The organism is Streptomyces sp. NPDC002896, from assembly GCF_040295225.1.
In the GTDB taxonomy this organism is placed as follows: domain Bacteria; phylum Actinomycetota; class Actinomycetes; order Streptomycetales; family Streptomycetaceae; genus Streptomyces.
Map to the genome: position 1 here is coordinate 349 of NZ_JBEOVA010000021.1, position 56,156 is coordinate 56,504.

The 56,156-nt window shown below is 71.1% G+C and carries 54 protein-coding genes and 1 riboswitch (1 of these 55 running past the window's edge); of the genes, 25 read left to right on the plus strand and 29 right to left on the minus strand.

What is annotated here, in order from left to right:
- Positions 1-837: hypothetical protein (locus ABT009_RS31315; protein WP_351302466.1), on the plus strand; the 837-nt coding region annotated here is incomplete at its 5' end.
- A 91-nt stretch (positions 838-928) separates the two neighbouring features.
- Here the strand turns inward: ABT009_RS31315 and ABT009_RS31320 are convergent.
- Complete coding sequence (locus tag ABT009_RS31320; RefSeq protein WP_351302469.1) at positions 929-1,801, minus strand: hypothetical protein; 873 nt, start codon at positions 1,799-1,801, stop codon at positions 929-931.
- 541 nt (positions 1,802-2,342) lie between these two features.
- On the opposite strand from ABT009_RS31320, the gene ABT009_RS31325 reads away from it, so the two are divergent.
- On the plus strand, positions 2,343-2,780 hold the full coding sequence (locus ABT009_RS31325; protein ID WP_351302472.1) for a hypothetical protein: 438 nt from the start codon (positions 2,343-2,345) through the stop codon (positions 2,778-2,780).
- Between the two features lie 37 nt (positions 2,781-2,817).
- On the opposite strand, the gene ABT009_RS31330 is transcribed toward ABT009_RS31325, so the two are convergent.
- Positions 2,818-3,333, minus strand: coding sequence for a hypothetical protein (locus ABT009_RS31330; protein WP_351302475.1), 516 nt, complete (start codon positions 3,331-3,333; stop codon positions 2,818-2,820).
- Between the two features lie 339 nt (positions 3,334-3,672).
- On the minus strand, positions 3,673-5,064 hold the full coding sequence (locus ABT009_RS31335) for an NAD(P)/FAD-dependent oxidoreductase (protein ID WP_351302477.1): 1,392 nt from the start codon (positions 5,062-5,064) through the stop codon (positions 3,673-3,675).
- A 93-nt stretch (positions 5,065-5,157) separates the two neighbouring features.
- Here ABT009_RS31335 and ABT009_RS31340 point away from each other — a divergent pair, with 93 nt between their 5' ends.
- Both ABT009_RS31340 and ABT009_RS31345 read left to right on the plus strand, forming a co-directional pair.
- On the plus strand, positions 5,158-6,045 hold the full coding sequence (locus ABT009_RS31340) for an aminoglycoside phosphotransferase family protein (protein ID WP_351302479.1): 888 nt from the start codon (positions 5,158-5,160) through the stop codon (positions 6,043-6,045).
- A gap of 52 nt (positions 6,046-6,097) precedes the next feature.
- The gene (locus ABT009_RS31345) at positions 6,098-6,610 is read left to right on the plus strand and encodes a GNAT family N-acetyltransferase (RefSeq protein WP_351302481.1); all 513 of its coding nucleotides are present in this window, start codon (positions 6,098-6,100) and stop codon (positions 6,608-6,610) included.
- A gap of 37 nt (positions 6,611-6,647) precedes the next feature.
- Here the strand turns inward: ABT009_RS31345 and ABT009_RS31350 are convergent, their stop codons facing one another.
- The 3 genes from ABT009_RS31350 to ABT009_RS31360 all read right to left on the minus strand — a co-directional run bounded on the left by ABT009_RS31350 (position 6,648) and on the right by ABT009_RS31360 (position 10,537).
- On the minus strand, positions 6,648-8,144 hold the full coding sequence (locus ABT009_RS31350; RefSeq protein ID WP_351302484.1) for an MFS transporter: 1,497 nt from the start codon (positions 8,142-8,144) through the stop codon (positions 6,648-6,650).
- Positions 8,145-8,255: 111 nt separating this feature from the next.
- Positions 8,256-9,260 carry a zinc-binding dehydrogenase gene (locus tag ABT009_RS31355; RefSeq protein ID WP_351302487.1) on the minus strand — a complete coding sequence of 335 codons (1,005 nt, stop codon included), beginning with the start codon at positions 9,258-9,260 and terminating at the stop codon, positions 8,256-8,258.
- Between the two features lie 89 nt (positions 9,261-9,349).
- The gene (locus ABT009_RS31360; protein ID WP_351302490.1) at positions 9,350-10,537 is read right to left on the minus strand and encodes an NAD(P)-binding protein; all 1,188 of its coding nucleotides are present in this window, start codon (positions 10,535-10,537) and stop codon (positions 9,350-9,352) included.
- Positions 10,538-10,731: 194 nt separating this feature from the next.
- Here ABT009_RS31360 and ABT009_RS31365 point away from each other — a divergent pair, with 194 nt between their 5' ends.
- Positions 10,732-11,445 (plus strand): pentapeptide repeat-containing protein, encoded by a 714-nt coding sequence (locus ABT009_RS31365; RefSeq protein ID WP_351302492.1) that lies wholly within the window; start codon positions 10,732-10,734, stop codon positions 11,443-11,445.
- A 26-nt stretch (positions 11,446-11,471) separates the two neighbouring features.
- On the opposite strand, the gene ABT009_RS31370 is transcribed toward ABT009_RS31365, so the two are convergent.
- Positions 11,472-11,969 carry a hypothetical protein gene (locus ABT009_RS31370; RefSeq protein ID WP_351302495.1) on the minus strand — a complete coding sequence of 166 codons (498 nt, stop codon included), beginning with the start codon at positions 11,967-11,969 and terminating at the stop codon, positions 11,472-11,474.
- Positions 11,970-12,239: 270 nt separating this feature from the next.
- On the opposite strand from ABT009_RS31370, the gene ABT009_RS31375 reads away from it, so the two are divergent.
- On the plus strand, positions 12,240-13,670 hold the full coding sequence (locus ABT009_RS31375) for a M1 family metallopeptidase (RefSeq protein ID WP_351302498.1): 1,431 nt from the start codon (positions 12,240-12,242) through the stop codon (positions 13,668-13,670).
- A 66-nt stretch (positions 13,671-13,736) separates the two neighbouring features.
- Here the strand turns inward: ABT009_RS31375 and ABT009_RS31380 are convergent, their stop codons facing one another.
- Positions 13,737-14,255, minus strand: a complete 519-nt coding sequence (locus ABT009_RS31380; protein WP_351302501.1) for a GNAT family N-acetyltransferase — start codon at positions 14,253-14,255, stop codon at positions 13,737-13,739.
- An 81-nt stretch (positions 14,256-14,336) separates the two neighbouring features.
- Complete coding sequence (locus ABT009_RS31385; RefSeq protein WP_351302504.1) at positions 14,337-14,912, minus strand: TerD family protein; 576 nt, start codon at positions 14,910-14,912, stop codon at positions 14,337-14,339.
- 201 nt (positions 14,913-15,113) lie between these two features.
- Here ABT009_RS31385 and arfB point away from each other — a divergent pair, with 201 nt between their 5' ends.
- Positions 15,114-15,542: an alternative ribosome rescue aminoacyl-tRNA hydrolase ArfB gene (gene arfB / locus ABT009_RS31390; protein ID WP_351302507.1), complete on the plus strand. Its 429-nt coding sequence runs from the start codon at positions 15,114-15,116 to the stop codon at positions 15,540-15,542.
- 70 nt (positions 15,543-15,612) lie between these two features.
- Here arfB and ABT009_RS31395 read toward each other — a convergent pair whose 3' ends face one another.
- The gene (locus ABT009_RS31395; RefSeq protein WP_502989999.1) at positions 15,613-16,122 is read right to left on the minus strand and encodes a flavin reductase family protein; all 510 of its coding nucleotides are present in this window, start codon (positions 16,120-16,122) and stop codon (positions 15,613-15,615) included.
- Positions 16,123-16,616: 494 nt separating this feature from the next.
- Between ABT009_RS31395 and cdgB the strand changes: the two genes are divergently transcribed.
- A complete protein-coding gene (gene cdgB, locus ABT009_RS31400) occupies positions 16,617-18,320 on the plus strand; it encodes a diguanylate cyclase CdgB (RefSeq protein WP_351302510.1) in 1,704 nt (567 codons plus the stop codon).
- Between the two features lie 107 nt (positions 18,321-18,427).
- Entirely contained in the window at positions 18,428-19,408 is a 981-nt protein-coding gene (locus ABT009_RS31405) for a carbohydrate-binding protein (protein ID WP_351302512.1), read from the plus strand.
- A gap of 85 nt (positions 19,409-19,493) precedes the next feature.
- Here the strand turns inward: ABT009_RS31405 and ABT009_RS31410 are convergent, their stop codons facing one another.
- From ABT009_RS31410 to ABT009_RS31420, 3 genes are all read right to left on the minus strand, one after another.
- On the minus strand, positions 19,494-20,423 hold the full coding sequence (locus ABT009_RS31410; protein ID WP_351302515.1) for a 1-phosphofructokinase: 930 nt from the start codon (positions 20,421-20,423) through the stop codon (positions 19,494-19,496).
- A 304-nt stretch (positions 20,424-20,727) separates the two neighbouring features.
- Positions 20,728-21,945, minus strand: a complete 1,218-nt coding sequence (nagA, locus tag ABT009_RS31415; RefSeq protein ID WP_351302518.1) for an N-acetylglucosamine-6-phosphate deacetylase — start codon at positions 21,943-21,945, stop codon at positions 20,728-20,730.
- Entirely contained in the window at positions 21,945-22,916 is a 972-nt protein-coding gene (locus ABT009_RS31420; RefSeq protein ID WP_351302521.1) for an ROK family protein, read from the minus strand. The genes nagA and ABT009_RS31420 overlap by 1 nt, the downstream gene beginning before the upstream one ends.
- A 273-nt stretch (positions 22,917-23,189) precedes the next feature.
- On the opposite strand from ABT009_RS31420, the gene ABT009_RS31425 reads away from it, so the two are divergent.
- The 3 genes from ABT009_RS31425 to otsB are packed head-to-tail and all read left to right on the plus strand — an operon-like array spanning position 23,190 to position 25,638.
- Positions 23,190-24,455, plus strand: coding sequence for an ABC transporter substrate-binding protein (locus tag ABT009_RS31425; protein ID WP_351302524.1), 1,266 nt, complete (start codon positions 23,190-23,192; stop codon positions 24,453-24,455).
- Positions 24,456-24,487: 32 nt separating this feature from the next.
- Positions 24,488-24,745 carry a DUF3263 domain-containing protein gene (locus tag ABT009_RS31430; RefSeq protein ID WP_351302527.1) on the plus strand — a complete coding sequence of 86 codons (258 nt, stop codon included), beginning with the start codon at positions 24,488-24,490 and terminating at the stop codon, positions 24,743-24,745.
- 41 nt (positions 24,746-24,786) lie between these two features.
- The gene (gene otsB / locus ABT009_RS31435) at positions 24,787-25,638 is read left to right on the plus strand and encodes a trehalose-phosphatase (RefSeq protein ID WP_351302530.1); all 852 of its coding nucleotides are present in this window, start codon (positions 24,787-24,789) and stop codon (positions 25,636-25,638) included.
- Positions 25,639-25,799: 161 nt separating this feature from the next.
- On the opposite strand, the gene ABT009_RS31440 is transcribed toward otsB, so the two are convergent.
- Positions 25,800-27,215, minus strand: coding sequence for an alpha,alpha-trehalose-phosphate synthase (UDP-forming) (locus ABT009_RS31440; RefSeq protein ID WP_351302533.1), 1,416 nt, complete (start codon positions 27,213-27,215; stop codon positions 25,800-25,802).
- 217 nt (positions 27,216-27,432) lie between these two features.
- Positions 27,433-28,422, minus strand: a complete 990-nt coding sequence (locus tag ABT009_RS31445) for a glucosyl-3-phosphoglycerate synthase (RefSeq protein ID WP_351302536.1) — start codon at positions 28,420-28,422, stop codon at positions 27,433-27,435.
- A gap of 172 nt (positions 28,423-28,594) precedes the next feature.
- Positions 28,595-28,752, plus strand: a riboswitch (SAM riboswitch).
- Here ABT009_RS31445 and thrC point away from each other — a divergent pair.
- The 5 genes from thrC (at position 28,746) to ABT009_RS31470 (ending at position 34,468) form a co-directional block, all read left to right on the plus strand.
- Positions 28,746-30,083, plus strand: coding sequence for a threonine synthase (gene thrC, locus ABT009_RS31450; protein ID WP_351302539.1), 1,338 nt, complete (start codon positions 28,746-28,748; stop codon positions 30,081-30,083). (Overlaps the previous riboswitch by 7 nt.)
- Positions 30,084-30,157: 74 nt before the next feature.
- A complete protein-coding gene (locus ABT009_RS31455; protein WP_351302542.1) occupies positions 30,158-30,433 on the plus strand; it encodes a ubiquitin-like small modifier protein 1 in 276 nt (91 codons plus the stop codon).
- 495 nt (positions 30,434-30,928) lie between these two features.
- The gene (locus ABT009_RS31460) at positions 30,929-31,132 is read left to right on the plus strand and encodes a cold-shock protein (RefSeq protein ID WP_052859305.1); all 204 of its coding nucleotides are present in this window, start codon (positions 30,929-30,931) and stop codon (positions 31,130-31,132) included.
- Positions 31,133-31,484: 352 nt separating this feature from the next.
- On the plus strand, positions 31,485-33,107 hold the full coding sequence (gene groL, locus ABT009_RS31465) for a chaperonin GroEL (protein WP_351302547.1): 1,623 nt from the start codon (positions 31,485-31,487) through the stop codon (positions 33,105-33,107).
- Between the two features lie 233 nt (positions 33,108-33,340).
- Positions 33,341-34,468 carry an NADH:flavin oxidoreductase gene (locus tag ABT009_RS31470; RefSeq protein ID WP_351302550.1) on the plus strand — a complete coding sequence of 376 codons (1,128 nt, stop codon included), beginning with the start codon at positions 33,341-33,343 and terminating at the stop codon, positions 34,466-34,468.
- Here the strand turns inward: ABT009_RS31470 and ABT009_RS31475 are convergent.
- From ABT009_RS31475 to ABT009_RS31485, 3 genes are all read right to left on the minus strand, one after another.
- Positions 34,387-34,677 (minus strand): transcriptional regulator, encoded by a 291-nt coding sequence (locus tag ABT009_RS31475; RefSeq protein WP_351302553.1) that lies wholly within the window; start codon positions 34,675-34,677, stop codon positions 34,387-34,389. The two genes, ABT009_RS31470 and ABT009_RS31475, sit on opposite strands and share 82 nt — an antisense overlap.
- 54 nt (positions 34,678-34,731) lie before the next feature.
- Positions 34,732-35,733, minus strand: a complete 1,002-nt coding sequence (gene murQ / locus ABT009_RS31480) for an N-acetylmuramic acid 6-phosphate etherase (RefSeq protein ID WP_351302555.1) — start codon at positions 35,731-35,733, stop codon at positions 34,732-34,734.
- A 75-nt stretch (positions 35,734-35,808) separates the two neighbouring features.
- The gene (locus ABT009_RS31485) at positions 35,809-36,738 is read right to left on the minus strand and encodes a MurR/RpiR family transcriptional regulator (RefSeq protein ID WP_351302816.1); all 930 of its coding nucleotides are present in this window, start codon (positions 36,736-36,738) and stop codon (positions 35,809-35,811) included.
- A gap of 125 nt (positions 36,739-36,863) precedes the next feature.
- Here ABT009_RS31485 and ABT009_RS31490 point away from each other — a divergent pair, with 125 nt between their 5' ends.
- Positions 36,864-37,262 carry a DUF8819 family protein gene (locus ABT009_RS31490; protein WP_351302557.1) on the plus strand — a complete coding sequence of 133 codons (399 nt, stop codon included), beginning with the start codon at positions 36,864-36,866 and terminating at the stop codon, positions 37,260-37,262.
- Entirely contained in the window at positions 37,259-37,543 is a 285-nt protein-coding gene (locus ABT009_RS31495; RefSeq protein ID WP_351302559.1) for a DUF4031 domain-containing protein, read from the plus strand. Before ABT009_RS31490 ends, ABT009_RS31495 begins: the two co-directional genes overlap by 4 nt.
- 39 nt (positions 37,544-37,582) lie before the next feature.
- On the opposite strand, the gene ABT009_RS31500 is transcribed toward ABT009_RS31495, so the two are convergent.
- Together ABT009_RS31500 and ABT009_RS31505 are read right to left on the minus strand one after the other, a co-directional pair.
- Positions 37,583-38,659: a GNAT family N-acetyltransferase gene (locus ABT009_RS31500; protein WP_351302561.1), complete on the minus strand. Its 1,077-nt coding sequence runs from the start codon at positions 38,657-38,659 to the stop codon at positions 37,583-37,585.
- A 69-nt stretch (positions 38,660-38,728) separates the two neighbouring features.
- Positions 38,729-39,400, minus strand: a complete 672-nt coding sequence (locus tag ABT009_RS31505; RefSeq protein WP_351302563.1) for an HD domain-containing protein — start codon at positions 39,398-39,400, stop codon at positions 38,729-38,731.
- A 269-nt stretch (positions 39,401-39,669) separates the two neighbouring features.
- Between ABT009_RS31505 and ABT009_RS31510 the strand changes: the two genes are divergently transcribed.
- A complete protein-coding gene (locus ABT009_RS31510) occupies positions 39,670-40,371 on the plus strand; it encodes a copper homeostasis protein CutC (RefSeq protein ID WP_351302565.1) in 702 nt (233 codons plus the stop codon).
- 106 nt (positions 40,372-40,477) lie between these two features.
- Here ABT009_RS31510 and ABT009_RS31515 read toward each other — a convergent pair whose 3' ends face one another.
- Positions 40,478-42,619, minus strand: coding sequence for a HelD family protein (locus ABT009_RS31515; RefSeq protein ID WP_502990004.1), 2,142 nt, complete (start codon positions 42,617-42,619; stop codon positions 40,478-40,480).
- Positions 42,620-43,047: 428 nt separating this feature from the next.
- Here ABT009_RS31515 and ABT009_RS31520 point away from each other — a divergent pair, with 428 nt between their 5' ends.
- Positions 43,048-43,236 carry a hypothetical protein gene (locus tag ABT009_RS31520; protein WP_351302567.1) on the plus strand — a complete coding sequence of 63 codons (189 nt, stop codon included), beginning with the start codon at positions 43,048-43,050 and terminating at the stop codon, positions 43,234-43,236.
- Positions 43,237-43,314: 78 nt separating this feature from the next.
- Positions 43,315-44,502 (plus strand): glycosyltransferase 87 family protein, encoded by a 1,188-nt coding sequence (locus ABT009_RS31525; protein WP_351302569.1) that lies wholly within the window; start codon positions 43,315-43,317, stop codon positions 44,500-44,502.
- Positions 44,503-44,554: 52 nt separating this feature from the next.
- On the opposite strand, the gene ABT009_RS31530 is transcribed toward ABT009_RS31525, so the two are convergent.
- The 3 genes from ABT009_RS31530 to ABT009_RS31540 form a co-directional block, all read right to left on the minus strand.
- Positions 44,555-44,836 carry a type II toxin-antitoxin system RelE family toxin gene (locus ABT009_RS31530; protein ID WP_351302572.1) on the minus strand — a complete coding sequence of 94 codons (282 nt, stop codon included), beginning with the start codon at positions 44,834-44,836 and terminating at the stop codon, positions 44,555-44,557.
- Between the two features lie 77 nt (positions 44,837-44,913).
- Entirely contained in the window at positions 44,914-46,557 is a 1,644-nt protein-coding gene (locus ABT009_RS31535; protein WP_351302575.1) for a DNA repair helicase XPB, read from the minus strand.
- Between the two features lie 124 nt (positions 46,558-46,681).
- Positions 46,682-49,459, minus strand: coding sequence for a helicase-associated domain-containing protein (locus ABT009_RS31540; RefSeq protein ID WP_351302578.1), 2,778 nt, complete (start codon positions 49,457-49,459; stop codon positions 46,682-46,684).
- Positions 49,460-49,838: 379 nt separating this feature from the next.
- Between ABT009_RS31540 and ABT009_RS31545 the strand changes: the two genes are divergently transcribed.
- Both ABT009_RS31545 and ABT009_RS31550 read left to right on the plus strand, forming a co-directional pair.
- Positions 49,839-50,984, plus strand: coding sequence for a hypothetical protein (locus ABT009_RS31545; RefSeq protein ID WP_351302581.1), 1,146 nt, complete (start codon positions 49,839-49,841; stop codon positions 50,982-50,984).
- Positions 50,985-51,081: 97 nt separating this feature from the next.
- A complete protein-coding gene (locus tag ABT009_RS31550; RefSeq protein ID WP_502990000.1) occupies positions 51,082-51,705 on the plus strand; it encodes an HAD family hydrolase in 624 nt (207 codons plus the stop codon).
- A gap of 51 nt (positions 51,706-51,756) precedes the next feature.
- On the opposite strand, the gene ABT009_RS31555 is transcribed toward ABT009_RS31550, so the two are convergent.
- Complete coding sequence (locus ABT009_RS31555; RefSeq protein ID WP_351302585.1) at positions 51,757-52,005, minus strand: hypothetical protein; 249 nt, start codon at positions 52,003-52,005, stop codon at positions 51,757-51,759.
- A gap of 181 nt (positions 52,006-52,186) precedes the next feature.
- Here ABT009_RS31555 and ABT009_RS31560 point away from each other — a divergent pair, with 181 nt between their 5' ends.
- Positions 52,187-52,570: a cold-shock protein gene (locus ABT009_RS31560; protein ID WP_351302588.1), complete on the plus strand. Its 384-nt coding sequence runs from the start codon at positions 52,187-52,189 to the stop codon at positions 52,568-52,570.
- Positions 52,571-52,596: 26 nt separating this feature from the next.
- Here ABT009_RS31560 and ABT009_RS31565 read toward each other — a convergent pair whose 3' ends face one another.
- From ABT009_RS31565 to ABT009_RS31580, 4 genes are all read right to left on the minus strand, one after another.
- On the minus strand, positions 52,597-53,520 hold the full coding sequence (locus ABT009_RS31565) for a 1,4-dihydroxy-6-naphtoate synthase (RefSeq protein WP_351302591.1): 924 nt from the start codon (positions 53,518-53,520) through the stop codon (positions 52,597-52,599).
- On the minus strand, positions 53,513-54,319 hold the full coding sequence (locus tag ABT009_RS31570) for a futalosine hydrolase (protein WP_351302594.1): 807 nt from the start codon (positions 54,317-54,319) through the stop codon (positions 53,513-53,515). Before ABT009_RS31570 ends, ABT009_RS31565 begins: the two co-directional genes overlap by 8 nt.
- An 11-nt stretch (positions 54,320-54,330) precedes the next feature.
- Positions 54,331-54,831, minus strand: a complete 501-nt coding sequence (locus tag ABT009_RS31575; RefSeq protein WP_351302597.1) for a DUF2771 domain-containing protein — start codon at positions 54,829-54,831, stop codon at positions 54,331-54,333.
- A 92-nt stretch (positions 54,832-54,923) separates the two neighbouring features.
- A protein-coding gene (locus tag ABT009_RS31580; RefSeq protein ID WP_502990001.1) for an MFS transporter crosses the window boundary here: on the minus strand, positions 54,924-56,156 show its 3' portion. Its footprint extends 162 nt past the window's final position; 1,233 of the gene's 1,395 nt are visible here — the last part of the coding sequence; its start codon lies beyond the right edge, outside the window; it ends in the stop codon at positions 54,924-54,926.

Below are 56,156 nucleotides of genomic sequence, written 5' to 3' on the forward strand. Positions count from 1 at the left end.
CCGAAGAAGGAGGACCCGAAGAAGGAGGACCCGAAGAAGGAGGACCCGAAGAAGGAGGACCCGAAGAAGGAGGACCCGAAGAAGGAGGACCCGAAGAAGGAGGACCCGAAGCTTACCGTCGAGAAGGCGGTTATGACTACTCCAGTCACCCCTGGAGAGCTGCAGGGTTTCTTCATCGAAATAACCAACAACGGCGATAAAGAAGCAACCAACGTGCATGTGACGGATAAGTTTGGTCACGCCATACTTGGTGTGACTAGTGCAGACTGGGCGACAGAGGCTGGCGGAATCCAACCATGTAATATTCCGCCGGACAGCAGCCAGGTGGAATGTGTTGTGCCGCGTATCGCGCCCGGGGAGACCGTAAGGATCGCTATCCAGGTGGGGATGACTCCTCGCTACGGAGAAAAGAATGAGGAGCTTTACGGCAAGAAGGAGAACAGGGTCGAAGCGATCTTCGATCAAGGTGCAGCGAGTGATGGCGCATCGTACACCGTCGTCGAGGGGCCGCCACTGTCTGACGAAGAAATCAACGGATTGCTAGGCGCGATAAATCGCTGCGCCGAGGATTTCGCGGCCCTTCAAGGAGGTCCGTTTTTCGCGGGGAAATCCCTGCTCGATTTCGCTAAGGAAGTGGACGATCAAATTGGGGCTGGTGTGGACCCAGGCACTGCCATGTTCAACGCGCAGCGGAATCTACTTTTCCAGTTCGGGGCCGATAAGGCGATGTCTATGGTGAAAATCAATGACAAGGTTTCACTGGGAGACGCTGCGAAGGCCACGGGGCTGCTGGCAAACTGCGAAGAGTTCGCCAAGCAGGCGGCTTCAGGTCAGTGAGTACCGAAAGCCTCGGAATTAGCAGGGGTGCGAGACGAACCACCGTGGCCGTATACGGCTCCTCGTGGGCACGCGGCACGCGCCCTCGCACCTACAGCGAGGGGTTATGGAGGTATTCCCTGGCGGCTTCGGTAAATCGCACTCGCGCCGCATGAAACGCGTCAGAGTTGCTGTCAAATATCGCAGTTGCATCTCGTTCGCGATCGACGGCCCGTATTATCAATCTTCTCCCGCTTCCTTCGGATATTACACCGGCATGCGCGGCCCCATGCATCGCATTGTCGGCTTCGCGAATGGCCTCCCATAGGGAGCGTTGAGCGGCGGCATCAGGGATATACGTCTGGTCCGTTGTTAGTAGGTATTCACGCAGCACGGCGTATCTATCTTGGCTGCTCATGCCTGAGGGTCTCGCCTGATGTAACCGCTGCAGGGCACTGGAGGCCGTGAGTGCCACATCGTAATGAGCTTCGTTCCAGCTGGGATCCTCGTACTCTCCAGTTGCTACGCCCAGCCGATACAAGGCGAATAGCTCTGATCGCATAGCTACCGCCATTCTCTCAGCCTTTTCAGCGACTGTCAGAACGCTTCGTCCGAGGTTGATGAGAGGTGATGGCCCCTCTAGCTCGACGCGTGAAAGGGCAACTCTAATGGCGTTCCTCTCGGACTCAAGTGGAGTATCACCCGTGAAAGATCCATCGAACAGATCTGGCAGTCGATCGGCGAACGAATGGCCCGCTTCAACGAGCGATAGGTAAACAGGGCGGCGAGCAGCGCGAGCCTGTTGCTCGAAACTGGTTCGGGCTTGGGTAGTGGCAGCTTCGATGGCAGCGCGGTGCGTTGCATGAGCTTGAGCAACGGCTGCTTCTGCTTGCCGAATGGCTCCACGCGCTTGGATGCGAGCCGCAGCCAGGGTGCCGACGATTCCCAGAGCACCAAGGATCGCAGTAACGACGGTAGCGAGCATGGGAGAGATCTTGCCTGATGATCCCAACGCTGGGGGCCTGAAGTTCAGTTGAGTCGTAGTTGCTCTAGCTCAGAGCTCAGCCGTGTGCCACAGCCATGCCACATCGTGCGGTCAGCCACGGTCAACGACGGCCTGCCGCAGTCGAGACACGCCGATGACCTGGGCTGCGACTACTGCCGGAGTGACCTGGGCGTCCCCGCCATCGATCACGTCCACCCTTACAAAGCGGTCGTCCTCCTCGGCCTCAGTCGGCGTCGTTACCCGGTCTTCGTGGCCGGATCGCCCCCTTGTGGGCGCTTCATGTGCGTGTCACACAGTTGAGAGGTGGCGGATCGGGGAGGGGGGATGCTGCATGTCCGTGCTGGGTGAAGACTGGGTTGCGCCTTCTGCTTGGGCGGCGGAGCGGTTTGGGCGGCAGGCCGGCAGGCTCGCTGCTGCGGTTCCGGTGCAGCTGGCTCGGGCTCACGCGCAGGCTCACGCCACGCACCTCACGGCCCGGTTGAAGAAGCGAAGTCCCTACGGTTCCACCCTCGCGGAGGCCGTGCGCGAGAACCTGGCGGACGCGGCGCGGGAGCTGGGGGAGTCCGTGCGAGACGTGCGCGGGTACGAGTATGCGGTGATCAACGATCACGCACTGTTCCCCTTTAGGTACGCAGACAGGCCCAGGCCTCTTGATCGAGCTCGGTTGCCCTCCAATGCTTCTCCTACGCGCCGTCGGCTGCTCCGGGCGCACGGGCCACCGCCCCCCGATGGGCTGTTCGGCCTCGACGATGACCTGACAACGGAGGAGTACCTGGAGCTGCATGAAGCATTCGAGGAGCTGGGGGCCTCCACGAAGCTCGTCTGCGTCTTCTTCACGGCCGATGTGGAGAGCGGCATACATGTCATCCATTGGGGAGAGGCCCGACTCGAACCCGACCGCACATTCACGTGGCCCCAGAGCGAACAGCTACCGGTCGCTCCCCAACCGCTTGAGTGACCGGCGGGGCCGTATCGCCGCTGCCCGCGAGGACCCATCAGGTCCGACGCTCTTCAGCGGCTCGGACAGCCTCCAACACGCCGACGTAGCTTCGAACATCATCGGACAAGGGCGGAGCGCCCTCCTTCCGAACCTGTGTTCCCGCGAGATCGAGGGCATAGCGAGCAACCACATGGCCCACGAAGCTCCAGTGCTGTCTGCATTGGAACGCGATCGGGCTTAGCCACCACAGCACGTCGAGCACATCCTGAAGTCGCTCCCGAGCTTCGCGATCCGTGATCACCAGAACGTGACGTCTGAGCTTATTGAGATCAGAGGTATAGGCACCCGATTCCCGCATGTCATCCAGGCCATCAGGCAAGCTGGGCTCGACCCGTTCGAAAAAGTTGATCAAGTCGATCAGAAGATCAGCGACGGTGAGCATGTTGGCTCTACCCAGGGCCTTCGCTTCCTCTTGGCGTCTGCGCCTGTATTCGATCGCTTGTGCCACCAAGGTCATCGACCCGCCGAACACGGCCCCCACGGCGGCAGATAACAAGTTCCCCCACTCCATGCCGCAGGTGTATCACGACCTGGAGTGCCCAGCGCATGGCCGTTCCTGGGCCGTCCGAATTTCAATCCCGCCCCGTCTCGGTGGAGCCACCGGTCTCAGTTGTGGTCTCTATCAGCGTTCAGTCCAAGGGTGTCCGATGCCGTCCAGTGCAGGTCACAAATGGCTCTGGCCAGGGAGAGGAGTCGTGTCGCGTATGGGCCCGGACGCCTGTGGAGCAAGATCGGACAACTTGTAATGCGTAGGTCGTCGGTTCGAATCCGACAGGGGGCTCCACTGAGGCCCAGGTTACATCGCGTGTGACCTGGGCCTTTGTCGTCCGGCCGGGGGGTCGCGGGGCCCTCAGTGGCGGCCTGAGAGGCGGTCCGCGAGGCGGGCCAGGCGGGCGGTCTCGGCGGTGGGCGAGGTGCGCTCGGTGTGGTCCGCGGTGCGGTATGTCGCATACATCCCCTGGACGCCGAGCCAGCGCAGGGGCTCCGGTTCCCATTTGCGGACCTTGTGGTTCACCCAGGGCAGAGCGGTCAGGTCGGTGGGGCCGGACTGGCCGGAGTCCTGCTGGACGAGGTCGCGGAGGGTGCGGGCGGCGAGGTTGGCCGTGGCGACGCCGGAGCCGACGTAGCCGCCGGCCCAGCCGAGGCCGGTGGAGCGGTCGAGGGTGACGGTCGCGCACCAGTCCCTGGGGACGCCGAGGACACCGGACCAGGCGTGATCGACGGCCACCCCGGCCAGTTGCGGGAAGAAGCGGACCAGGATCTCGCGCAGGGCCTCGATGGTGGCGGGCTGGGTGCGGCCGTCGTTGTCCGTGCGGGAGCCGTAGCGGTAGGGGACGCCGCGGCCGCCGAGCGCGATGCGGTCGTCGGCGGTGCGCTGCGCGTACATGTAGGCGTGGGCCATGTCGCCGAGGGTCTCGCGGCCGTCCCAGCCGATCGACGACCAGACGTCCTCGGGCAGCGGCTCGGTCACGATCATGGAGGAGTTCATGGGGAGCCAGGTGCGGCGGTGCCCCTTGAGCGAGGCCGTGAAGCCCTCGGTGCAGCGCAGGATGTAGGGGGCGCGGACGGTGCCGTAGGGCGTGACCGCGTGCTTGGGTTTGATCTCCGCGACGGGCGTGGACTCGTGGATCGTGACGCCCAGCGACTCGACGGCGGCGGCGAGGCCCTTGACGAGCTTGGCGGGGTGCAGGCGGGCGCCGTGCGGGGTCCATGTGGAGCCGACGGCTCCGGTGACCCGGATGCGCTCGGCGGTGTCGCGGGCGCCGTATAGCTCGCGGTCCTTCTCGCCGTACGAGAGTTCCGTGGCGTGGAAGGCCTTGAGGCGGGCCAACTGGGCGGGGGTGTAGGCGATTTCGAGTACGCCGCCCTGGTGGATATCCGCGTCGATGTCCTCCTCGGCCGCGACACGGACGACCTCGGCGACCGTGTCGTTCATGGCCTGTTGGAGGCGCACGGTGGCGTCGTGGCCGTGGAGTTTCGCGTAGCGGTCGCGGCCGGCGATGCCGTTGTAGAGCCAGCCGCCGTTGCGGCCGGAGGCGCCGTAGCCGCAGAACTTCTGTTCAAGGACGGTGATGCGCAGGAAGGGAGCCGCTTTTTTCAGGTAGTAGGCGGTCCACAGTCCGGTGTAGCCGCCTCCCACGATGACGACGTCTGCGGTCGCGTCGCCGGGCAGGGGTTCGCGCGGGGTGGGGAGGCCTTCGCTGGCGTACCAGAACGATATGCCGCCGTTGACGGTACTCATGGGCGGACGTTAGCGCCTGGGGGGTCGAGCCGGGCAAGGCGGTGCGGGGATATGTCCTGGCCGGGGGATGGTGAGCGTCCCTAGGATCGAAGTGTGATCGAGGTACCGGACGAGCTCGTGGCCACGCAGACCAGGTTCAACGGTGCGGACGGGCAGGCGTTCGTCGACGCGCTGCCAGGACGGGCGGCGGAGTTCCTGGAGCGGTGGGGGCTGCGGATCGACGGTCCCGTGATGTATGGGATGTGCGCGCTGGTGCTGCCCGTGGTGCGCGGCGACGGCACTCAGGCGGTGCTCAAGCTGCAGTACCTGGACGACGAGAGCGTGGGGGAGCCGGTCGCGCTGCGGGTTTGGGGCGGCGACGGGGCCGTACGGCTGCTGGAGTACGACGACGCCACGGGAACCCTGCTGCTCGAACGGCTCGACTCGGCCCGGATGTTGACGAACGTGCCGGACTCCCGCGCGGCGGTGCGGGTCATCGCCGAGCTGCTGGCGCGGCTGACCGCGGTGCCGGCGCCGGAGGGGATGCGGCGGCTCGGGGACATCGCGGAACGGATGCTGGAGAGGGCGGCGGGCGCGGTCGAGCAGGTGCCCGATCCGGACGACCGGCGACTTCTTGAGGACTGTGCCGCGGCGGTGCGCGAGGTGGCCGGCGAGCCCGGTGACCGGCTGCTGCACTGGGATCTGCACTACGACAACGTGCTGGCCGCCGACCGGGAGCCCTGGCTCGCCATCGACCCCAAGCCGCTTGCCGGCCACCCGGGGTTCGAGCTGTTCCCCGCGCTGGACAACCGTTTCGACGCCGACGAGGTGCGGTGGCGGTTCGACGCGATGACGGACGTGCTGGGGCTCGACCGGGAGCGGGCGCGGGCCTGGACGCTGGGCCGGGTCCTGCAGAACACGCTGTGGGCGATCGAGGACGGGCACCCCCTCGCGCCGGACCACCTGGAAATCGGGCGGCGGCTGCGCGGCGGGCGCGGTTAGCCTGCGGGCCTGAGCGGCCGGCCTCCAGCCATGAGCGGGTTAGCCTGCGGTCATGATTCGTACCGCCGTACCCGCCGACGTCCCCGTCATCCACGCCATGATCCGCGAGCTCGCCGCCTACGAGAAGGCGCTGGACGAGGCCCGGGCCACCGAGGAGCAGCTGCACGAGGCGCTGTTCGGCGAGCGCCCGGCCGCGTTCGCGCACATCGCCGAGGACGACGCGACGGGCGAGCCGGTCGGTTTCGCGCTCTGGTTCCTGAACTTCTCGACGTGGCGCGGGGTGCACGGGATCTACCTGGAGGACCTGTACGTACGTCCGGACCGGCGCGGCGGCGGGCACGGCAAGGCGCTGCTGGCGGAGCTGGCGCGGATCTGCGTGGAGCGCGGGTACGAGCGGCTGGAGTGGTCGGTGCTGAACTGGAACGAGCCGTCGATCGACTTCTACCGGGCGATGGGGGCGCTGCCGCAGGACGAGTGGACGGTGTACCGGCTGACGGACGAGGCGCTGGCGCGACTGGGCGCATCCGGTGGCGCACGGCGCGAGAAGGCCGGTTCAGGCCACTGACTCGGGCGGTTCGGGCCCACTGACTCGGGCACGGGGTTCAGACCACTGACTCGGGCACGGGTGAGTCCGTGGGCGACCGGCGTCCTGGGGCCTTCGCCGTGACCATCAGGGCCGCGGTCAGGCCCGCGAGCAGCATGAGGCCGGCGGACCACCAGAGGGCGACGGTGTAGCCGTGGACGATGCCCTCGCGGGTGAGGTGCGCCTGCTGTGCGGGGTCGCGCAGGTGGGCCGCGAGGTAGGCGGAGCTGCTCGTGGTGGCGATCGTGTTGAGCAGCGCGGTGCCTATGGAGCCGCCGACCTGCTGCGCGGTGTTGACGGTCGCCGAGGTGACGCCGGCGTCCTGCTGGGCGACCCCGGCGGTGGCGGTGGCGAACACGGGCGTGAAGGTGAGGCCCATGCCGAGGCCCATCAGCACCATGGCGGGCAGTACGCGGGTTGCGTACTGCGCCTCGACGGTGAGCGTGGTGAGCAGGAGCGTGCCGGAGGCGGCGAGCAGCATGCCCGGGACCAGCAGGGCGCGTGGCGCCGTGCGCTGCAGCAGCCGGGCCGATATCTGGGTCGAGCCGGTGATGATCGCGGCGGTCAGGGGGAGGAAGGCGAGGCCCGTCCTGACGGGCGAGTACCCGAGGATGACCTGCAGGTAGTAGCTCATGAAGAGGAAGATGCCGAACAGCCCGGCGACCGCGAGGGCCATGGTCAGGAAGCAGCCGGCCCGGGTGCGGTCCCTGATGATGTGGGGCGGCAGAAGGGGGCTCGGGGCTCTGGTCTGCCACCAGGAGAAGGCGGCGAGCAGCGTGATTCCGCCGGCGAGGAGTCCCAGGACGAGCGGGTCGGTCCAGCCGTGTGACTCGGCCTCGCCGACGCCGTAGACGATGGCGACCAGGCCGCCGCAGCCCATCACGGCGCCGGGGACGTCGAGGCGTACGGCCCGGTGGCCCGGGCGGTCGCGGAGCAGCGCGCAGGCGCCGAAGACGGCGAGGGCCGCGATGGGGACGTTGACGTAGAGGCACCATCGCCAGTTCAGGTACTGGGTGAGCAGCCCGCCCGCGAGCAGCCCTATCGCGGAGCCGCTGCCGGCCAGGGCGCCGTAGATCCCGAAGGCTCGCCCGCGTTCCTTGGGGGCGGTGAAGGTGGTCGCGACCAGGGACAGCGCGGACGGGGCGAGTACGGCGGCGAAGCAGCCCTGGAGGGCGCGGGCGCCGAAGAGCATGCCGGAGCTGACGGCGGCGCCGCCGAGCGCGGAGGCGCCCGCGAAGCCGATCAGGCCGATGACGAAGGTCCGTTTGCGGCCGACCCGGTCGGCGATGCGGCCGCCGAGCAGCAGTAGTCCGCCGAAGGCGACGGTATAGGCGGTGACGACCCACTGGCGGTTGCCGTCCGACATCTGCAGGTCGCGCTGGGCGGAGGGGAGCGCGATGTTCACGACCGTCGCGTCGAGGACGACCATCAGCTGCGCGAGCGCGATGACGACCAGGCCCCACCAGCGGTGGGGGTCCGGTGGGGTGACAGGTTCACCTGTTCGGGTGCCGGTCACAGGAACAGAAGACCATGAATCGGGAGGGGGCGCATCCTTCGGGCGGTGGGGCGCGGGGCGGCGTGCCGGGTGCCCCGCGGCGTCGCGGGCGGCCCCCGCGACGACGCCGCCTCACGGCTCCAGTACGACCTTGCCGATCGTGCCGCGCGACTCCAGTGCCCGGTGTGCGGCCGCCGCTTCCGCGAGCGGGAAGCGCGTGACGGCCGGGGTGAGGCGGCCCGCCGCGGCCTCGGCGAGGGCGCGCAGCTCCAGGGTGCGTACGGGGTTGTCGCCGCCCGCCTTCTGCAGCATCACCGGCCCCAGCACCCCCTCCGAGGTGATCCGGCGCTCGGCCAGCTCCTCATCGGTGAAGGTCAGCGGCGCCCCGTCGTGCAGGCCCTGCCCCGACCAGCCGAAGACGACGTGCTTGCCGCCGGGGCCGAGCAGGTCGACGGCCGCGCGGGCCGCGTCGCCGCCGACGCCGTCGAAGACGACCGTCGCGGTGCGGTCGCCGAGGTACGCGCGGACCTGTTCCGGCCACTCGGGGTCCGTGTAGTCGACGGCGAGGTCGGCACCGCTCGCCCGCACCCGGGCGACCTTCTCGGGGCCGCCCGCGAGCCCGATCACAGTCGCGCCCGCCTGCCGCGCGTACTGCACGAGCAGCGTGCCGATGCCGCCCGCCGCGGCCGGGACGATCGCCACCGAGGCGGGGGTGAGCTCGGCGAACTGCAGGATCCCCATCGTCGTACGACCTGTACCGATCATGGCGACGGCCTGGGCGTGGTCGAGGTTCTCCGGGATCTCGTGCAGCCGGCCGGCGTCGGTGACGGCCAGCTCCGCGTAGCCACCGGGCGCGAAGCCGAGGTGGGCGACGACGCGCTTGCCGAGCCAGGACTCGGGGGCGCCGTCGCCGAGCGCGTCGACCGTGCCGGCGACCTCGCGGCCGGGGATGATGGGCAGCGCGGGCAGCTCGGGCTGCGGGCCTTGGAGGCCCTCGCGGATCGCGGTGTCGAGCAGGTGCACACCGGCCGCGGCGACGGCGATGCGCACCTGGCCGGGGCCCGGCTCGGGGTCCTCGGTCTTCTCGTACGTGAGGTTCTCGGCCGGGCCGAAGGCGTGCAGGCGGACGGCGTGCATGACGGGCTCCTCGATCGTTGCCGCGGGGTGTTCCCTCCGGTGCCGCGTGCCGGCACGCGCCCACTCTTCAACCTCGAGCATGGTTGAGGTCAATGGGTGTGGTTGAGGTCAATGAATGTGCTGCGGGTGTGCTGCCGGCGCCCTGCAGTGAGGGCCAGCGTGGCGGCCGTGATCGCGCTGTTGAACGAGACCTCGGAGAGCACGCCCGGCGCGGCGACCTGGTCGCCGGCGAGGTAGACGCCGTCGCCGCGGTCGACGGCCGGCCGGTCGCGCCAGGTGGTGCCGGGCCGGTCGACCGCCCCCGTACGGCCGTGCGCGACGGACTCGCGGCGCCAGACGGCGCGTTCGCGCCAGCCCGGGAAACCCAGGTCGAGCAGGTGCTCGGCGCGGGCCACCCCGTCGGCCTTGGACTCGGTCGGCGAGATGGGGATCTGGCCCTGGATGAGCTGCTGTCCGCGCGGGGCGAGGGTGCGGTCCTGGGCGGTGAACCGTTCGATCCAGCCCGGCGCGTCGAGGTCGGAGACGGCGAAGGCGTCACCGCGGCGGGTGCGTACGGCCAGGTCTAGGAGAGTGGTGCGGCCGCTGTCCCAGGTGAGCGAGTCGTCGCCGAGGATCCGGCGGGCGGCGTCGAGGGAGGTCGCGACGATGACGGGGGTTTCGGTCGGGAGGGTGTCGACGCGTGCCAGCGTCTCGACCCGTACGCCCAGGTTCCAGGCACGGGCGGCCATCCGGTCGATGACGTTGGCCCAGCCGCCGCGCGGGTAGTGCGCCTCGGGCGGCAGCTTGGCGGCGCGGCGCAGCCGCTCGTGGACGAAGGCGGCGGAGAGCGAGCCGGGGTCGTGGTGGAAGAGCGCGACGGCGGTGTAGTTCGCGGCCGCACGGGCCCCCGCCTCGCCGACCTGCGCTGTGGCCCAGGTGAGGAAGTCGGTGTCCACGGGAGTGTGTTCGGGCCTGCGGCGCGCCAGCTTGAGCAACGCCAGGGGCGGTACGCGGCGGAGGGCGCCGTCCAGGTGCAGACGCAGGCGGGAGCCTTCGAGGAGCGGGACGGGGGCGAGCGGGCCGATCAGGTCGCGCTGTGTGAGCCAGGTCCAGTGGGGGCCGCCGCTGTAGAAGGCGTGCGGCCCCTCGTTCGTCCGGTATGGGCCCTCGGCGGTGCGGGCGCGGCCGCCGAGGGTGTGGTGCGACTCGTACAGGGTCACCTTTGCGCCTGCCTCGGCGGCGGTGATGGCCGCGGTGAGTCCGGCGAAGCCGCCGCCGACGACGGTGATGCGGTGCATGGCTGGGGATCTCCCTCTGCTCCGGTGGCGTTCCCGTTTCCTTCTAGGACCGGTCGAGGGGCCGCAGATGTGACATCCGGTCCGCCCGCGGATCTGAGATCCGGTCCGCCCGTGGATGTGACATCCGGTCCGCGGCCGCGGCGGCGGCGGCTCGTTGGGCGTCCGTTGTCAGCGGCGGGGTGCAGCATGGGGCCATGGCGCGGAAAGCGGTGGCGAAGGCGGGGGTGGCCCCGGTGGCGAAGGCAGTGGTGAAGAGGGCGCGGCGGCCCGAGGTGCGGCTGCCGCCGCTCGTCCCGTACGCGGGCGGCGAGCTGGAGCCGGACGGGGATTACGACGGCGTGGACTTCCGCGAGCTGGACCTCGCGGGCCAGGACGGCGGGGGTGCCCGGTTCCTGGACTGCGCGCTGACCGGCTGCGGTCTTGACGAGACGCGGCTGCACCGCGCGCGCTTCATCGATGCGGTGCTGTCGGGCATACGGGGGGTGGGCACCGATCTCGCGGAGGCGACGCTGCGCGACGTCGAGGTGACGGACGCGCGGCTGGGCGGTGTGCAGCTTCACGGGGGCGTGCTGGAGCGGGTGCTCGTCCGGGGCGGGAAGATCGACTATCTGAATCTGCGGAAGGCGCGGCTGAAGGACGTCGTCTTCGAGGGGTGCGTGCTGGTCGAGCCGGACTTCGGCGGTGCGCGGCTGGAGCGGGTCGAGTTCAGGGACTGTGTGCTGAAGGGAGCGGACTTCAACGCGGTGACGATGACCGATGTCGATCTGCGGTCGGCGGCGGAGCTGGGCATCGCGCGGGGCCTCGACCGGTTGGCGGGCGCGGTCATCAGCCCGGCCCAACTGATCGATCTGGCGCCGGCGTTCGCGGCGCAGATCGGCGTGCGGGTGGAGGCGCCCGGAGAGGAATAGACGAGCCCTCGGGCCTCGCGGGTGGCTCAGATGCGGGGGAACCGGGCCTGGAGCGTCCAGATCGCGGGGTTCTCCGCCAGGTCCTCGTGCATGTCCGTCAGATCGGCGATCAGGTCGTGCAGGAAGTCGCGGGCCTCCCGGCGCAGTTCGGAGTGGGCGAACGTCAAGGGCGGCTCGTCGCCCGGCATCCAGTCGGCCTCGACGTCGACCCAGCCGAAGCGGCGCTCGAAGAGCATGCGGTCGCTCGACTCGGTGAAGTCGAGCTCGGCGTACTGCGGCCTGGCGGCTCGGCTGCCCGCCGGATCGCGGTCGAGCTGCTCGGTGATGTCGCACAGCGCCCAGGCGAAGTCGAGCACCGGCACCCATCCCCAGGCTGTGGACAGCTCCCGGTCCGTCTTCGTGTCGGCGAGATAGACGTCGCCGCAGAAGAGGTCGTGGCGCAGGGCGTGGACGTCCGCGCGGCGGTAGTCCGTCTGCGGGGGGTCGGGGAAGCGGTTGGAGAGGGCGTAGCCGATGTCGAGCACGTAGGTGATGGTGTCACGGGCGGCGCGGGCGGACGCCGCCGGAGATCCTGACCTGCATAAATGCCACCTTGCCGTGCCTGTGTCTGCCCGTCGTCGTGCTCGTGTCTGCCCGGCCCGGCCCGCGTCTGCGCCTGCCCCGCGCCGCGTCTGCCCGCCTCCGCTTCTGCGTCTGCCGTCGCCGTATCGCCGGGGACCGTCACTCGGACAAATGCCGCCTGTAGCCCCAAATTCCCATACGATCGCCAGGTGGAATGTCGTCGTCTGGCTCGCATGGCGACCGCGGTCGTGTCCGCGGCCATGGGCGTCGCCCTCGCCCTGAGCGCCTGCGGCCCGGGCGTCGACCGCACCGCGGGGGCCGCCGGCCTGCACGACCCGTACTTCCCGAAGATGGGCAACGGCGGCTACGACGTCGCCCACTACGACCTGAAGATCGACTACGACCCCGGGTCCCGCCGGCTCACGGGCGAGACGGAGATCACGGCACGCGCCACGCAGGCTCTCAGCGCGTTCAACCTGGATCTGAAAGGGCTCAGGGTGGAGTCCGTGAAGGTCGACGGCACCGACGCCCGCTTCAACCGCGCCGGCCAGGAGCTGACCGTCCGGCCGCCCGACACGCTCGCCAAAGGCGACACGTTCCGCACCGTCGTCCGCTATTCCGGCACCCCGGTGACCATCAACGACCCGGACGGTTCCCGCGAGGGCTGGCTGACCACCGACGACGGCGCACTGGCGCTGGGCGAGCCGAGCGGCTCCATGGCGTGGTTCCCCGGCAACCACCACCCCAAGGACAAGGCGACGTACGACGTGCAGGTCACCGTCCCCGAGGGCCTGCAGGCCGTGTCCAACGGCGAGTTGAGGCGCGAGCAGACGCAGAACGGCCGGACCACCTTCACCTGGCACACCCCCGAGCCGATGGCGAGCTATGTGGCGACGGTCGCCATCGGCACATTCGACATGAGCCGGTACGAGACGAAGGCGGACAACAAGGCCAAGGACGGCAAAGCAAGGGGCGGCAAGGAGCTGGCCGTCCTCACCGCCGTCGACCCGACCCAGGCCGACATGAGCGAGAAGCCTCTCGCCGAGATCCCCGACGTCCTGGAGTGGGCGGAGCGGAACTTCGGCCCCTACCCCTTCTCCTCCTCCGGAATGATCATCGAACGGCCCGGCGACGCGGACTACGCCCTGGAGACCGCGACCCGTCCCGTCTTCCCCGGCGCCCCCGACACGGACCTCCTCGTCCACGAGCTGGCCCACGAGTGGTACGGGAACTCGGTGACGCCGAAGTCCTGGCAGGACATGTGGCTGAACGAGGGCTTCGCGACCTACGCCGAGTGGCTGTGGCAGGAGGACCACGGCGGCGACAGCGCCCAGGAGACCTTCGATGCCCTCTACCGTGGTGACCCCGACGCGGACCATGCCGAGGCCATCTGGTCCTTCGCCCCTGCCGATCCGCCGAGCGCCGCACACATCTCGGACGACACGGTCTATCTGCGCGGCGCCATGGTCCTCCACAAGATCCGGCAGACGGTGGGCGACGACACCTTCCGCGACATCCTCAAGGGCTGGGCGGCCGCGCACCGCCACGGCAACGCGAACACCGCCGACTTCACGGCGTATGTGGAGAAGCAAGCCCCCGGCAAGGACTTCACCGTGATCTGGGACGACTGGCTGTACGGAAAGGGAAAACCGGACCACGCCTGAGCGGGTCGACCGCATGGACCGGGCGGCGCCGGGGCGCGGAGGGCGTTGCGCGGGGAACGCCCTCCGTCACAGCGGCTTGCGCAGCACGGCGCAGGGGCGGCCAAGTTGCAGATCCTTGCGACGGCCGATGACGTCGTATCCGAGTGCAGTCCAGAAGCGGAACCCGTTGGGATTGCTGTCGAGTACGGCGAGGCGTACGGCCGTGCGGCCTGCCTGTCGGAAGCGGTCTTCCACGAGTGCCGCGAGCCGACGTCCGTAACCTGTGCGGTGCCGGCCGGCGTCCACCATCAGCAGACCGATCCAGGGATCGGGGTCGGCCGGGTCCGGGTGGTGCGCGAGCGTGATCGCGATCCCGACGAGCCGCCCCTCGCTGCGGGCGAGCAGGACCTCGGCATCGGGATGGGCCATGTCCTCGGCCAGCGCGGCCGCCACCTGCTCGGGCCGGATGTCGTCCGGATCGGGGAAGTCGCCGCTGAGCGTGAAGAACTCCCGGTTGGACGCGTAGAGCCCGGCGAGCTCGTTGAGGAGCTCGCCGGGCTCTACAGGCAGGTCGTGGCCGGCCGGCACGAGTGGTTCGAGGATCATGCGACGCAGGCTAACCGCCGACGCCTTCCGGAACTCACCGGTGCGGGCGCCTCGAACAGGAGGCCAGGTCGGACGCGGGCGTCAGACGTTGACGCCGAAGTCCTGCGCGATGCCCACCAGACCCGAGGCATAGCCCTGGCCGACCGCGCGGAACTTCCACTCGGCGCCGTTGCGGTACAGCTCGCCGAAGACCATCGCCGTCTCGGTGGCCGCGTCCTCGCTCAGGTCGTAGCGGGCGATCTCGGTGCCGCCGGCCTGGTTGATGATGCGGATGTAGGCGTTGCGGACCTGGCCGAAGTTCTGGCTGCGGGACTCGGCGTCGTAGATGGAGACCGGGAAGACGATCTTGTCGACGTCGGCGGGCAGGCCCGCCAGGTTGACGTTGATGGCCTCGTCGTCGCCGGCGCCCTCGCCCGTGCGGTTGTCGCCGGTGTGGACGATGGTCTGGTCCGGCGTCTGCTTGTTGTTGAAGAAGACGAAGTGGGCGTCCGAGTAGACCTTGCCCTGCTGGTTCACCGCGATCGCCGACGCGTCCAGGTCGAAGTCGGTGCCGGTGGTGGTCCGGACGTCCCAGCCGAGGCCCACCGTCACGGCGGTCAGGCCCGGTGCCTCCTTGGTCAGGGAGACGTTGCCGCCCTTGGACAGGCTTACAGCCATGGGAAGTCCCTTCCTGGTTCTGTTCGTTCCTCAATGCGGGCTTCGTACTGGGGACGAAGCTACCGTCACCCGTATGAACGTCGCGGGGGGACCAGGAGGTTCCAGCTCTCTTTACTTTCTTTACCGAAGGCGCCCGGGTGGAGTAGCGGACCTCGGAAAATCGGGTGACGGCAGGCGGATGTGCGCGGGACCATGGAACTCATGTCCGGTCCCTATCCCATCCGCGGTTCGGTCCTCCTGCCCGAGGCCGAGCTGATGTGGCGTTTCTCGCGGTCGTCCGGGCCGGGCGGGCAGCATGTCAACACCAGTGACTCGCAGGTGGAGCTGCGCTTCGACCTCGCCGGGACGGAGTCCCTGCCGCCGGTGTGGAAAGAACGGGCCCTGGAACGCCTGGCCGGGCGACTCGTCGATGGGGTCGTCTCCGTCCGGGCCTCGGAGCACCGGTCGCAGTGGCGCAACCGGGAGGCCGCGGCCGTACGGCTCGCGGCGCTGCTCGCGGAGGCGACGGCTCCGCCGCCCAAGCCGCGGCGGCCCACCCGTATCCCTCGCGGCATCAACGAGCGGCGGCTCCGCCAGAAGAAGCGCCGCGGCGAGACCAAGCAGGGACGCTCCGGACGCGACTGGGCATAGCCCTCGTCCACAGAGACACGCGGGCGCGGCCGGGCTCAGCCCATGGCCACCGATGCAGACAGGCGCGCAGTCACCCCAACTGCCGGTACCGCCCCTTGAAGTACGTCAGCGGCCCCCCGTCCGCGCTCGGCACCGTCGCCGTCAGGACGCGGCCGATGACCAGCGTGTGGTCGCCCGCCGGTACGCGCTGTTCCGTGCGGCACTCCAGGTTGGCGAGCGCCCCGCGCACCAGCAGGGCGCCGGACGCCTCACCGCGTACGTACGGAATGTCCTCGAACAGCAGGCGGTCGCTGACGCGGCCCTTCATGGCGAAGCGGCCGGCGACGTGGCGCTGGCTCTCGGAGAGGATCGAGACCGCCCACAGCGGCTGCTCGGCGAGCAGGTCGTCCATGCGGGAGCCCTCGCGCAGGCTGATCAGGACCAGCGGCGGGTCCAAGGACACCGACATGAAGGCCGTCGCGGTCATGCCGACGTCGTCGCCGCGGGGCCCCTCCGGGTCGAGCGCCGGTTCGTGCGCGGTCACCAGCACCACCCCGGCGGCCAGCCGGGACATGGCAGCGCGGAACTCGTCCTCACTCACCCCCACAGCATGCCCGCCGCCGTGGGAGAGGCGCGGGACGGGCGGGGCGGAGGGCGTAGCGGGTGCCACGGGTGCCGAGGGCACAGGCGGCGCGGCGGGGATGGAAGACGTGTTCAGCACATTGCAGAACGCTAACCGCGGGCCATGACCTCCACATCGGACCAGGGTCGCAACCGGGGACTAGGACCGAAGGCCGACACCGGAGGCCGGCTGTGTCCGGTCTGGCCGACACCCGCGGCTGAACGTGTCCGGTCGCCCGGGCCGGCCGGCCCCTCGCGATTTGCGTTCACTAACACTCCACGGCCCCTCACGTCGAGGCCGACGCGCTGTCGCCATTGGTCTCCACCTCCTGTGACTTGAGTCACAGGAGCCATTATTTGTTGACCCTGTGTACCGAGTGGACAGCTCGCTGTGATTCAGTGGCGGAGGGATGCTGCAAAAAGTACGCCGATGACATTTCTGGAGTTGCTGTCGAGGTCTCGGGGAGAGCGAGCATGGAGACCGAGTCGGAGCCGTACGTCCGTCTTGCGACCCTGCGGCAGCTGCATCGGGTGATGGCCGACATGAACACGGCGCGCAGCCTTGCCGACACGCTGCAGACCGTCGCCGACGGCGTCGTGAACGGCCTCGGGTACGAGCTCGCCGCCGTCAACCTCGTGCGTCCGGACGGCGATCTCGTCGTGGCCGCCTTCGCGGGCAACGCCGCCGCCGACGCCCTCATGACCGGCCGCGTCGGCTCCCGCACCTCCTGGGAGCGCCGCCTCTCCATGGGCGAGGCCTGGGGCGACCTGCGATTCATCCCGTATACCGAGGGCTGGGTCCTCGACGAGGACGATGTGCCCCAGTGGCTCACCGACGGTCCCGAGCCCCGCTTCGACGACGAGTGGCACCCCCGCGACCGCCTCCTGGCGCCCATGTACGCGACGGGCGGCGCCGGCGGGGAGCTGCTCGGCGTGCTCTCCGTGGACCGGCCGCGCAACGGCCGCCGGCCGGGCGCCTGGGGCCGCGAGGCGCTGCAGATGTACGCGTTCCACGCCGCCATTGCAATCAGCAACGCCCGGTTGCGAGCAAACATGCAGCGCGCCCTGGTCCGCCTCGAGCGCGAGCAGCAGGCCCTGCGCGCCAGCGAGGAATCATTTCGTCAGGCCTTCGAGTACGCACCGAGCGGCATGGCCATCGCCGAGATGGGCGGTGACCAGCACGGACGCATCCTGCGGACCAACGATGCGCTGTGCCGGCTGCTCGGGCGGCCCGCCTCCGCGCTGCGCCGCTACTCGTTCTCCGATCTGGTCCACCCCGAGGACGTCGGCACCCTGCTGCGCACGTCCGCCGAGGGCGGGCGGGCCGAGCTGCGGTTCGTGCGGCGCGACGGCACGTACGTCTGGGTGTCCCTGCGCAACTCCGTCGTCGCGGACGCCGCCGACGGCCCGCGCTTCCTGCTCACCCACGTCGAGGACATCGAGGAGCGCAAGCGCCGCGAGCTGCAGCTGGCCCACCGGGCAAGCCACGACTCGCTCACCGGCCTGCCCAACAGCGCCGAGCTGCGCACCCGGCTCAGCGCCCGACTGTGCAGCCGCCCCCAGCACGTCGCCCCCAGCCCGGTGGCCGCGCTCGACGCGGCGTACGGCGGTCCCGCCCCGCGCGTCGGCGACGGCGCGTACGAGACGGGGTACGACACCGCATACGACACGGACGGGCACGGCTTCGACTTCGGGCAGGCCCTGGACCCGGCCGGCGGGGCCTTCGACGCGTACGACCACCATGTGCACGCGGTCGCGCCGGGCGACGTGGACGACGGCACGAAGGGGCTCGCCGTCCTCTTCTGCGACCTCGACGGCTTCAAGTCGATCAACGACCGGTTCGGGCACCACACGGGCGACGCGGTGCTCATCGAGGTCGCACGGCGGCTGACCAGCGGCGTCCGAGACGGGGACACGGTCGCGCGGCTCGGCGGCGACGAGTTCGTGGTGCTTGCCGCCGGGCTGGGTCTGGCCGACGCGCAGGACCTCGCGGTGCGGCTGCGGAACGCGATCATCCCGCCGATCCGCGTGGACGGCAGGGCGGTCCGGGTCGGCGCCAGCTTCGGCATCGGATGGGCACAGTGCGGCATGTCCACCGACGAAGTCCTGCGATCAGCTGACGAGCGGATGTACGACGAGAAACGGTCTCGTCCCAAACAACATCGGCGTGCCGGCTGAACCGCAGGTCAGCGCGGTGGTGAGGCGTAGGCCACCCGATTGTGCGCCCGGGAGCGGGTAGGCTCGCCGGGTCCGCTGTCTTGCACGTGGTGAGGAGTGACCAAGGGATGACGCCCGGCAACAACGGCGCGAGCACGCCCGAGGACGACGACCCGTTCGGCTACCTGTACGCCGACGGTCAGGCGTCCGGGGCCACACCGCCGACCGGTGGCGGCGGCTACGGCTACCCGGGTCCCCGCTCCTCGTACAACCAGGTCCGTGCGGTCGGCGAGCGGCAGTACGGGCAGCAGGCGGCGCAGGGGCACGGGCAGCAGACGCAGCAGGCGCCCTACGGGCAGGTCCCGCAGCAGCCGTCGTACGGCCAGCAGAACGCCCACTACGCGGCGCCCGAGACGCTGCCCGGGGGCGCGCCCACGACGCAGTACCAGCCGATGCCGGACCACGGTCGCGGCGGCCGGGGGCGCGGCCCCAACACCAAGGGTCTGCTGATAGGCGCCATCGCGGTGGTCGCCGCCGTTGTCATCGGCATCGGCGTCGCGGTGTTCACCGGCGACGACTCCGATAACAGCGGGGACAACCAGGCGGGCGGGACGCCGGCGGCGAGCAAGTCGGCAGAGCCCAGCCAGACGGCGACCGAGAACGCCGATGCGCCGGCCGAGCTGCCCTTGGCGGACGCCAAGGCGCTGAAGCTGGAGGGCGGCGCCGTCACCGCCTCCGCGGTCAAGGGCGCCGAGGCCGGCGGCGGGGTGTACGTGGAAGGGCTCAACCAGGTCGGCGCGCAGGCCACCTGGACGGTCAACGGCATCCCGAAGAACGGCGTGTACACCCTCTTCGTGGGCTACAGCGTGCCCGGCGAGGACGCCAAGATGACGCTCACCGTCAACGGCAAGGTGTTCGGAACCAAGCTCAACATGGGCAACTTCGCGAAGGCCGCCCAGGGCGACTGGGAGAAGGGCTGGACGCAGACCTTCGCGTATCCCAGCCTCACCAAGGGCACCAACACGATCACGATCTCCTGCCAGGCCGGCGACCAGTGCAACGCCCTGCTCGACCGGGTGTGGCTGAAGGCCGGGCAGGTCAAGAAGTAGCGCACCGGCGCACGCGAGCGGTTCCAGCGGGCGCGGCAAGCGGTTCGAGCGGGCGCGGGCCTCAGGCCCCGCCCGCTCGATGGCTTCAGGCCGCCGTGGCCCGTTCCGTGACCGCGACGCGCGGCAGCAGTTCCTCGTAGGCCGCGCGGTCGAACTCGCCCGCCACGGGCGCCCGTACCGTCGCCGCGGACAGCGCCGCAGCCCGGGCCAGCCGGTCCGGCCACGGCAGGTGCTCGACGACGCCCGACAGCAGACCCGCGACCGCCGAGTCCCCGGCGCCCGTCGGATTGCCCATGACCCGCGCGGGCGGGGTGGCCTGCCAGTGGCCCTCCGGGGCCACCGCGAGCAGTCCCTCGGAGCCCAGCGAGGCCACGACGGCGCGCGCCCCGCGGCGCCGCGCGTCCCGGGTGGCCTGCAACGGCTCGTGGGAGCCGGTGAGTTCGGCGAGCTCGTCGGCGTTCGGCTTGACGAAGTCCGGGCGGGCCGCGATTCCGCGGCGCAGCGGCTCCCCGCTGGTGTCCAGCAGGACGGGCACGGCGGCGGCGCGGGCGGCTCGGACGAGGTGCCCGTACGCGCCGACGGGTACCCCGGGCGGCAGGCTGCCGCACAGGGCCACGGCCGACGACGACCGCAGCAGGTCCTCGTACGCCTCCAGGAAGGTGCTCCACTCGGCGGGGGATATGACCGGCCCCGGCTCGTTGAGCTGAGTCGTGTCACCGGTCGCGGTGTCGACGACGGCGACGGTGCGGCGGGTGGCGCCTGCGACCGGTACGAGCGCGTCGCTGATGCCCGGGATGCCGGTCAGGGCCTCCTGCAGGGCGCGGCCTGTGCCGCCGCCCGCGAAGCCGGTGACCGTCACCGGATGTCCCAGCGCCGCCAGCACGCGTGCCACGTTCAGGCCCTTGCCGCCCGGCCGTTCGGTCACCTCGGTGACCCGGTGCGAGGCATGGGGGCGCAGGGACGGGACGCGGTAGGTGATGTCGAGGGCGGTGTTCAGCGTGACCGTGAGGATCACCTGGACCTCCCCCGTGAAGTGACGTGGAACAACATGCCTGAAAAGCCGTGGAACAACATGCCTGACGAACCGTGACGTGCTTGGAGAACGTGGAACCGGCCTGCCGGCTTGCAGAATGCGCTTGCCGTCTGCCGGGCCCGATCATGCCAAAGCGACGGCGGTTGGCCCAGAGTCCCGGACCAACCGCCGTGAGTTCGTTATGCGTTGCACCAGCGGAAACCTGCTGAACAGGTCGCCGTGCGAAGGCCTCACGGCACGGGGCACCGTGAGCCACGGGGGCACCGTGAGCCACGGGGGCACGGTGTCAGCCCAGCCGGGGTTCCACCACCCAGGAGCCCTTGCGCATCACGCCCTTGAGCTCGAAGTCCGCGTCCAGCACCACCAGGTCCGCGTCCTTGCCCGGCTCCAGCGAGCCGACCCGGTCGTAGGCGCCGAGCAGTTTCGCCGGGACCGCGGAGACGGCCTGCACGATGTCCTCGACCGGCAGCCGGTCGACGGTCGCCGCGCGCTTGAACGCCCGGTCCAGGGTCAGGGTCGAGCCCGCGATCGAGCCGCCCTCGACGAGCCGCGCGACACCGTCACGCACCTCGACCTCCAGCGGCCCCAGCAGGTACGTCCCGTCGCCGAACCCGGCCGCGTCCATCGCGTCCGTGATGAAGGCGACCCGTGAGGCGCCCGCTCGGTGGAAGGCCAGCTCCAGCGCGGCCCGGTGCAGATGCGTGCCGTCGTTGATCAGCTCGACCGTGATGCGCTCGTCCTCGAGGAGCGCGGCGATCGGGCCGGGTGCGCGATGGCCGAGGGCGGGCATCGCGTTGAACAGGTGCGTGGCGACGGTGGCACCGGCGTCGATGGCCTCGACCGTCTTCTCGTACGTCGCGTCCGTGTGCCCGACGGCCGCGATCACGCCGTGGTCTGCCAGCAGCCGTACGGAGTCGATGCCGCCCGGCAGTTCGGGTGCGAGCGTGACCATCCGGGCCTGCCCGCGGGCGGCGTCGATCAGCTTGCGGACCTCGGCCGGTTCCGGGTCGCGCAGCAGCGCCTCGGAGTGCGCGCCCTTGCGGCACGGCGAGATGAACGGGCCCTCGAAGTGGATGCCGGCGATCTCGCCCTGCTCGGCCAGCTCCGACAGCAGCCCGGCGCGCTGGGTCAAGAAGTCGGTCTCGCCGGTGACGGTGGAGGCGACGAGCGTGGTCGTGCCGTGCTCACGGTGCGTTCGGACGCCCCGGAGGATCTCCTCGACCGTGCCATTGGTGAAGGAGGCGCCGCCTCCGCCGTGGTTGTGGATGTCGACGAAGCCCGGGACCAGCCAGTGGCCTGTCAGATCGAGGGCCGGGGCGTCCTCGGGCGCCCCTGCTCCGATGCGCGTGCCGTCGACGACCACGCGGCCGCCGTCCACGATCCCCGTGGGCAGCACCACCCGGGCCCCGGCGAGGACTTTGTAAGGGGCTGATCGCGCAGTTCCCCGCGCCCCTGACGGGGCGCCGTCGTCCACTCGATTCAGCGCATCGCGCTCAGTGGCCATCAGGTCGTTACCTCCGAAGGGGGCGTAGATGTCGGTGAGTGGTCGGTTCCGGTGGTGTCGAGCAGATCCCGGGCGAGCAGGCCGGCGCCCAGGCAGCCGGCGCTGTCTCCGAGGGCGGCCGGGATGATGGAGGGCAGCTTCTGGAACGTGACGCGCTGCTCGACGGCGGCCCGCAGGGGCGTGAACAACGTTTCCCCGGCTTCGGCGAGACCGCCACCGATGATCAGGGTGCGCGGGTCCACCAGGGTGAGCGCGGTGACGAGTCCGTCGGCGAGCGCGTCGACGGCGTTCTGCCAGACGGCCGCGGCCCTCGGGTCCCCGGATTCCAGGGCCCTCGCGCAGTCCGCGGCGTCCGCGTCAGGGTCACCGCAGGCCCCCGCCCACGCCTGCCCGACGGCGGACGCCGAGGCCAGCCGCTCCAGACAGCCGCGCTGCCCGCAGGGGCACGGGATGCCGCCGGGGCGTACGACGATGTGGCCGATCTCGCCCGCGAAGCCGTGGGCTCCCGCTTCGACGACGCCGTTGATCCCGATCGCGCCGGCGATACCCGTGCCCAGCGCAACGAAGAAGAACCGGTCGGCGCCCTTGCCCGCACCGATCCGTCCCTCGGCGAGTCCGCCCGTGCGTACGTCGTGGCCGAGGGCGACGGGCACCCCGCCGAGCCGGCTGCTGAGCAGGTCGCGCAGGGGCACGTCGCGCCACCCGAGGTTCGCGGCGTACACCGCGACGCCCTGCTCGGCGTCGACGATGCCGGGGACGGCGACGCCCGCGGCCGCGGCGGGCTCACCGAAGTGCTCCTCGCCGTGGGCGCTCAGCTCGGCGGCGAAGCCGAGGATGGTCTCGACGACGGCGTCGGCGCCGCGCTCGCGGCCGGTCGCCCGGCGCGCCCGGTGCAGGACCGCGCCGTCCGCCCCTATGAGGGCGGCTTTCATCCCGGTGCCGCCCACATCGAGGGCGATGACATGTCTCACGGGGAACAGTCTCGCGCGTAGACCCATGAGAGGTCTAGTCCAGTTGCGTGGGTCTAGTCCAGCTGACGGGTTGTCGTATGCCCGTGGCGATCTTGTGCGGCCGGCGTGCGGGTCCCGCGCGGAGGGGTTCCTGCCGGGCTCCCCGCTTCCGGATGGTCACCTCATTGGTGTAGACCTTACCCTCGGCTCTGCCGGACACTCGCTCATGAAAAGCTTCACAGGTGTCACAGGACACGACTGGAACAACATGGAACACAAGGGTGGGAAACGACTGTGCAGCGACGCTCGAGGGGTCTGACCGCGGCGGTGGCCGCATTGGGCATGACGGCGTCGCTCGCGGCCTGCGGTGCGTCCGGCGGCAGCAGTGACGTTACGCTCACGCTCGTGGCCGCCGACTACGGCGACTCGGCGGCGAACAGCTCCCAGAAGTACTGGGACAAGCTCGTCAAGGCTTTCGAGGCCAAGAACCCCGACATCAAGGTCAAGGTCAGCGTCTACTCCTGGAACGACGTCGACCGCAAGGTCAAGGACATGGTCGCCAAGGGCAAGGCGCCCGACATGGCGCAGATCGGCGCCTACGCCGACTACGCCGCGGACGGCAAGCTCTACAGCGCCGACGAGCTGCTCTCCATACCCGTCCAAGCCGACTTCCTGCTGCAGCTCAGCGAGGCCGGCGAGGTGGACCGCATCCAGTACGGCCTGCCCTTCGCCGCCTCAACCCGGCTGCTCTTCTACAACAAGACCCTCTTCAAGGACGCGGGCCTCACCCCGCCGAAGACCTGGGCCGAACTGCAGGCCGACGCCCGCGTGCTCAAGTCCCGCGGCGTGAAGATCCCCTACGCCCTGCCCCTCGGCCCCGAGGAGGCCCAGGCCGAGACGATGATGTGGCTGCTGAGCGGCGGCGCGGGCTACTCCGACAACGTCGGCACGTACGACATCGACTCGACCGAGAACATCAGGACCTTCGACTGGCTGCGGAACGACCTCGTCGGCGAGGGCCTCACCGGCTCCACCCCGCCCGGCGAGCTCAACCGCGCACAGGCCTTCGCGGCCTTCACGCGGGGCGACGTCGGCATGCTCAACGGCCACCCCACGCTGATGCAGATGGCCGCCAAGAAGGGCGTGAAGTTCGGCATGGTGCCGATGCCGGGCATCAACGGCCAGGCCAAGGCCACCATGGGCGTCGCCGACTGGATGATGGCCTTCAAGCAGAAGGGCCACCGCGAGCAGATCGGCAAGTTTCTCGACTACGTCTACTCCGAGAAGAACGTGCTCGCCTTCTCTCACGAGTACGACCTGCTGCCGGTCACCACGTCCGCGTCCGATGCGATGTCCGAGGACAAGGACGACAAGCAACTCGCCGGGTTCCTGGAGGAGCTGCCGACCTCGGAGCTCTATCCCGTCGGCAAGACCTCCTGGGCCGAGGTCAGCGCCGACATCAAGCAGCAGATAGGCAAGGCCGTCACCAAGAACGGCAACCCGGCGTCGATCCTGGGCCAGCTCCAGCGGGAGGCGGCAGCGGTGGAGAACGCGGGCTAGCACTGTCGGTGGCGGGCGGTACGGTGCCAGACGTGGAGAGCGAGCACAGGGACGACGGCGCGCGGGACGAGCTGACCGCCCGGCAGCGCGCCGTGCTGGCGCTGGAGCGCCGCTCCTGGCCCGCCCCCGGCGCGAAGGAGCGCGCGATAAGGGAGCAGCTCGGCATGGTCCCGGTCCGCTACTACCAGCTGCTCAACGCCCTCCTCGACGACCCCCGCGCCCTCGCCCACGACCCGGTCACGGTGAACCGCCTGCGCCGCATACGCGAATCCCGCCGTACCGAACGGTGACGCCAGGGATGTCCGGGGCCCTTGGTGGATAGGGTCGAAGTATGGGCAGCCACAGCCAGCAGGACTCCTTGCCGACTCCCCGGAACGACGCCGGCCGCCGAGGTCTCGAGGCGATCATCGCGCACCCCGAGCAGGCCGTGATCGGGCTCGACTTCGACGGGACGCTTGCCCCGATCGTGCCCGACCCCGAGCAGGCGCGCGCCCACCCGGACGCCGTCCCGGCCATGTCGGCCCTCGCGCCGAAGGTGCGCTCCGTGGCGGTGATCACCGGACGCCCGGCCGATCTCGCCGTGCGCTACGGCGGGTTCGCCGACGCGCCGGGCCTGGAACACCTCGTCGTACTGGGGCACTACGGCGCCGAGCGCTGGGACGCCGTCACCCGCGCCGTGCAGGCGCCCCCTCCGCCGCCGGGCGTGGCGGCCGTCCGTACCGAACTGCCCGGTCTCCTGGAGGCCCTCGGTGTCTCGCGCGGCACGTGGATCGAGGACAAGGGCCGCGCGATCGCCGTCCACACCCGGCGTGCCGAGGACCCCGAGGCCACGCTCGAGATGCTGCGGGCCCCCCTAGCCGAGCTCGCCGGCAGGCATGGGCTGATCGTCGAGCCGGGGCGCCTCGTGCTCGAGCTGCGGCCGCCGGGCATGGACAAGGGGATGGCGCTCACCGAGTACGTGCGGGAGGTGGGGGCCGGGGCCGTGCTGTACTGCGGGGACGATCTTGGGGATCTTCCCGCGTTCGGGGCCGTGGAGAAGCTTCGGGGGGAGGGGGTGCCGGGGTTGCTGGTGTGCAGCGGCAGCTCCGAGGTTCCCGAGCTGGCCGGGCGGGCCGATGTGGTCGTGGACGGGCCGGCTGGGGTGGCGCGGTTCTTGGCCGCGTTGGCTGGCCGCCTGGGGTGACGCACCGCTGTGGGCAGTCGTTCCTCCCCCAGTGCCTTGAGGGCCTGGGAGGTACCCCCAGGCGGAACGGGTGGGCACAGCGGAACCCGCGACGGCGGGCAACCTGTTCAACCCCCGGGTAACCCCGACGTGGGGTGCGCCGCCACCGGAGTACAGCAGCCTTACGCGTCCAGCGCGTGCAGCTGGTCCAGGAACCACTGGGTCGGCGGCAGGGCCGTGGCGGCCGCCGCCAGCCGCTTCGCGCGTTCGACGCGTTCGCCGTCGGGGAGGCTGAGCGCCTCGTGCAGCGCCTGGGCCGTGCCCGACACGTCGTACGGGTTCACGGTGATCGCGTCCTCGCCCATCTCCTCGTACGCCCCCGCCTCCCGTGACAGGACCAGCGCGCACCCCTCGTCGGAGACGACCGGGACCTCCTTGGCGACCAGGTTCATGCCGTCCCGGATGGGGTTGACCAGCGCGACGTCGGCGATCCGGTAGGCGGCGAGCGAGCGGGCGAAGTCGTCCTTGAGGTGCAGCTGGACGGGGGTCCAGCCAGACGTGCCGTACTGCTCGTTGATCTCCTCGGCGAGCCGGCGCACCTCGGCCATGTAGTCCCGGTAGACCGCGAGATCCTGCCGTGAGGGATAGGCCATGGCGATGTGCACGACCTGCTCGCGCCACTCGGGGTGGGTCTCGAGGAGCTGCCGGAAGGCGAGAAGGCCCCGCACGATGTTCTTCGACAGCTCGGTGCGGTCGACCCGGACGATGCTCTTGCGGCCCGGACCGATCTGCGCACGGAGGACTGCGATGCGCTCCTCGACGTCCTCGCGGCGCGACCGCTCCCGCAGGAAGTCCGCGTCCGCGCCGAGCCCGTGCACCCCGATCCGGGTGTCGGCCAGGGCTTCCGGACCAAGCAGTTCCATGCAGCAGGTGGTGAACGCGTTCGCCCAGCGCCAGGTCAGGAACGCCGCGCGGTCAGCGCCGAGGATGCCCCGCAGCACCTCCCGCGCGATGTCGTCGGGCAGCATCCGGAAGTAGTCGACGGGCGCCCACGGCGTGTGCGAGAAGTGCCCGATCCTGAGGTCGGGGCGGAGCTCGCGGAGCATGCCCGGCACCAGCACCAGGTGGTAGTCCTGCACCAGCACTGCCGCGCCCTCGGCCGCCTCGTCCGCCAGCGCCTCGGCGAAGGCCCGGTTGTACGCCTCGTACGAGGCCCACTGCGCCCGGAACTCCGCGCCGAAGGCGGGCTCCAGCGGCGTCTCGTACAGCATGTGGTGCACGAACCACAGCACCGAGTTCGCGATGCCGTTGTACGCGTCGTCGTACACGTCCGGCTCGATCCCCAGCATGCGGACGTGCTGCCCGCCCGTGTCGGCCGGGTCCAGCGTGCCGCCCGTGCGGCTTACGGCCTCGCGGTCGCCGTCGCTCAGAGCGGCGCACACCCATACCGCGCCCGCGTCCGGGCCGATCGCCGACAGACCCGAGACGAGACCGCCCCCGCCGCGGCGGGCGGTGAGCGAGCCGTCCTCCTCCAGCGTGTAGGAGACCGGGCCGCGGTTGGACGCGACGAGGATCTGAGCACCCTGAGTGGAAGCCATACGCCCAAACTTAGCCCGGCCGGGAAACGCTCAAACGTATGGGCGACTCGGCTGGTCCCATGGCCGTATACGGTCCCCGTGACGGGTTACACCGCGGTCACACGCTGCGACCGCCCCGCCGGGGCCGGCAGCAGCGCACCGAGGCCCCGCGATCAAGGCGTCGAGTCCGTCCGGCCGGCGGTGAGACCGCCGCACCACCCAGATGTTCATGCCGCGGTTACGCCGCGCGCCGCTCCGCGTACTCCGCGATCTCCGCCATCGGAGGCCGCTCCTCCGTGTCCACCGAGTACGTCCGCGGTTCGAATCCCTCGTCGCCGCGCTCGAACTGGGTGAGGACGGGCCGTACGAGATGACCGCGGGCCAGGCGCAGCTGGGCCGTGCGGTAGATCGCGGCCGCCATCCGCCCCAGCGCCTGTCCGTCCTGGTGCCGGTGCTTGCGCACGCCGACGTCGACCTGGGCGAGCGCGTCCAGACCCACGAGGTGCAGGGCGTCGACGAGCATGCCCAGCTCGACGCCGTAGCCGACGGGGAACGGCAGCTGTTCGAGCAGCGACCTGCGCGCGGCGTACTCACCGCCGAGCGGCTGGACGAACCCGGCGAGCTGCGGCCAGTGCATGTTCAGCAGCGGGCGGGCCATCAGCTCGGTGACCCGGCCGCCCTGGGCGCCTCCGGCGCGACCCCCCTCGCCCGCGGCGGTGCCGGACGAGAGCTCGGCGCCGAGCGGGCGGTCGTACATCGCCTTGACCAGGTCGACGCCGGGCTCGGTGAGCAGCGGGCCGACTATGCCGGAGACGAAGTCCGCGGAGAACTCCTTCAGGTCCGCGTCGACGAAGGCGACGATGTCGCCGCTGGTCACGAGCAGCGAACGCCACAGGACCTCGCCCTTGCCGGGGAGTGCCGGTATGCGCGGCAGGATCTCGTCGCGGTGGACGACGCGGGCGCCGGCCGCCGCCGCGACCTCGGCCGTACGGTCCGTCGAACCGGAATCGACCACGACGAGCTCGTCGACGAGTGGAACGGCCCGGGTCATCAGCTCCCGGCGGATCACCGCGACGATGTCGCCGACCGTCTTCTCCTCGTTGAGCGCGGGCAGCACGACGCTCACCGTCTGTCCGGTGGCGCGCTTCGCCGCGATCAGCTGACGGAGCGGACGGTCGGTCACCGACCAGGAGCGCGTGCTCAGCCAGCGCTCGACTTCATCCAGCACGTTCTGGTGCCCCCTCACTGGGACCACTGCCTGTGATCCATCTCGCGGTTCGGACGACTACCTCAACTGTCCTGGCCTTCGGTTACAGTCTTGAACAACGCGGATGACCATCGCATGTCGGGGGTCATGGCGCGAACAAACGCTCCGGGACCCGCACGGCCCGGCGCCATACCGCTCATCCAGAGGGGCAGAGGGACACGGCCCGTTGAAGCCCCGGCAACCCTCCAGCCGGTTCTCGTACCGATCGATGTTGATCATTTCCGCGAGGCCCCGGCTAGGGAAGGTGCCAAATCCGTCTCACGGCGAGATGCGTCGTGAGGAAGATGAGGAGAAAGGGCCTCGCCTCCATGGCTGCGCAGACTGTTGCCACCACCGACACGGACACCGCCGGAACCGACACCGCGAAGGCCGTCGACCTCGGCCCCGCCTCCGCGCTCTCCTGTCGCGAGTGCGGCGAGCGGTTCCCGCTCGGTCCGATCTTCGCCTGCGAAATCTGTTTCGGTCCGCTCGAAGTCGCATACGACCTGCCGACCGGTGACCCCGAGGGCCTGCGCAAGCAGATCGAGGCCGGCCCCGACAACATCTGGCGGTACGCACCGCTGCTGCCCGTCCCGGCGGACGTGGCCAGCAAGCCGAACCTGAACCCCGGCTGGACCAAGCTCGTCAAGGCCGACAACCTCGCCCGCGAACTCGGCGTCACCGGCGGTCTGTTCATCAAGGACGACTCCGGCAACCCGACGCACTCCTTCAAGGACCGCGTCGTCGCCCAGGCCCTCGAGGCCGCCCGCGCCTTCGGCTTCACCACGCTCTCCTGCTCCTCGACGGGCAACCTGGCCGGTGCCGTCGGCGCCGCCGCCGCCCGCGCCGGCTTCCGCTCCTGCGTGTTCATCCCGCACGACCTCGAGCAGGGCAAGGTCGTCATGGCCGCGGTCTACGGCGGCGATCTCGTCGGCATCGAGGGCAACTACGACGACGTCAACCGCTTCTGCTCCGAGCTCATCGGCGACCCGCTGGGCGAGGGCTGGGGCTTCGTCAACGTCAACCTCCGGCCGTACTACGGCGAGGGCTCCAAGACCCTCGCGTACGAGATCTGCGAGCAGCTCGGCTGGCAGATCCCGGACCAGCTGGTGATCCCGATCGCCTCCGGCTCCCAGCTCACGAAGATCGACAAGGGTCTGCAGGAGCTGATCAAGCTCGGTCTGGTCGAGGACAAGCCGTACAAGATCTTCGGTGCCCAGGCGGAGGGCTGCTCCCCGGTGTCGGCGGCCTTCAAGGCCGGGCACGACGTGGTGCGGCCGCAGAAGCCGAACACCATCGCCAAGTCCCTCGCCATCGGCAACCCGGCCGACGGCCCCTACGTCCTGGACATCGCCCGCCGCACGGGTGGCGCCGTCGAGGACGTCGACGACGAGCAGATCGTCGACGCGATCAAGCTGCTGGCCCGCACGGAGGGCATCTTCGCGGAGACGGCGGGCGGCGTGACCGTCGGCGTCACCCGCAAGCTGATCGAGAACGGCGTCCTGGACCCGTCGCTGACCACGGTCGTCCTCAACACGGGCGACGGCCTCAAGACGCTGGACGCGGTGGCCCCGACCAGCGGCCCCTCGGCCGTGATCAGGCCCTCTCTCGACGCGTTCCGCGACGCAGGCCTGGCCGGCTGACGCCAGTTCGACACGCCCGCCCCGTCCGCCCCCGACCCGCTTCCACCCCGCGCCCTCCACCGAAGGTGAACCGCATGAGCGTCAACGTCCGCATCCCCACGATCCTCCGTACCTACACGGGCGGTCAGGCCGAGGTCCCGGCGGAGGGCGCGACCCTCGCCGAGGTCATCGAGTCCCTGGAGAAGAACCACCCGGGCATCGCCGCGCGCGTCCTCGACGACCAGGGCAAGCTGCGCCGCTTCGTCAACGTGTACGTGAACGACGACGACGTCCGCTTCGAGAACGGCCTGGAGACCGCGACGCCGGACGGCGCGGGCGTCTCGATCATTCCGGCCGTCGCCGGAGGCTGACCATCGAGCACAGTGTCGGAGGCTGACCGTCGAGCACATGCCGGCGGCTGACGTCGGGCACAGTGCCGGCGGCTGCTGATGCGTACCGCACGCTGCGTCACAAGAATTGCCCCCTCCGCGAGAGAAGCGGAGGGGGCAATTCTGCATGGTTGAGCGCGGTACAGTTGGGGAACTCGGTTCGCCGTTCTTGTCCGGCGCATATGACTTCGCGTCCGGTGGCCGACGAGAAGTAGCCAAAGTGCACCATTCTTTTGCGCCATACATTCCTTTTGCCGGGCCCGACTTGCCCTGAGTCCTGACGGAATCTCCATATATCTCCGATCGGGCGCGCCCGGATTTCTCGTCCGATTGACCTGTTGCAGACGGCAGTTGGGCAGATACATTCAGCCGCGGTCGACGCGTTCCGGCGCACACCCCCAACCGTTGGGGGGTGAGGTCTGACCCGGGTCCGCGAAGTGCGGTCCTGTGCAAGGGCCAGTAATAGGGGAGTTAGGCATGGCTCAGGGCACCGTCAAGTGGTTCAACGCGGAGAAGGGGTACGGCTTCATCGCGGTCGACGGTGGTGCGGATGTATTCGTCCACTACAGCGCGATTCAGATGGACGGCTACCGCACCCTGGAAGAGGGCCAGCGGGTCGAATTCGAGATCTCGCAGGGTCAGAAGGGACCGCAGGCGGACATGGTCCGCATGGCCGGCTAAAGCGCCGACTGACTGCAACGACGTTTACGGAGGGCCCGTATCCCGGTGGGGGTACGGGCCCTTCGGTGTGCCCGACTGCTCGCGCGCGGACGGGAGTCTCTCCGGGCCTTGGCCCTCGGGGGCGCGCGCCCTGTCCCGGAGGGGGCGCGCACCCCTACAGGCGCTTGCACTCGAGGGGGGCGAGTGCTAATCATTGGCGTTAGCACTCTGACAGTGAGAGTGACAACGAAGGACCGGGTCGGTGAGGCCCGCAGGCCGTGTGGGGCAAGGAACCACGAGGCAGGCAGGCCGTCCGTCGCGGGCGCCAGCGCGGTCCGGAGAAATCCACCCCAGTCCGGGAGGACCACTTCACATGGCCAAGATCATCGCGTTCGACGAGGAGGCACGGCGCGGTCTCGAGCGCGGGATGAACCAGCTCGCCGACGCCGTCAAGGTCACCCTTGGCCCCAAGGGTCGCAACGTCGTCCTCGAGAAGAAGTGGGGCGCCCCCACGATCACCAACGATGGTGTGTCCATCGCCAAGGAGATCGAGCTCGAGGACCCGTACGAGAAGATCGGCGCCGAGCTGGTCAAGGAGGTCGCGAAGAAGACGGACGACGTCGCCGGTGACGGCACGACGACCGCGACCGTCCTCGCCCAGGCGCTGGTCCGCGAGGGCCTGCGCAACGTCGCCGCCGGTGCCAACCCGATGGCCCTGAAGCGCGGTATCGAGAAGGCCGTCGAGGCCGTCTCCGCCGCCCTGCTCGAGCAGGCCAAGGATGTGGAGACCAAGGAGCAGATCGCCTCCACCGCCTCCATCTCCGCCGCCGACACCCAGATCGGCGAGCTCATCGCCGAGGCCATGGACAAGGTCGGCAAGGAAGGCGTCATCACCGTCGAGGAGTCCCAGACCTTCGGTCTGGAGCTCGAGCTCACCGAGGGTATGCGCTTCGACAAGGGCTACATCTCGGCGTACTTCGCCACCGACATGGAGCGTATGGAGGCCGTCCTCGACGACCCGTACATCCTGATCGCCAACTCGAAGATCTCCTCGGTCAAGGACCTGCTGCCGCTCCTCGAGAAGGTCATGCAGGGCGGCAAGCCGCTGCTGATCATCGCCGAGGACGTCGAGGGCGAGGCCCTGTCGACCCTGGTCGTCAACAAGATCCGCGGCACCTTCAAGTCCGTCGCCGTCAAGGCCCCGGGCTTCGGTGACCGCCGCAAGGCCATGCTCGGCGACATCGCCATCCTCACGGGCGGCGAGGTCATCTCCGAGGAGGTCGGCCTCAAGCTGGAGAACGCGACCCTGGACCTCCTGGGCCGCGCCCGCAAGGTCGTCATCACCAAGGACGAGACCACCATCGTCGACGGCGCCGGCTCCGCCGACCAGGTCGCCGGTCGCGTCAACCAGATCCGCGCCGAGATCGAGAACTCCGACTCGGACTACGACCGCGAGAAGCTCCAGGAGCGCCTGGCGAAGCTGGCCGGCGGCGTGGCCGTCATCAAGGCCGGTGCCGCCACCGAGGTCGAGCTCAAGGAGCGCAAGCACCGCATCGAGGACGCCGTCCGCAACGCGAAGGCGGCCGTCGAGGAGGGCATCGTCGCCGGTGGTGGCGTGGCTCTCATCCAGGCATCCGCTGTCTTCGAGAAGCTCGAGCTCGACGGTGACGAGGCCACCGGCGCCAACGCCGTGAAGCTGGCCCTGGAGGCCCCGCTCAAGCAGATCGCCGTCAACGGTGGTCTCGAGGGCGGCGTCGTCGTGGAGAAGGTCCGCAACCTGACGGTCGGTCACGGCCTGAACGCTGCGACCGGCGAGTACGTCGACATGATCGCCGAGGGCATCATCGACCCGGCCAAGGTGACCCGCTCTGCCCTGCAGAACGCGGCCTCCATCGCCGCGCTGTTCCTCACCACCGAGGCCGTCATCGCCGACAAGCCGGAGAAGGCCGCGGCCCCGGCCGGCGGCGGCATGCCCGGCGGTGACATGGACTTCTGATCGACCTGAAGGTTGATCAACCGTCCTGCAACGTTCCGAGGGCGGCACCCCTTCTCCCAGGGGGTGCCGCCCTCGGGCGTGTCCGGGATCACACCGGGGCGCGGGGGATTCGGCGGAATGCGGTGGCGGGCCGGTCCGTTGACCCGTACGAGAGTCGATGCACGTGCACATATCTGCTCGGGTGTTCGACACCTTGTCCGCCAGTCATTCCCCGATTCCTAGGAGCCCCCCACGTGACCGTCACGGCCTCCACCGCCTCCCGCGCGGCCCAGATCCTCTCCCGGCCCGTCCAGCTGAACGGCCTGACCGTCCCGAACCGGATCGCGATGGCGCCCATGACCCGGCAGTTCTCGCCGGGCGGCGTCCCCGGCGAGGACGTGGTGGGGTACTACGCGCGCCGGGCGGCCGCGGGCGTCGGGCTGATCGTCACCGAGGGCACGTACGTCGGCCACGAGTCGGCCGGGCAGAGCGACCGTATCCCGCGCTTCCACGGCGAGGAGCAGCTGGCGGGCTGGGCGAAGGTCGCCGAGGCCGTCCACGCGGCGGGCGGGACGATCGTGCCGCAGCTGTGGCACATCGGCATGGTGCGGTCCGCGGGCGAGCCGCCGTTCGCGGACGCCCCGGCGGTCGGCCCGTCCGGCGTCCGCCTCGACGGCACCGAGGGCACCGGCAAGGCCATGACCCAGGCCGACCTGGACGACGTCATCGAGGCGTTCGCGGAGGCCGCTGCCGCCGCCGAGCGGATCGGCTTCGACGGCGTCGAACTGCACGGCGCCCACGGCTACCTCATCGACCAGTTCCTGTGGTCCGGCACCAACCGCCGCACGGACGCGTACGGCGGCGACCTGGTGGCCCGTACGAAGTTCGGCGCCGAGATCGTGGCCGCGGTCCGCAAGGCGGTCTCGCCGGACTTCCCCGTGATCTTCCGCTACTCGCAGTGGAAGTCGGAGAACTACGACGCCCGGCTCGCCGAGGACCCGGCCGAGCTCGAGGCGCTCCTCACCCCGCTCGCGGAGGCCGGAGTGGACGTCTTCCACGCCTCCACCCGCCGCTACTGGCTGCCCGAGTTCGATGGCTCCGACCTGAACCTGGCCGGCTGGACGAAGAAGCTGACCGGCAAGCCGGTCATCACGGTCGGCTCGGTCGGCCTGGACGGCGAGTTCCACCGCACCTTCCGGGGCGAGGGCGCGCCGGTCAAGGGCATCGACAACCTGCTGGACCGGCTGGAGCGCGACGAGTTCGACCTGGTCGCCGTCGGGCGTGCGTTGCTGCAGGACCCTCAGTGGGCGGCGAAGGTGCTCGGCGACCGGTTCGACGAGCTGTCGGCGTACGACGCGGCGGCGCTGCGCACGCTCAGCTGAGCCGGCGAGGCCGCACGGCCTTGCGGGAGGGCGGAGCCCCTGCTGCCAGAGGGCTCCGTCCCTTCGGCCTGGGAGAGGCCGAGTTCCATGCGTCGGTCGTAGACGGCCTTGGCGAAGGCCATCGCGAGCCGGATCTCCGCGCGCTCGGCCTCGACCTCCGGGGACTCGGCGTACCCCTCGGTGAGTTTCTTCGCCTTACGAGCCGTCACCGCGCGGGGGCCACCTCAGCAGCTGTGCCCCTGGGCCGGAGGTTGCGGTCGTCGTCAAGTCTTGGCTGCGTTGATCGCGGTGCGTAGGTGGCCTTCTGCGTTGGTCAGGAGGCGGGTCGCCGTGGGGGCGTCGACGTCGGCGAGGAGGATCAGGATGGCCGTTTTGACCTCGCCGTCGGCTGCGCTCAGGGCCGCCTCGATCTGGTCGTCGGATGCGCCCGTGGCGAGGGCGACGATGTGGCGGGAGCGGGCGCGGAGCTTCTCGTTGGAGGCCCGTACGTCGACCATCAGGTTTCCGTACGTCTTGCCCAGGCGGATCATGGTGATCGTCGAGAGCATGTTCAGGACGAGCTTCTGGGCCGTGCCCGCCTTCAGGCGCGTCGAGCCGGTGAGGAGTTCGGGGCCGACGACGATCTCGATGCCGTGGTACGCCGCGGCCGCGAGTGCGCTGTCCGCGTTGCAGGACAGGCCGATCGTCAGCGCGCCACGCGCGCGTGCGTACTCGACGGCGCCGATCGCGTAGGGGGTGCGGCCGGAGGCCGAGATGCCGACCACCACGTCGTCCGCGGTCAGGCCGAGCCCGTCCAGGTCGGCGGCGGCCAGCTCCCTGGAGTCCTCGGCGCCCTCGATCGATGTGACCACGGCGCTCGGGCCGCCCGCGATGAGGCCGACGACCTGGGCCGGGTCGGTGTTGAAGGTGGGCGGGCACTCGGAGGCGTCGAGGATGCCCAGGCGGCCCGCCGTGCCGGCGCCCGCGTAGACGAGTCGGCCGCCGCGGGACATACGGGCGGCGATGTCGTCGATCGCTGCGGCGATCCGGGGCAGCTGCGCGGCGACGGCCGACGGGACGGTGGCGTCCTCGCCGTTCATGATCTTCGCGATCTCCAGCGTGGGCAGCCGGTCGATCTCGGAGAGTTCAGGGCGGAACGCCTCCGTGGTGAGAGCCGCCAGCTCGGCGCGGAGATCGCGGTACGCGGCGGGTCCGCGGTGGGCGGTGGACGCGGCTCCGGATGAGGTCTCGTCGGCGGCTGTGTCGTCGTCGGTTCGGGAGGTCATGGGGGGCGGCTCTTTTCGGTGCCTGGTGTTCGGTGGTTTTGGGGTGGGGGCCCGACCAGGGTGCGAGGTGGGGGGTCAGCGGCCCGTGCTGCGTGGGGAGTGGCGGTGCGCCAGGGCCTCGTACGAAGCGGACAGGGCCGGGGCCGCGGACTCGTACGTCCGCTGGGCCACGCCCACGAACAGGCAGTCCACGACGAGCAGCTGGCTGGTGCGCGACGACATCGCAGCGGGGCGCAGCTCGCTCTCGCGCGCCGTGGACGTAGTCAGGATGTGGTCGGCGTACTGCGAGACGGGCCCGTCGGGGCGGCCCGTGACCGCGATCGTCGTCGCGCCGTGCTCGAAGGCCACGCGCAGTGGCTCGATGACGTCGCCCGTCGAGCCGGAGTGGGTGATCGCGATCGCCACGTCCTTGGTGCGCAGCTGGACGGCGTTGGTTATGGCCAGGTGCGGGTCGCCGTGTGCGTGCGCGATGAGGCCGATGCGCAGCAGCTTCTGCGCCAGGTCCTGGCCTACCAGAGACGACGCGCCGATGCCGTAGATGTCGATGCGGCGGGCGGCGGCGAGCGCCGTCACGGCCGCGCCGAGCTGGGCCGTGTCGAGCCCGGCGGCGGTGTCGGCGAGGGTCTGCTGCTCGTCGTACGCCAGCTTCGCCACCACGTCCGCGATCGGGTCGTCGACCGCGATGTCCGCCGTGACGGACGGGGCGCGGCCCGACTGCTGCTGCGCGGCGAGGCCCGCCAGGGCCAGGCGCAGATCGCGGTAGCCGGGGTAGCCGAGGAGGCGGGCGGTGCGGACCACCGTCGCCTCGCTGGTGCCCGTGAGCTCGGCGAGTCCGGTGACCGTGAGGGCCGCGCAGCCGGCCGGATCGCCGGCGACGGCTTCGGCGACCCGCTGCATCGAGCGCGTCATCGACGGCGCGAGCGTGCGCACCTTGGCCGCGAGGGCGGCGGGGGCCGGCGAGGCGCTGCCACCCCCTGCGAAAATTTCCTTCACGTTACTGGTCACCATTGAAAGATATTTTCGCTCCAGACGGGCGGTCAAGAGTGCGTCGGTACGGTTTCCACCGGTCTCTACCTCTGGGGCCACGTGGCAGCTTGGTGGTACGCGCGACGGTTGCGCACAATGGCCTCATGGACTCCTCGGACGCACCGCAACCTGTCAGCCCGCTGGAGCAGGCACTGCACGCGGCGCGTGCGCTGGTGCTGGCGGATCTTGTCGCGCGTGAGGTGGCCGAGGCCGATGTCGTCTCCCTGGTGGAGGAGTCGGTGGCCCAGCGTCGCTGGTGGGTCGAGCAGTGGCCGGAAGGCGTGGACTACGTGGCCGGGTTGATCGCCCAGGACGTGCAGGACTCCCTCCTGGAGCGGTACGGCCGGTGGCCGCTGTGCCCGGTCTGCGGCTCCGGAGATCCGCATGCCCTGGACGTCGAACCCGAACTGGGGCCCGATCCGCACTGGGTGTGCGGCAAGATCGGTGTGAAGGTCGCGGCGGTCGGCTCGCTCGGTTCGTGCGGCGAGACGACCACGTCGTGACGGTCTACATCGACCCGCCCACCTGGCCCGGCCACGGCCGCATGTGGTCCCACCTGATCAGCGACGTCTCGTACGACGAACTGCACGCCTTCGCCGAGCGGCTGGGCATCCCGGCCCGGGGTTTCGAGCGCGACCACTACGACCTGCCGTCGCACCGGTACGCGGACGCGGTGGCCGCGGGCGCCGTGGAGGTCAGCAGCCGCGTGGTGGTGCGGCTGCTGATCGAGTCGGGGTTGCGCAGGCGTAAGGGGTCGTACGTGTCCAGGGGCCCGGGTTCCTGAGCCCGGCCGGGGTTCTGGGGCCGTGCCGTTGCGTATGCGTCAGGCCCGCAGTTCGTACGTGTAGTTGTCGTCGCGCTCGCCGACCCTGGTGAAGCCCGCGCGTGAAACCACCGCCTGGGATGCGGTGTTGGTGCGGTCGACGGTCGCGTGCAGCGTCTTCGCCTCCGGGCGGGCGAGGGCCCAGCCGGCCAGGGCGCGCAGCGCCTCCGTGGCGTAGCCGTGGCCGCGAGCCCCCTCCACCAGGTCGTAGCCGACCTCGACGTTTCCCTCGTCGTCGGGGGTGCTGTGGAAGCCGATGCCGCCGATCGCGCGGCCGTCGTCGTGACGGACGATCGCGAACACGCCCCACTCAGGGCGGTGCGATCCGGCCGTGTAGGCCTTGATCAGCAGACCGGCCGCGGTACGCGTGCCCTCGTACGGCCCGCCCTCGGTCCAGTCGAAGCCGCCGGTGCCGCCGGTGTGCAGATCGGCCGCCGCCGCGGGGGTGATGCCGTGCAGGGCGATGCGGCCGGCGGGGATGTGGACGGTGTTGTTCCAGCGCCACTCGGTGAGGGGCGCGCGGTACGGCAGATCGCCGCGGCCGGTGGCCCAGAGCAGGGTCCGCCAGTGGTCCGGACCCGGCTGCACATGCGGGAAGATCCGGGTGAGCACGGCCTCGCACAGCGCGGCCGGGGGCTCCCACGTCAGGCCGAGGCCCTGCGCGATGTCGTGCGTGTGCACGAGCACCTCGGTGATACCCATGGCTGCGAAGCCCTCGGGGCCGGCGCTGCGGAACGGATACGGGTGGAAGGCCCGGACGTTCGCCGGGGTGGTGCGGACGGCGGCCGACAGCAGTCCGCCGGTCGCCTCGATCACCCGTAGTACGCCCTCGTTGTCGGTGCCCTCGTCGAGGGTGATCTCGAAGGGGACGTACGCCTCGGTCGCGCGGCCCGCCAGCTGGCCTGCGTACGCGATGAGATCACTCGCCATGTGCTCCGCCGTGTAGCGGCAACTCCACTCGAGGCGGCCCGCCCTGACCGTCCAGTCCCGCCCTGCGGACGCTGCTGCCGCCGGTCGCAGTGCCTCGACCGCGCATGCGACGGCCTCATCCACCTGGTCCCCGCCCATGACACGCATGGCGTGAGGATAGGTGATCACGATGGTGGGGGAGCCGGGTTTCCGGCGGAGCGGATCGGTGGCTGCGGATCAGTCGGAGGGCTCCAGCAGGTCCAGCTCCGTCGCCAGGTTCCGGCGGGCCAGGTCCTCCCAGTGCGCCTTGCCGTACGGAGTGCGGAACAGGCTCGGCAGGGCGAGGAGTTGGCGCAGGACCGCGGCGCGGCCCGCGCGGAAGGCGTCGTCGGGTACGAAGCCGTACTCCTCGCGGACGGCGGCGGCGTACGCGGCGTACGTCTCGGGGGACGAGGCGAGGATCGCCAGGTCCGCGTCGCACAGGACCTCACCGTTGGCGTCGCCGGTCGCCGGGTCATGGGTGATCGTGAGGCGGACCAGGCGGGCGACCTCGGCCGTGCCGGACTCGTCGATGCCCAGCTCCAGCAGCGCCCGTTCGGCGATGCGGGCGCTGCGCTCCTCGTTCGTCGAGCGCTCGGGGAGGTAGACCGCGTCGTGGAACCAGGCGGCCAGGCGGACCAGGGCGGGGTCGTCGGCGTACTCCTCCAGTACGTCGACGTGGTCGAGGACCGCGCGCAGATGGTCGGTGGTGTGGTACCGGCGGTGGGGTTCCGACCAGCGGGCGAGGAGGTCGTCGGCGTACGGGTGCGGGGAGGGTTCGTCCGTGCCCGTACCGCGAGCGGCCGTGACGGTTGAGGACCAGCGGGTGTGCAGGTCTGTGGGGGTGGAGTGGGGTGGTGTGGCGGCCATGCCCGCCATTGTCTCGGGGCGGGGGGCTTCGGCGCTCCGCGCCGTTGTTTTTGCGCCGCTCCGCAGCGGGTTCTCTTCGCCGCTCCGCGGCGGGTTTCCCGCCCGACCGCCCCTTTTGCCCGCTCCGCGGCCACGGTTCTTCGCCGCTCCGCGGCGCGCCCCCGTGGTGCCGTCTGTAGGCTGGATATTGGACTAGACCTGTTGGGCGTGCAGGTCTGGAGGGCCCCTCGGGCCCGTACGCCCTGTAGCCACCCGACGATTGGGGTCCCATGAGCAAGCGTGCAGTTCTGGAGGTGATCGCCCTCACCGCCGAGGACGCGGTCGCCGCCCAGGCAGGAGGCGCGGACCGGCTGGAGCTGGTCACCGACATCGCGGCCGACGGGCTGACGCCGTCACGCGAGACCTTCGCCCGGATCCGCGCGTCCGTCGGCATCTCGCTGCGCGTGATGCTGCGGGCCTCGGACGGGTTCGCGGCGGGCGACGCCGCCGCGCTCGACAGGCTCGTACGGGAGGCCCGTGCGCTGCGGGCGGAAGGCGCCGACGAGTTCGTGCTCGGGTTCCTGACCGCGGCAGGAGAGGCGGACCTGGGCGCGATCGAGGCCGTGGCCGGCGCGGTCGACGGGTGTCGGTGGACGTTCCATCGGGCCGTCGACCACGCCGCAGACCGGGATGCACTGCGCAAGCAGCTCGCGGATCTGCCGGGGCTCGACACCTATCTGACCGCCGGCTCGGCCGCCGGAGTCGACGACGGGCTCGACGTCCTCGTCGCCGAGGCGGCCCGGCACGGCGAGCCCGGCTACACCCAGCAGATCCTGGTCGGCGGCGGGCTCCGCCTCGACCATGTGCCGCGGCTGCAGGCCGCGGGTATCGACGGCTTCCACATCGGCGGCGCGGCCCGCCCGGGCGGCTGGTCGGCACCGGTCTCGGCGGACGCCGTCGCGGAGTGGCGCGGCGTGCTGGACGCTGCCTGACCCAGACTGCGCGCTCGGGGCCCGCGCGGTCTCCGCCGTCCGGGCCCCCGGGAGCGTCCACTCTTTGTTTTCCGTTCTAGAAGTGGTCGGGAACGGTCAGAGGCGTTCAGGGGTGCGTCTGGGTGAGCTGTTCGGGCAGTGGTGCCGCATGCACCACGATCAGGCCCGAGACCGCTCGGGTCAGGGCGACGTAGAGCCGGCGCAGGCCCGTGCGTTCGTCCGGTTCGCCGTCGACGACGGCGGAGGGCTCGTCGAGTACCACGTAGTCGTATTCGAGGCCCTTCGCCAGGGAGGCGGGTACCAGCGTCAGGCGGGTGTCCGGTGTCGTCTCCTCGCCGGGGGAGAGATACGGCATCCCCGCCGCCGTCAACGCCTCGGCCAGTGCGGGGACGCGGGCGTCGGCCGCGATCAGGCCGATGGAGCCCTCGTGGCGCAGCGACTGCGTGCAGGCCGCCAGGGTCGCCGCGTCCAGGTCGGCGGCGTCCGCAACCTGATGCACCGTCAGCGAGCCGGGCGTCTCACGCACCGAGTCCACCGCCGCGAGCCCGGGAGCGATCGCGGGCAGCAGCCGGGACGCGTACGCGATGACCTCGCGGGGCACGCGGAAGCCCGCGGTCAGCTCCTCGACGAGCGCGTCCGGGTGGCCGAGGTGGCGCAGTGCCACGTCCCAGCTCGGCGTCGCCCAGGGTGTCGTGCCCTGCGCCAGGTCGCCGAGCACGGTCGCCGAGCCCGTGGTGCAGCGGCGGCCCACCGCCCGGTACTGCATGGGGGAGAGGTCCTGCGCCTCGTCGAGCACGACATGCCCGAGGGAGTGCGTGCGCTGCACCAGGTCCGTCGCCTCGTCGATCAGCACCGCGTCCGCGGCCGACCACTTCGCCGACTTCACGCTCCGCGCGGCCCTTTTACCGGATCCAGGCTGCGTCCAGATGATCGCCTTCTGCTCGTGCTCGTCGAGGATCCCTTCCGCGTGTTCGGCGAGGAAGTCGGCGTCGGAGAGCAGGCGCAGCACGAGCTTCGCCGGGTCGACGGCCGGCCAGATCGCCTTGACGGCCGTCTTCACGGCGGCGTTGCGGGCCACCGCGTCCTGCACCCGGTCGTCCGGCGCCTCGCCCGACTGCTCCATCCGCACCAGCACGGCGTGCGCGATGCGCTGCGGGAGGGCCTCGCGGGCGGCGCCGTAGCGGATGTCGCGGGCCAGCAGCTCCCGTACGAGCTCCTCGAGTTCGTACGCCGGAACGCGCCAGCGGCGGGAGCCGCGGACCACGACGACCGGCTCGGTGGGCATCGTGACGTGCGAGCGGACGGCCCGGCGCAGGACCTCCGCCATCCTCGCGTCGCCCTTGACCAGCGCGGCCGCCGGGTCGTCCGTCCCGCGCACCTCCACGTGCGCGACCAGGTCGTCGACCGTCGCCTGCTTGACCTCCAGCTCGCCCAGCGCCGGGAGGACCTGCTCGATGTAGTGCAGGAAGGACGCGTTCGGGCCGATGACCAGGGTGCCCGTGCGGGCGAGGCGCTCGCGGTGCGCGTACAGGAGATACGCGACCCGGTGCAGGCCGACGGCGGTCTTTCCGGTGCCCGGGCCGCCCTGTACGCAGACCGTGCCGGACAGTCCCGACCGTACGATCTCGTCCTGCTCCGGCTGGATCGTGGCGACGATGTCGCGCATCGGGCCGACGCGCGGGCGCTCGATCTCCTGCTGGAGCAGCTTGCTGGTACGCGCCGCCTCGGCCGGGTCGGAGAGGTGCTCGTCCTCGTACGCGGTGAGGTCGCCGCCCGTGTAGCCGAAGCGGCGGCGCAGCGCGACGTCCATGGGGTCCTTCTTGGACGCCCGGTAGAACGGCTGGGACACGGGCGCGCGCCAGTCGATCACCATCGGGTCGCCGTCGGCGTCGTGGACGTGCCGCCGTCCGATGTAGAAGCGCTCTCCCTCGGCGCCCTCGGCCTGTTCGGCGCCCGGTGCGTGCATGTAGTCCAGCCGGCCGAAGAACAGCGGGGTGTGGGCGAGGTCCGCGAGGGCCTTGATCCGCTCGTCGATCTGGTGCTCGAGGACTGCCGCGTTCACCCAGTTCGCGGTGACGTCGCTGATGTCGAGGGACTCGACGTCCTCGCGCATCGCGCGCAAGGCGGCGCGGGAGGCGGCCAGATGGGAGCGCTCGCGGGCGAGGGGATCGTCTGACGGGCCGTCGGAGGGGCCTTCGGAAGAAGGACCTTCGGAAGGGGCGGCGGACGGCGCTGACGAGCTGGACACGGGGTGGCCTCCGGAAAGGTGCTGCGTGAGCAGGGCGTACGACTCATGGCACCACCGGTCGGCGGCCGGGTGGCGGATGCGGTGCCGCACGGGCCGCGGTGTGCGCATGCTGTCGTGGCGGGATGCCGGCCAGTTTCCGTCCGGCCGGCCGCGCTCCTCGCAGGGGAGGCGGGCAAGGTCGGCGATTCTAGGCCAGGGGCCGGGGGCGGGGCCAACGAATTTCCGCGGGCGGGTCGTCGCGTGCGTGAAGCGGCCACCGGCGGCTCGCGGCACGTCGGCGGCTTGCGGCGCGTCCGCGCGCCGTACCCGCGCCTGCAACCCTGACACGACCCCAGGGGGACGGGTCCGTCGCGGGTCGTACGCGGCGCCGCCGCAGGTTACATCCGCGGGCCGATGCCCCTGCCGGGCCCGGTTTCCACAATGGAGACATGACCACTGCAGCCTTCTCTCCCGCCCCCTTCCACTCCGGTCCGCCCGGGGCCACCGCCGCCACCGGGAGCCGCCACACCCACCGCATCGGCGACGTACTGCGCGCCGTCAGGGTCTTTGCGAGCGCCGCGTTCAGGGTGATCGTCCTCGGCGAGTACGCGGAGGAGGCGGGCGTCCGCCGCCGCTGACCACCACGTGGACCACTGCCGCTGACCCGCAGGTGCCGCAACCCCTGACGAGGGCGTCGATCCACTAAGGTCGCGCCCGTGACGTACCGGACTGTGATCCTCCGATCGCATACCGCAGCGGCCCTGCTCCTCGCGCTCTCCGTCTCGGCCCTTCTCGCGCTCTGTGCCGTCCAGCGCATCCCCATGGCCGACGCCCTGGTGTACCGGGCCGAGGGCTCCGCCGTCGTGACCGGTCGCGATCTCTACGGCTTCACGGTCACCCAATGGCGCCTGCCCGCCACCTATCCGCCGTTCGCCGCGATCCTCTTCGTACCCATCGGGTGGCTCCCCCTGGGCCTCCTGAAAGCAGTCTTCGTCGCCGGGAATGCCGCGCTGCTCACGCTGCTGGTGTGGCTCTCGTGCCGGTTCGCCGGGCTGCGTGCGACGCTCCCCGCCGTCTGCGCCGCATCCGCGGCCGCCCTCTGGCTCGAACCCGTCTTCCAGACGCTGCTCTTCGGGCAGATCAACCTCGCCCTGGCCTGTCTGGTCCTCTGGGACCTGACCAGGGCGCCCGGTGCCATCGGCAAGGGTTTCGCGCTCGGCATCGCCGCCGGAGTGAAGCTCACGCCGGCCGTGTTCATCCTGTATCTGCTGGTCACACGCCGGGTGCGCGAGGGGCTCACGGGGCTCGCCGCCTTCGCGGGCACCGTACTGCTGGGCGCGGTCGCCCTGCCGGCCGCCAGCGTCGAGTTCTGGACGCGCCGGGTGTTCGAGACGGACCGGGTCGGCAAAGCGTGGATCGTCGACAACCAGTCGCTTCAGGGGCTCGTCGCACGGGGCCTGGGAGACCCGTCGCCCGGGCTCGCCTGGGCGGTGCCCGCGGCCGCCCTCGCGGTGGCCGGCCTGTGGCTCGCCCGCCGGGTCCCCGACGACCGGTGGGGCATCCTCCTCACCGCCGTCACCGCACTCCTCGTCTCACCCATCAGCTGGTCGCACCACTGGGTGTGGTGCGTCCCGCTGATCGCGGTGCTGGTCGCGGAGGGCCGCCCGCGCCTCGCGACGGGCGTGGCCGTGCTGTTCACCGCCCGTACGCTGTGGCTGGTGCCGCACCAGGGCGACCTCGACCTCCGACTGTCCTGGTGGCAGCAGCCGTTGGCTTCGCCGTATCCGCTGCTCGGGGTGGGGCTCCTGGTCGCGATGGCGGTACGCCGTCCCGTCGCGCCGGTGCCCGCACTCCCCGTGCCGCGCGGGGAGCGGAACCCCCGCCCGGGCGTACGGGTCGGCTGAGCAGCCCGGACCGCAGCCGGCTGAGCCCTCGGGTGCTCAGCCGTCGTGGTGCTCAGCCCTCGGGCAGGAGGATGTCCGCGTCGTCGAAGATGCGCAGCATGATCAGCAGCAGCCGTCCGCGGGACACGGTGTACTCCGCGACGATCTGTGACGTCAGCCGGATCTCCCGGTCCTGGTCGCCGATGCCGATCGGCCGGGAGACCTCGGTGTACGGATCGCGCGCGAGTATGTCTATGGCCTTGTCGAAGGCAGCCCTGCGTACCGGGTCGAGGCGGTCGCGGTCACGGGCCGCCGACTCGGTGTACAGCACCTCGTAGACGTCCTCACGAGGCATGGGGTGCCCTCCTTGCCATGGCTTGTGCCGTCCGGCCAGCGTACCGACCGGTACCGGCATCGCGGGAGCCGTTCGGATCAGCCCCCCGCGAGCAGCTCGTCCGCGTCCACGATCCGGTACGCGTACCCCTGCTCCGCCAGGAACCGCTGGCGATGGGCCGCGAAGTCCTGGTCGATCGTGTCGCGGGCGACCACCGAGTAGAACACCGCCGGGTGGCCGTCGGCCTTCGGGCGCAGCACGCGGCCGAGGCGCTGGGCCTCCTCCTGGCGCGAGCCGAACGTGCCCGACACCTGGATGGCGACCGTCGCCTCCGGCAGGTCGATGGAGAAGTTGGCGACCTTCGACACGACCAGGACGCTGATCTCGCCTTGCCGGAACGCGTCGAAGAGCTTCTCGCGCTGCGCGTTCGACGTCTCGCCCTTGATCACCGGCGCGTCCAGGTGCTCGCCCAGCTCGTCGAGCTGGTCGATGTACTGGCCGATGACGAGGGTCTGCTGGCCCTTGTGCTTGCGCACCAGCGCCTCGGTGACCTTGCGCTTCGTGTCGGTCGTCGCGCAGTAGCGGTACTTCTCCTCGGTCTCCGCCGTCGCGTACGCGAGCCGCTCCGAGTCGGTGAGGTTGACGCGGACCTCGCAGCAGTCCGCGGGCGCGATGTAGCCCTGCGCCTCGATCTCCTTCCACGGCGCGTCGAAACGCTTCGGCCCGATCAGCGAGAACACGTCCGACTCGCGGCCGTCCTCCCGTACGAGCGTCGCGGTCAGGCCGAGGCGGCGGCGCGCCTGCAGGTCGGCGGTGAACTTGAAGACGGGCGCGGGCAGCAGGTGCACCTCGTCGTAGACGATCAGGCCCCAGTCGCGGGAGTCGAACAGCTCCAGGTGTGGGTAGATGCCCTTCCGCTTCGTCGTCAGCACCTGGTACGTGGCGATGGTGACCGGGCGGATCTCCTTGCGCGTACCGCTGTACTCGCCGATCTCGTCCTCCGTCAGCGACGTCCGCTTCACCAGCTCGTGCTTCCACTGGCGGGCCGAGACGGTGTTCGTGACGAGGATCAGCGTCGTCGCCTTCGCCTGCGCCATCGACCCGGCGCCGACCAGCGTCTTCCCGGCCCCGCAGGGCAGGACGACGACACCGGACCCGCCGTGCCAGAAGCTCTCCACGGCCTGCTTCTGGTACGGGCGCAGCGCCCAGCCGTTCTCGGCCAGCTCGATCGGGTGCGCCTCACCGTCGACGTATCCGGCGAGGTCCTCGGCCGGCCAGCCCAGCTTCAGCAGGGTCTGCTTGATCTGGCCGCGCTCGGAGGGGTGCACGGCGACCGTGTCCGGGTCGATGCGGACGCCCACCAGCGGCTTGATCCGCTTGGACCGGAGGATCTCCTCGAGTACGGGCCGGTCGGTGGTCGTCAGGACCAGGCCGTGCGCCGGGTCCTTGGAGAGCGTGAGGCGGCCGTAGCGGTCCATCGTCTCGGCGATGTCGACGAGGAGCGCGTGCGGCACCGGATAGCGGCTGTACTGCACGAGGGCGTCCACGACCTGCTCGGCGTCGTGGCCCGCGGCACGCGCGTTCCACAGGCCGAGCGGCGTCACACGGTAGGTGTGGATGTGCTCGGGGGCCCGCTCCAGCTCCGCGAAGGGCGCGATGGCGCGACGGCAGGCGTCGGCCTGGTCGTGGTCCACTTCGAGGAGCAGGGTCTTGTCCGACTGGACGATGAGGGGTCCGTTCACTCGCGTCCGTCCCTTTCTGCACGGTCTGTGCGATGTGCACAGCCAAACGTCCAGTGTGCCCCACCGCAGAAAACGGTGGGACTGTCATGTGGCGCCGGTCACATTCTCGGGCGCCCGGTGGTGGTCAGATCTGGTCCTCGGCCAGCTCCGCGACGCCCGTGATGCGGTGCAGCGGATACGTGCGGACCTCGTCCGCCGTGTGGTCGTAGGCCGTGACGAAGCCGCCCTCCACACGGACCGGCGCGATCACGCGCTGGCTGGCGGCGCCCTCGGCGTTGACGTACCCGATCCACACCGCCTGGCCGGTGAGCACGGCGGCCTGCATCGTGGCGAGGGTTTCGGCCGGCGTGGTGCGTGGCAGCTCGCCGGTGTGGTCCGGCGACGTTCGGCGGGGAGCCGTCGACGCACGGTCCCCGGCGCGGATGGCGCGCACCGCGGCGCCCAGCAGCGTGGTGTCGGGCACCGGCGGGCCCTCCGGCACGGGCTCGGGTGCGGTGCGCGGCGGGGTGCGGTGGGCGTGCGCCCTCGTGATCAGTACGTCGCCCTCCGGGCCCTCCGCCGCAGGCGCGAACCCCATGCCGCGCAGCCCGTCGAGCAGCGCCGCCGGGTCGGCCTGGGCCGCCAGCACGGTCGGCGCGAGCCGGCGCAGCCGCAGCGCGGCCGACCGCTTGTCGGCGAGGATCTCGTTCAGCACCGCGTCGTCGTCGCACCGGACGTACGCCGAGGCCGCGCCGATGCGCAGATGCCCGTGCTTGCGGGCCACGTCGTCGATCAGATACGCGAGGGGCTGCGGGACGGGGGTACGCGAGTGCGCGGCGAGGAACGCGTGCAGATCGGACGCCGACCGGCCCGCGTCCAGCGCCCGCCGCACGGACCCGGGCGTGAACCGGTACACGGTCGCTCCGCCCTTCGACTCCACGTCGGCGAGTACGTCGAGCGTGTCGGCGAGCGGTCGCTGCAGCGGCCCGGGCGCGACGGCCGTGAGGTCGGCCTGGAGGAGGACGTGGTCGAGCGGCTCGGGGAGGAGCGGGGCGAGAAGCCGCGCGGCACGGGCGGCGTTGACGGCGGCTTCGGCGGGGGAGGGGGGCGTGGCGTGGGCGACGGTGGCGGCCGCGCGGCCGGTTGCCGTGGTACCGGCGGGTGCGGCTGGACTGGTGCCGCCGGCGTTCGGCGCCTCGTCGGCGATGTTCGCCTTGCGGGCGGGCAGCTTGGCACCGGCGCCTGCGCCTGGGCTGGTGCCTGCGACCGGCCGGTCGCCCGCACCTGGGCTGGTGGCCGCGCCCGCGCCGCCGCCCGTGCCCGGCCCGGATCGCGCGGCGGCCGGGGCCGGAGCGGCCCCCAGCAGTGCCCGGCCGTGGGACGACAGAGCGCCCCGGCCCGTGACGCCCAGAAGCTCCGCCTCCGTCAGCGTCCACCGGGCGAGGCGGGTGCGCAGGTCGTCCTGGGCGGACGGCTGGGCGGACGGCTGGGTGGCGCCGGTGCGCAGCGGGCGTTCCCAGCGGAGGCGGGCGAGGAGGGACTCGGCGGTCGGGGCGGAGCCCTCGGGGAGCGTGGCGAGGAGGGTGAGGACGCGGTGGCGTACCTCCGGCGCGGCCGAGCGGTCCAGGCCGGGGCCCAGCGCCGACAGGGCCCGGTCCTTCGCGTCCCGGCCGCCGACCAGCCCCGCCGTGCGGGTCGCCGACAGCCAGGCGGAGGCCAGCTGGGCCCAGCGCTCGGCGGCCGGCAGCTCCAGCCATTCGTCGTACGCGGGCGTCGCCGCATACCGCTCGTCGGCCTCGCCGTCCGACGCCACCAGACCCGCCGCGTATGCGAGTTCGACCCAGAAGGCGGCGACCGGCTCCGGGACGTCGAGCGCCACCGCCGTCCGCTTGAGATCACGGACGCTGAGGCCACCAGCGCGCAGTACCGCCGGGCCGCCCTCGTCCCAGTCCTTCAGCAGCTCCTCGACGGTCGCCAGCGCCGTGTACGCCTGGCCAGCCGCCGTCGCGTCCACAATCTGTGGACGGTGCTCGGCCGCGGACTCCAGGGCGGGCGGCACCGGCTCCGGCTGCCGGTGCGCGCGGCCACCGCGCAGGTGCAGGGCGGCCTCGCGCGGCAGTACGACCGTGCCCGGAGCCGTCGGCAGAAGCAGGCCGCGGTCGAGCAACCAGCGCAGATGTGCCGCCGGTTCGGCGGTCACCTGCCCGTACGGAGGGCCCCACACGAGCCGCGACAGCACCGCCACCGACTCCGCCGGTGCCCCGTCCAGCAGCGCCGACATACGGGCGGGGTCCCTGAACAGCTCCGTCAGCGCGGCGACAGCCGACACCGCGTCGTGCGTCGTCGGCAGCCCGGCCGTCGCCACGATCTCCTGGATCCGGCCGGGCGACATCCCCGCCGTGGCCTCCGCGACCGTCGGGCCGAGCCCCGTCGGGGACGGGTGCTGCGGCGACGGCATGAGCAGCTCGCGGGCGGTGCGGACGAGGCGGAGACGGTCGTCCGGGCCCCAGACCAGGGCCTGTTCGCGGAGCGTCGCGAGGGCGGCCGGGAGGGCGTACTCGACCGTGGTCACGTCCGGGGCGGCGTCGGCGCGGTCGCCGGTCAGGAGGGAGCGCAGCGTCTCGTACGCCGCGGGGTCCGGGGCCACGGCCAGGGCCTCCGCCGTCTGCAGGGCGAAGCGGTCGAGGCGTTCCAGGGCGCGGACGACCGAGGCGCGGGTGCCGGCGCGGGTCGCCAGCTGGGTGAGGTCGCCCGGGACGGGGCTGAGCAGGTCGGGGCGGGCGCGCAGGAGGGCGGCCAGCGACTCGTCGTCGCGGGCGCGGAGCGCTTCCGCGAGGGAGCGCGGGGGTGCCGGGCTCTCCGCCGCTGCCGGAGCCGACTGCGTCGGCGCCGTGGCGGGCTCCTGGGTCTGCTCGGTGCTCATCCGGTCAACGGTACCGGGTGCCTCCGGCGGGGCGGGTTCCATACGGGGCTGAGCTTGTACGCGGGTGTGCCGTACGTCTTGGGCGCCTTCCGTTGCACGGGGCTCGGCCGTACGCGAGGTGCTGTGCGTCGTGGGCTGTGCCCACCCTCCCCCAGCTACCGCTGGGAGGTGCCCGCAGCCCAGCGGAACGATCGCCCACAGCGGTAGCGACGCGTGCCCACGGCGGTAGCGGCACGTGCCCACCGCGGTAGCGGCGGCTGCCCACGGCGGTGGCGGGGCTGGTGCGGCGCGGCCCGGGTCGTGGTGAGCGGGTGGGGCGACGTGGAGGCGGTAACGTCGGCGGCGGGCAGTTCAAGGTGCTTGTCCCGGAGGGGACTTCGTGGGGATTGAGAGCGATCAGCTCGTCTTCGACTATCTGAGCCGGGTCGGCGACCTCGCCCAGCAGCGGCAGTTGCCGTCCGCCACCCGGATGCGGCTGGTCTCCGAGCTGCGGAGCGAGATCGAGCGGAGCAGGTCGAACGCGACAGTCGACAGTCCGGCCGCGGTCCGCCGCATCCTGGCCCGGCTGGGTACTCCTGACGAGGTGGTCGCCGCGGCGGGCCGCACCGGCCGCGGCGACGTGTCGCGTACGGACCAGAAGGGGAGACCGGGGCAGACCGAGTCACCTGGCCAGACCCCGCAGACCCGGCAGACCGAGTCGGCCGCGCAGGCCGAGGAGGCCGGGCGGGCGGAGACCAGGCCGGGGGCCGCGCCGAGCGCGCGGTGGGGCCGGTCCGCGGTCCCGCAGCAGCGTGCGGGCGACGCCGCGGCACCGCCGGAGCGGCCGAAGGGGCTGCGTCGCATGGTGCCGCGACCGCGTCGCGAGCAGGAGCCGCCGCGGCGCCGGACCGGGGCGTCGCCGCCGCACCTCGCCGGCGAGGACGAGCTGGGTCCGAGCGGTTCCGAACCGGACTGGTGGCGGGTGGACAGCAGCCCCTTCGGCGTCGCCGACACGGTGCCGGGCTTCGTCGGCGGCGTCGAGATCCCCGAGATACTGCACCCGCCGCAGGAGGAGAAAGACAAGGAAGAGGGCGCGGGCGAGGGAGCCGCGACCGCGGCCGACGACAGCGCTGCCGAGGCCGCCGAACCCGCGGCCCCTGCCGACGGGACCGCGCCCCGGCGCCGCCTGAGCCGCCTGCGTGCCACGGGCTACGGCAGTCCCCTCCTGCTGCTCGCCGCCGCCCTCCTCGTCGTCGGTGCCGCCCTCGACAAGTGGTTCGCCCTCGCTCTCGGCTGGCTCATCGCCTACGGCTCACGCCGGCTCAGCACCGCCGAGACCAAGTGGGCGGTACTGGGCATGCCCGGGACGGTCGCCGCAGCCGCGGCCGTCTGGCTGTGGGGCCGCAACGAAGGCCGCTGGGGCGAGCCGATCGCTCAGGGACACATGGCCGATGCACTGACCGAGACCTGGCCCTGGACGGTACGCGGCGCGGCCGTCGCCTCCGCGCTCTTCCTGGTATGGCGGGCACGACGACACCGGCGGTGAGCCGGGCGGGGTGGGCCTGGCGGCGTCGGTACCGGCCGGAAGGCCGGAAGCACGGCCGCCGACAGGCTGGGCCCGTGGCCTGGGCACAATGGCCTGCATGACCTCGCGCGCTCTGACGGTCGGCTTCGACCTCGACATGACCCTGATCGACTCCCGGCCGGGCATCCGCGCGGCGTACCTGGCGCTTTCGGCCCGTACGGGCACGTACATCGACGCCGATCTCGCCATCACCCGGCTCGGCCCGCCGCTCGAGGTGGAGCTGGCCCACTGGTTCCCGAAGGACCGGATCCCGGAGATAGCCGATGTGTACCGTGAGATGTATCCCACACACGCGATCTCCGGGACGCTGGCGATGCCCGGCGCGCGCGAGGCGGTGCACGCCGTGCAGGCGGCGGGCGGCCGAGCCATCGTCGTCACCGCGAAGTACGAGCCCAACGCCAAGCTGCACCTGACGCATCTGCGTATCGACGCCGACGAGGTCATCGGCGACCTGTGGGCCGAGCGGAAGGCCGAGGCGCTGCGCGAGCACGGCGCGAGCGTCTACGTCGGCGACCACACCGGTGACGTACTCGGCGCACGCACCGCGGACGCGCTGTCCGTCGCGGTGACGACCGGCCCCTGCGACGCGGAGGAGCTACGCGCGGCAGGCGCCGACGTGGTGCTCCGCGACCTCACCGAGTTCCCGGCCTGGCTGGCGGACCACTACCGCACCATCGCCTAGCCAGACCGCACCGCGACCGCACCGCGAGCCGGCGCCGAGCGGCCCGACGGACTACCGCGCCGACCGCGCCTGTCGGCGCTGTGCCGCGATGGAGCGCAGCACACCCGCGCCCGCGATCGCGAAGCCCACGCCCATGAGCATGCTCAGGCCGAACATGAAGGTCGGAAAGGGCTTGGTGCCGAGGAGCATCGGTGCCACGGTGACCAGGGTGGCCACGGCCCCGGCGAAGAAGACGATCGCACCGGCCCGCACCAGCCGGTCACCCGCTCCGGCCGAATTCGCTTGGGTTTTGTTACGCACCGCACCAGGGTAGTTCCCAGCGCATAGGAACAGTCCGGCGACGTCTTGTCACGGGCCCCCGGACCAATAGGCTTGGAGCCGGCGGGTCACGCGACCCGCTGTACTGCTATCCAGAGCCGTTTTCCCCTGCCGCTCTCAACCGACGAAGCGGCGCAGACGAGTACGAGGACGAGGACTTCAGGTGCCTACCGGCAAGGTCAAGTGGTTCAACAGCGAGAAGGGCTTCGGCTTTCTCTCCCGCGACGACGGCGGTGACGTCTTCGTTCACTCCTCCGTACTGCCCGAAGGCGTCGACACACTCAAGCCGGGCCAGCGCGTCGAGTTCGGTGTCGTCGCCGGCCAGCGCGGCGACCAGGCCTTGTCGGTGACGGTGCTGGATCCGACCCCGTCCGTGGCGGCGGCACAGCGCCGCAAGCCGGATGAACTGGCATCGATCGTCCAGGACCTGACCACGCTGCTCGAGAACATCACGCCCATGCTGGAGAAGGGCCGCTACCCCGACAAGGCCTCCGGCAAGAAGATCGCAGGCCTGCTGCGAGCGGTAGCGGACCAGCTCGACGTATAAGCACGCACGCACTCACGCGTAAGCACTCACGGGAACGCGAGCGCATCCGGGCCGAGGGGCGGTACGAGCCCCTCGGCCGCCGCGCGTGTGAGGAGCCCGCGGATCGCCGCGTAGCCGTCCTCGCCCAGGTCGGCGGTGAACTCGTTGACGTACAGCCCGATGTGCTGGTCGGCGACGGCCGGGTCCATCTCCTGGGCATGTTCCAGGACGTACGGGCGTGAGGCCTCCGGGTCGTCCCACGCCATGCGGACCGAGGTGCGCACCGACTCGGCGAGCAGACTCAGGGTCCCGGCGCCCAGCGACCGCTTGGCGATGATGGCGCCCAGCGGGATCGGCAGCCCGGTCGTGAGCTCCCAGTGCTCGCCCATGTCGGCGAGGGAGTGCAGACCGTAGTTCTGGTAGGTGAAGCGGGCCTCGTGGATCACCAGACCCGCGTCGACCTTGCCGTCACGCACCGCGGGCATGATCTCGTGGAACGGCATCACCACGATCTCCCCGACCCCGCCCGGCACGGTGTCCGCGGCCCACAGCCGGAACAGCAGATACGCCGTGGACTTCTCACTCGGCACGGCGACCGTCTTGCCACGCAGGTCCGCGCCCGGCTCGCGGGTGAGGACGAGAGGCCCGCAGCCGCGGCCGAGCGCGCCGCCGCAGGGCAGCAGGGCGTACTCGTCGAGCACCCAGGGCAGCACGGCGTACGACACCTTCAGCACGTCGAACTCGCCGCGCTCGGCCATCCCGTTGGTGATGTCGATGTCGGCGAAGGTGACGTCGAGCGCCGGGGCGCCGGGGACGCGGCCGTGCGCCCAGGCGTCGAAGACGAAGGTGTCGTTGGGGCAGGGGGAGTACGCGATCTTAAGGGGCGCGGCGCCCGTCTCCGGCCGTCCGGCCCCCGGCCGCGTCTCCGACTCCGTACCGGTCTCCGTCTGCGCTTGCGGCTGCTCAGTCATGCTTCTTCCAACTCTCCACTACGTGCACGGTCTTCCCGAACGCCTCGGTGAGCGCGGCGAGCGCCTCCGGGATACGCCAGGCGGCGCGGTCGCGCGGACCGACGGGGTTGGAGACCGTGCGGATCTCCAGCACGGGAAGGCCGTGTGCGGCGGCCGCCTCGGCGACACCGAACCCCTCCATCGCCTCGGCGACGGCGTCCGGGTGGCGGGCGCGCAGCTCGGCGGCGCGCGCGGCCGAGCCGGTCACCGTCGAGACGGTCAGGACGGTGCCCGTCACACCACCGGTGGCAGCGGCCACGTCCCGTACGAGTGATCGCGGGGGACGGTGGGTGACAGTGCCGAAGCCCAGATCGGTCACGGGTACGAAGCCGTCGGCGGTCTCGGCCCCGAGATCGGCGACGGTGATCGTGTCGGCGACGACGACCGAGTTGACGGGCGCGTCGGGCGGGAACCCTCCGCCGATGCCGGCGGAGACGACGAGGTCGTAGGGCTCCCCGGCGAGCGCGGCAGCGGTGAGGGCGGCCCCGGTGGCGGCGGCCGCTGCGGCGGGGCCCACGCCGGCGGCGAGGAGGTCGTACCGGCTCCCGGTGCGGGCGGCCATCGCGGGTGCGGGAGTGGCGGCGGGTATGCCGACGGGAGGGGCGGCGGGCGCCCCGGTGGGTGCCTCGGCCGGCGGGGCCGCGGGCTCGACCCGGTGCAGGGTCGTCCCGGGGAGCGCCACCTCCCGCGCCGGGCAGGCGAAGGCCCGCGCCACCGCGTCCCGTTCGACGGGGACCGCGGTGGCCACGAGAACCCGCACGGAGGCCGTGCTCAGGCGTTCTTCTTGAGCTTGAACGACCACAGGCCGATGGCCTTCGAGCTGTCGCCCTCGAGGATGCTCACGGTCGTGGTGGAGCCGCTGGCCCCGTACTGCTGGTTGAAGAACACGCTGCCGGGGATGGTGCGGTACGTCTTGGTGCTGGCGTCGGTCAGGGCCTGGCCGTTCATGAGGATCGTCCAGCCCTTTTCCGCGATCTCCGGATCCACGCCGAAGCGCACGGTCTCGTCGGGGTCGACCTTGATGGTCTCGATGTCCTTGTCCTTCAGGCACTCCTGCAGCTGGGCGGCCTTCAGCGCCTCACCGTCCGCATAGCAGGAGGCCTCCGAGTGCACCGAGTTGCCGCCGACCGTGATGGTGGCGATCGGCGTCGGCTTGTCGCAGGCGGACAGGACGAGGAGTCCGGCGGAGACGGCGCCGATGGCAGCGACGGCGCGACGGCGGTTCGCCGGGCGGTGTTCACGAGCGGCACTGCCGCGGGGCAGGGAGGTCATGGCTGAAGGCTATCGGCGCCCTGCGAGGCCATGCCATGTGGGGTACGGCGTGCCGCGGGGTTGTGTCACACGGGAGTGCCCAGCCGGTTCGGTCAGGCCACCCGGGCCCGTGCGGTGCTGCCGTGCCGGGCCGCCGCCAGCAGGCCGCGTACCGTCGACAGCCAGCCGATGGCGACGATGCCGGCGCCCACCGACAGCCCCAGTACGCCGTTGAGCGGAAGAGCGATACCGATCGCGCCGCCCACCACCCACGACATCTGCAGCAGCGTCTCGGAGCGCGCGAACGCCGACGTACGCACCAGCTCGGGCACGTCCCGCTGGATCAGCGCATCCAGCGACAGCTTGGCCAGCGCCTGCGCGAACCCGGCGCACGCAGCGAGGCACGCGACGAGGAACGCCCCGAAGAACACCGCCGTCGTGATCGCCACGCCCAGCACGATCGCGACGACGGTCACGATGATCACCTCCGGCGCCCGGGCCTTCAGCCAGGCCCCGACGGCCGTACCCAGCGCATTGCCTGTGCCCGCAGCCACGCCGACGATGCCCAGCGACACCGCGGCGCTCTGCCCGGCCATCGGGTGCTCGCGCAGCAGGAACGCGAGGAAGAAGATGAGGAAGCCGGACAGGCAGCGCAGCGCCGCGTTGGCGGCGAGCGCGTGCGTCACGGCCGGGCCGACGGTACGCAGTCCCGGGCGCCGTCCCGTCGTCTTCTTCAGGTGCGGACCGTGCAGATGCTCCTCGTCCGCGGCCAGCAGCGCCTTGGCCTCGCCCTTCGCCGAGTCGACCTTGGGCGGCAGCGAGAACGACAGGAACATCCCCGCGACGAAGATCACGAACGCGCCGTACAGCGGCCAGCGCGGGCCGAGGATCTGCAGCCCCGCTCCGATCGGGGCCGCCACGCCGGTGGCGAGCAGGCCGCCGAGCGTGACGCGCGAGTTCGCCTTGACGAGGGAGAAGCCGGGCGGCAGCAGGCGGGGCACTACGGCGCTGCGGACCACGCCGTACGCCTTGGAGGCGACGAGGACGCCGAGGGCCGCCGGATACAGCTCCAGGCTTCCTGTCACCACCGCGCTCGAGAGTATGAGCGCCAGCAGCGCCCGTGCGAGCATCGCGCCGGCCATCGCGGCGCGGCGGCCGTGCGGGACGCGGTCGAGGAGGGGGCCGATGACGGGGGCGAGGAGGGTGAAGGGCGCCATGGTGATGGCGAGGTAGAGCGCGACGCGGCCGCGGGCCTCGTCGGTCGGTACGGAGAAGAAGACCGTCGAGGCGAGGGCGACGGTGATCATCACGTCGCCCGCGCCGTTCACGCCGTGCAGCTCGATGAG

What these genes read in the sequence shown, in the direction of transcription:
- ABT009_RS31320 (WP_351302469.1), bottom strand. Translation starts at nt 1,801, where the DNA reads ATGCTCGCTACCGTCGTTACTGCGATCCTTGGTGCTCTGGGAATCGTC.
- ABT009_RS31330 (WP_351302475.1), bottom strand. Translation starts at nt 3,333, where the DNA reads ATGGAGTGGGGGAACTTGTTATCTGCCGCCGTGGGGGCCGTGTTCGGC.
- ABT009_RS31335 (WP_351302477.1), bottom strand. Translation starts at nt 5,064, where the DNA reads ATGAGTACCGTCAACGGCGGCATATCGTTCTGGTACGCCAGCGAAGGC.
- ABT009_RS31345 (WP_351302481.1), top strand. Translation starts at nt 6,098, where the DNA reads ATGATTCGTACCGCCGTACCCGCCGACGTCCCCGTCATCCACGCCATG.
- ABT009_RS31355 (WP_351302487.1), bottom strand. Translation starts at nt 9,260, where the DNA reads ATGCACGCCGTCCGCCTGCACGCCTTCGGCCCGGCCGAGAACCTCACG.
- ABT009_RS31360 (WP_351302490.1), bottom strand. Translation starts at nt 10,537, where the DNA reads ATGCACCGCATCACCGTCGTCGGCGGCGGCTTCGCCGGACTCACCGCG.
- ABT009_RS31365 (WP_351302492.1), top strand. Translation starts at nt 10,732, where the DNA reads ATGGCGCGGAAAGCGGTGGCGAAGGCGGGGGTGGCCCCGGTGGCGAAG.
- ABT009_RS31375 (WP_351302498.1), top strand. Translation starts at nt 12,240, where the DNA reads ATGGCGACCGCGGTCGTGTCCGCGGCCATGGGCGTCGCCCTCGCCCTG.
- ABT009_RS31380 (WP_351302501.1), bottom strand. Translation starts at nt 14,255, where the DNA reads ATGATCCTCGAACCACTCGTGCCGGCCGGCCACGACCTGCCTGTAGAG.
- ABT009_RS31385 (WP_351302504.1), bottom strand. Translation starts at nt 14,912, where the DNA reads ATGGCTGTAAGCCTGTCCAAGGGCGGCAACGTCTCCCTGACCAAGGAG.
- arfB (WP_351302507.1), top strand. Translation starts at nt 15,114, where the DNA reads ATGTCCGGTCCCTATCCCATCCGCGGTTCGGTCCTCCTGCCCGAGGCC.
- cdgB (WP_351302510.1), top strand. Translation starts at nt 16,617, where the DNA reads ATGGAGACCGAGTCGGAGCCGTACGTCCGTCTTGCGACCCTGCGGCAG.
- ABT009_RS31405 (WP_351302512.1), top strand. Translation starts at nt 18,428, where the DNA reads ATGACGCCCGGCAACAACGGCGCGAGCACGCCCGAGGACGACGACCCG.
- nagA (WP_351302518.1), bottom strand. Translation starts at nt 21,945, where the DNA reads ATGGCCACTGAGCGCGATGCGCTGAATCGAGTGGACGACGGCGCCCCG.
- otsB (WP_351302530.1), top strand. Translation starts at nt 24,787, where the DNA reads ATGGGCAGCCACAGCCAGCAGGACTCCTTGCCGACTCCCCGGAACGAC.
- ABT009_RS31440 (WP_351302533.1), bottom strand. Translation starts at nt 27,215, where the DNA reads ATGGCTTCCACTCAGGGTGCTCAGATCCTCGTCGCGTCCAACCGCGGC.
- thrC (WP_351302539.1), top strand. Translation starts at nt 28,746, where the DNA reads ATGAGGAGAAAGGGCCTCGCCTCCATGGCTGCGCAGACTGTTGCCACC.
- ABT009_RS31455 (WP_351302542.1), top strand. Translation starts at nt 30,158, where the DNA reads ATGAGCGTCAACGTCCGCATCCCCACGATCCTCCGTACCTACACGGGC.
- ABT009_RS31460 (WP_052859305.1), top strand. Translation starts at nt 30,929, where the DNA reads ATGGCTCAGGGCACCGTCAAGTGGTTCAACGCGGAGAAGGGGTACGGC.
- groL (WP_351302547.1), top strand. Translation starts at nt 31,485, where the DNA reads ATGGCCAAGATCATCGCGTTCGACGAGGAGGCACGGCGCGGTCTCGAG.
- murQ (WP_351302555.1), bottom strand. Translation starts at nt 35,733, where the DNA reads ATGACCTCCCGAACCGACGACGACACAGCCGCCGACGAGACCTCATCC.
- ABT009_RS31490 (WP_351302557.1), top strand. Translation starts at nt 36,864, where the DNA reads ATGGACTCCTCGGACGCACCGCAACCTGTCAGCCCGCTGGAGCAGGCA.
- ABT009_RS31500 (WP_351302561.1), bottom strand. Translation starts at nt 38,659, where the DNA reads ATGCGTGTCATGGGCGGGGACCAGGTGGATGAGGCCGTCGCATGCGCG.
- ABT009_RS31505 (WP_351302563.1), bottom strand. Translation starts at nt 39,400, where the DNA reads ATGGCCGCCACACCACCCCACTCCACCCCCACAGACCTGCACACCCGC.
- ABT009_RS31510 (WP_351302565.1), top strand. Translation starts at nt 39,670, where the DNA reads ATGAGCAAGCGTGCAGTTCTGGAGGTGATCGCCCTCACCGCCGAGGAC.
- ABT009_RS31520 (WP_351302567.1), top strand. Translation starts at nt 43,048, where the DNA reads ATGACCACTGCAGCCTTCTCTCCCGCCCCCTTCCACTCCGGTCCGCCC.
- ABT009_RS31530 (WP_351302572.1), bottom strand. Translation starts at nt 44,836, where the DNA reads ATGCCTCGTGAGGACGTCTACGAGGTGCTGTACACCGAGTCGGCGGCC.
- ABT009_RS31540 (WP_351302578.1), bottom strand. Translation starts at nt 49,459, where the DNA reads ATGAGCACCGAGCAGACCCAGGAGCCCGCCACGGCGCCGACGCAGTCG.
- ABT009_RS31550 (WP_502990000.1), top strand. Translation starts at nt 51,082, where the DNA reads ATGACCTCGCGCGCTCTGACGGTCGGCTTCGACCTCGACATGACCCTG.
- ABT009_RS31565 (WP_351302591.1), bottom strand. Translation starts at nt 53,520, where the DNA reads ATGACTGAGCAGCCGCAAGCGCAGACGGAGACCGGTACGGAGTCGGAG.
- ABT009_RS31575 (WP_351302597.1), bottom strand. Translation starts at nt 54,831, where the DNA reads ATGACCTCCCTGCCCCGCGGCAGTGCCGCTCGTGAACACCGCCCGGCG.